This window comes from Leucobacter sp. wl10, assembly GCF_003569785.1.
GTDB lineage: Bacteria > Actinomycetota > Actinomycetes > Actinomycetales > Microbacteriaceae > Leucobacter.
This window is the reverse complement of the sequence record NZ_KZ983987.1, coordinates 397,506-453,991: the sequence shown is the minus strand read 5'-3', so window position 1 is coordinate 453,991 and position 56,486 is coordinate 397,506. Positions and strand designations below refer to the sequence as shown.

Annotated in this window: 53 protein-coding genes and 2 pseudogenes (1 of these 55 only partly in view); 15 read left to right on the top strand and 40 right to left on the bottom strand. The window is 72.6% G+C overall.

From position 1 onward, the window contains the following. Positions 1-49 precede the first annotated feature (49 nt). A complete protein-coding gene (locus D1J51_RS02140; RefSeq protein WP_240422770.1) occupies positions 50-1,378 on the bottom strand; it encodes an MFS transporter in 1,329 nt (442 codons plus the stop codon). A 197-nt stretch (positions 1,379-1,575) separates the two neighbouring features. Between D1J51_RS02140 and D1J51_RS02135 the strand changes: the two genes are divergently transcribed. The 4 genes from D1J51_RS02135 to D1J51_RS02120 all read left to right on the top strand — a co-directional run bounded on the left by D1J51_RS02135 (position 1,576) and on the right by D1J51_RS02120 (position 4,703). After that, complete coding sequence (locus tag D1J51_RS02135; RefSeq protein WP_119073494.1) at positions 1,576-2,412, top strand: DUF3097 family protein; 837 nt, start codon at positions 1,576-1,578, stop codon at positions 2,410-2,412. Positions 2,413-2,486: 74 nt separating this feature from the next. After that, a complete protein-coding gene (locus D1J51_RS02130; RefSeq protein WP_119073493.1) occupies positions 2,487-3,377 on the top strand; it encodes an arginase family protein in 891 nt (296 codons plus the stop codon). Beyond that, a complete protein-coding gene (locus D1J51_RS02125) occupies positions 3,374-3,769 on the top strand; it encodes a Fe-S oxidoreductase (RefSeq protein WP_240422768.1) in 396 nt (131 codons plus the stop codon). Before D1J51_RS02130 ends, D1J51_RS02125 begins: the two co-directional genes overlap by 4 nt. Before the next feature lie 10 nt (positions 3,770-3,779). Beyond that, complete coding sequence (locus tag D1J51_RS02120) at positions 3,780-4,703, top strand: alpha/beta fold hydrolase (protein WP_119073492.1); 924 nt, start codon at positions 3,780-3,782, stop codon at positions 4,701-4,703. Between the two features lie 39 nt (positions 4,704-4,742). On the opposite strand, the gene D1J51_RS02115 is transcribed toward D1J51_RS02120, so the two are convergent. Then, positions 4,743-4,991 carry an anti-sigma factor family protein gene (locus D1J51_RS02115; RefSeq protein ID WP_119073491.1) on the bottom strand — a complete coding sequence of 83 codons (249 nt, stop codon included), beginning with the start codon at positions 4,989-4,991 and terminating at the stop codon, positions 4,743-4,745. Continuing rightward, positions 4,988-5,656, bottom strand: coding sequence for a sigma-70 family RNA polymerase sigma factor (locus D1J51_RS02110; protein WP_240422766.1), 669 nt, complete (start codon positions 5,654-5,656; stop codon positions 4,988-4,990). The genes D1J51_RS02115 and D1J51_RS02110 overlap by 4 nt, the downstream gene beginning before the upstream one ends. Positions 5,657-5,770: 114 nt before the next feature. Here D1J51_RS02110 and aroA point away from each other — a divergent pair, with 114 nt between their 5' ends. From aroA to D1J51_RS02095, 3 genes are all read left to right on the top strand, one after another. Then, the gene (aroA, locus tag D1J51_RS02105; RefSeq protein WP_119073567.1) at positions 5,771-7,264 is read left to right on the top strand and encodes a 3-phosphoshikimate 1-carboxyvinyltransferase; all 1,494 of its coding nucleotides are present in this window, start codon (positions 5,771-5,773) and stop codon (positions 7,262-7,264) included. Beyond that, complete coding sequence (gene rsgA / locus D1J51_RS02100) at positions 7,261-8,319, top strand: ribosome small subunit-dependent GTPase A (protein ID WP_119073490.1); 1,059 nt, start codon at positions 7,261-7,263, stop codon at positions 8,317-8,319. Before aroA ends, rsgA begins: the two co-directional genes overlap by 4 nt. A gap of 66 nt (positions 8,320-8,385) precedes the next feature. Next, positions 8,386-8,865, top strand: coding sequence for a peroxiredoxin (locus D1J51_RS02095; RefSeq protein ID WP_119073489.1), 480 nt, complete (start codon positions 8,386-8,388; stop codon positions 8,863-8,865). A gap of 8 nt (positions 8,866-8,873) precedes the next feature. Here D1J51_RS02095 and D1J51_RS02090 read toward each other — a convergent pair whose 3' ends face one another. Then, a complete protein-coding gene (locus D1J51_RS02090) occupies positions 8,874-9,287 on the bottom strand; it encodes a hypothetical protein (protein ID WP_119073488.1) in 414 nt (137 codons plus the stop codon). 198 nt (positions 9,288-9,485) lie between these two features. On the opposite strand from D1J51_RS02090, the gene D1J51_RS02085 reads away from it, so the two are divergent. Then, positions 9,486-9,734, top strand: a complete 249-nt coding sequence (locus D1J51_RS02085; RefSeq protein WP_017884807.1) for a WhiB family transcriptional regulator — start codon at positions 9,486-9,488, stop codon at positions 9,732-9,734. 137 nt (positions 9,735-9,871) lie between these two features. Here the strand turns inward: D1J51_RS02085 and argG are convergent, their stop codons facing one another. The 3 genes from argG to D1J51_RS02070 form a co-directional block, all read right to left on the bottom strand. Continuing rightward, complete coding sequence (gene argG, locus D1J51_RS02080) at positions 9,872-11,293, bottom strand: argininosuccinate synthase (protein WP_119073487.1); 1,422 nt, start codon at positions 11,291-11,293, stop codon at positions 9,872-9,874. A gap of 75 nt (positions 11,294-11,368) precedes the next feature. Beyond that, a complete protein-coding gene (locus D1J51_RS02075) occupies positions 11,369-12,370 on the bottom strand; it encodes a malate dehydrogenase (RefSeq protein ID WP_119073486.1) in 1,002 nt (333 codons plus the stop codon). 31 nt (positions 12,371-12,401) lie between these two features. Beyond that, complete coding sequence (locus tag D1J51_RS02070; RefSeq protein WP_119073485.1) at positions 12,402-13,238, bottom strand: aldo/keto reductase; 837 nt, start codon at positions 13,236-13,238, stop codon at positions 12,402-12,404. Between the two features lie 71 nt (positions 13,239-13,309). Between D1J51_RS02070 and hrpA the strand changes: the two genes are divergently transcribed. Continuing rightward, complete coding sequence (gene hrpA / locus D1J51_RS02065; protein WP_119073484.1) at positions 13,310-17,362, top strand: ATP-dependent RNA helicase HrpA; 4,053 nt, start codon at positions 13,310-13,312, stop codon at positions 17,360-17,362. Positions 17,363-17,483: 121 nt separating this feature from the next. Here the strand turns inward: hrpA and D1J51_RS18605 are convergent. Further along, positions 17,484-17,585, bottom strand: a pseudogene (locus D1J51_RS18605) (ribbon-helix-helix protein, CopG family); the annotation flags it as partial. A gap of 115 nt (positions 17,586-17,700) precedes the next feature. Further along, positions 17,701-18,198: a YflT domain-containing protein gene (locus D1J51_RS02055; RefSeq protein WP_162903611.1), complete on the bottom strand. Its 498-nt coding sequence runs from the start codon at positions 18,196-18,198 to the stop codon at positions 17,701-17,703. A 163-nt stretch (positions 18,199-18,361) separates the two neighbouring features. On the opposite strand from D1J51_RS02055, the gene D1J51_RS02050 reads away from it, so the two are divergent. From D1J51_RS02050 to D1J51_RS02040, 3 genes are read left to right on the top strand one after another with little or no spacing between them, the layout of a single operon-like run. Then, positions 18,362-19,645 (top strand): magnesium transporter MgtE N-terminal domain-containing protein, encoded by a 1,284-nt coding sequence (locus D1J51_RS02050; protein WP_119073483.1) that lies wholly within the window; start codon positions 18,362-18,364, stop codon positions 19,643-19,645. Next, positions 19,642-20,220: a DUF1003 domain-containing protein gene (locus tag D1J51_RS02045; protein ID WP_119073482.1), complete on the top strand. Its 579-nt coding sequence runs from the start codon at positions 19,642-19,644 to the stop codon at positions 20,218-20,220. Before D1J51_RS02050 ends, D1J51_RS02045 begins: the two co-directional genes overlap by 4 nt. Further along, positions 20,204-21,379, top strand: a complete 1,176-nt coding sequence (locus tag D1J51_RS02040; RefSeq protein WP_119073481.1) for an Mrp/NBP35 family ATP-binding protein — start codon at positions 20,204-20,206, stop codon at positions 21,377-21,379. Before D1J51_RS02045 ends, D1J51_RS02040 begins: the two co-directional genes overlap by 17 nt. Positions 21,380-21,432: 53 nt before the next feature. Here D1J51_RS02040 and D1J51_RS02035 read toward each other — a convergent pair whose 3' ends face one another. Next, entirely contained in the window at positions 21,433-22,890 is a 1,458-nt protein-coding gene (locus D1J51_RS02035; RefSeq protein ID WP_119073480.1) for a putative bifunctional diguanylate cyclase/phosphodiesterase, read from the bottom strand. A 14-nt stretch (positions 22,891-22,904) separates the two neighbouring features. Beyond that, the gene (locus tag D1J51_RS02030; RefSeq protein ID WP_119073479.1) at positions 22,905-23,333 is read right to left on the bottom strand and encodes a twin-arginine translocase TatA/TatE family subunit; all 429 of its coding nucleotides are present in this window, start codon (positions 23,331-23,333) and stop codon (positions 22,905-22,907) included. Positions 23,334-23,518: 185 nt separating this feature from the next. On the opposite strand from D1J51_RS02030, the gene D1J51_RS02025 reads away from it, so the two are divergent. Next, entirely contained in the window at positions 23,519-24,151 is a 633-nt protein-coding gene (locus D1J51_RS02025; RefSeq protein WP_119073478.1) for an O-methyltransferase, read from the top strand. Positions 24,152-24,233: 82 nt separating this feature from the next. Here D1J51_RS02025 and D1J51_RS02020 read toward each other — a convergent pair whose 3' ends face one another. Further along, positions 24,234-24,404 carry a DUF3117 domain-containing protein gene (locus D1J51_RS02020; RefSeq protein WP_075200896.1) on the bottom strand — a complete coding sequence of 57 codons (171 nt, stop codon included), beginning with the start codon at positions 24,402-24,404 and terminating at the stop codon, positions 24,234-24,236. 90 nt (positions 24,405-24,494) lie between these two features. After that, on the bottom strand, positions 24,495-25,622 hold the full coding sequence (gene dapE / locus D1J51_RS02015; protein WP_119073477.1) for a succinyl-diaminopimelate desuccinylase: 1,128 nt from the start codon (positions 25,620-25,622) through the stop codon (positions 24,495-24,497). A gap of 60 nt (positions 25,623-25,682) precedes the next feature. On the opposite strand from dapE, the gene dapD reads away from it, so the two are divergent. Continuing rightward, on the top strand, positions 25,683-26,639 hold the full coding sequence (gene dapD, locus D1J51_RS02010; protein ID WP_119073476.1) for a 2,3,4,5-tetrahydropyridine-2,6-dicarboxylate N-succinyltransferase: 957 nt from the start codon (positions 25,683-25,685) through the stop codon (positions 26,637-26,639). 65 nt (positions 26,640-26,704) lie between these two features. Here the strand turns inward: dapD and D1J51_RS02005 are convergent, their stop codons facing one another. From D1J51_RS02005 to D1J51_RS01920, 18 genes are all read right to left on the bottom strand, one after another. Continuing rightward, complete coding sequence (locus D1J51_RS02005) at positions 26,705-28,003, bottom strand: citrate synthase (RefSeq protein WP_119073475.1); 1,299 nt, start codon at positions 28,001-28,003, stop codon at positions 26,705-26,707. Positions 28,004-28,149: 146 nt separating this feature from the next. Next, entirely contained in the window at positions 28,150-29,256 is a 1,107-nt protein-coding gene (dapC, locus tag D1J51_RS02000; RefSeq protein ID WP_119073474.1) for a succinyldiaminopimelate transaminase, read from the bottom strand. A gap of 4 nt (positions 29,257-29,260) precedes the next feature. Continuing rightward, positions 29,261-29,581 (bottom strand): ferredoxin, encoded by a 321-nt coding sequence (gene fdxA, locus D1J51_RS01995; RefSeq protein WP_119073473.1) that lies wholly within the window; start codon positions 29,579-29,581, stop codon positions 29,261-29,263. Between the two features lie 53 nt (positions 29,582-29,634). After that, entirely contained in the window at positions 29,635-32,190 is a 2,556-nt protein-coding gene (locus tag D1J51_RS01990) for a glycoside hydrolase family 65 protein (protein WP_119073472.1), read from the bottom strand. Continuing rightward, positions 32,187-32,900 (bottom strand): HAD family hydrolase, encoded by a 714-nt coding sequence (locus tag D1J51_RS01985; RefSeq protein ID WP_119073471.1) that lies wholly within the window; start codon positions 32,898-32,900, stop codon positions 32,187-32,189. Before D1J51_RS01985 ends, D1J51_RS01990 begins: the two co-directional genes overlap by 4 nt. A gap of 20 nt (positions 32,901-32,920) precedes the next feature. Beyond that, positions 32,921-33,817, bottom strand: a complete 897-nt coding sequence (locus tag D1J51_RS01980) for a carbohydrate ABC transporter permease (protein WP_119073470.1) — start codon at positions 33,815-33,817, stop codon at positions 32,921-32,923. After that, the gene (locus D1J51_RS01975; RefSeq protein ID WP_119073469.1) at positions 33,814-35,169 is read right to left on the bottom strand and encodes an ABC transporter permease; all 1,356 of its coding nucleotides are present in this window, start codon (positions 35,167-35,169) and stop codon (positions 33,814-33,816) included. Before D1J51_RS01975 ends, D1J51_RS01980 begins: the two co-directional genes overlap by 4 nt. Positions 35,170-35,177: 8 nt before the next feature. After that, complete coding sequence (locus D1J51_RS01970) at positions 35,178-36,509, bottom strand: ABC transporter substrate-binding protein (RefSeq protein WP_119073468.1); 1,332 nt, start codon at positions 36,507-36,509, stop codon at positions 35,178-35,180. Positions 36,510-36,700: 191 nt separating this feature from the next. Further along, complete coding sequence (locus tag D1J51_RS01965) at positions 36,701-37,174, bottom strand: prepilin peptidase (protein ID WP_119073467.1); 474 nt, start codon at positions 37,172-37,174, stop codon at positions 36,701-36,703. Positions 37,175-37,203: 29 nt separating this feature from the next. Then, positions 37,204-38,106, bottom strand: coding sequence for an acetylglutamate kinase (argB, locus tag D1J51_RS01960; protein ID WP_119073466.1), 903 nt, complete (start codon positions 38,104-38,106; stop codon positions 37,204-37,206). 7 nt (positions 38,107-38,113) lie between these two features. Beyond that, positions 38,114-39,274, bottom strand: coding sequence for a bifunctional glutamate N-acetyltransferase/amino-acid acetyltransferase ArgJ (gene argJ / locus D1J51_RS01955; protein WP_119073465.1), 1,161 nt, complete (start codon positions 39,272-39,274; stop codon positions 38,114-38,116). Between the two features lie 85 nt (positions 39,275-39,359). Further along, entirely contained in the window at positions 39,360-40,412 is a 1,053-nt protein-coding gene (argC, locus tag D1J51_RS01950) for an N-acetyl-gamma-glutamyl-phosphate reductase (RefSeq protein WP_119073464.1), read from the bottom strand. 78 nt (positions 40,413-40,490) lie between these two features. Beyond that, positions 40,491-41,267 (bottom strand): enoyl-CoA hydratase, encoded by a 777-nt coding sequence (locus tag D1J51_RS01945; protein WP_119073463.1) that lies wholly within the window; start codon positions 41,265-41,267, stop codon positions 40,491-40,493. 9 nt (positions 41,268-41,276) lie between these two features. Further along, positions 41,277-42,473, bottom strand: a complete 1,197-nt coding sequence (locus tag D1J51_RS01940; protein WP_119073462.1) for a bifunctional 2-methylcitrate synthase/citrate synthase — start codon at positions 42,471-42,473, stop codon at positions 41,277-41,279. A 46-nt stretch (positions 42,474-42,519) separates the two neighbouring features. Beyond that, positions 42,520-43,419, bottom strand: a complete 900-nt coding sequence (prpB, locus tag D1J51_RS01935) for a methylisocitrate lyase (protein WP_119073461.1) — start codon at positions 43,417-43,419, stop codon at positions 42,520-42,522. Next, positions 43,419-44,957, bottom strand: coding sequence for an MmgE/PrpD family protein (locus D1J51_RS01930; RefSeq protein ID WP_119073460.1), 1,539 nt, complete (start codon positions 44,955-44,957; stop codon positions 43,419-43,421). Before D1J51_RS01930 ends, prpB begins: the two co-directional genes overlap by 1 nt. After that, positions 44,954-45,607: a GntR family transcriptional regulator gene (locus D1J51_RS01925; protein ID WP_119073565.1), complete on the bottom strand. Its 654-nt coding sequence runs from the start codon at positions 45,605-45,607 to the stop codon at positions 44,954-44,956. Before D1J51_RS01925 ends, D1J51_RS01930 begins: the two co-directional genes overlap by 4 nt. A gap of 107 nt (positions 45,608-45,714) precedes the next feature. Next, the gene (locus D1J51_RS01920; protein ID WP_119073459.1) at positions 45,715-46,641 is read right to left on the bottom strand and encodes a VOC family protein; all 927 of its coding nucleotides are present in this window, start codon (positions 46,639-46,641) and stop codon (positions 45,715-45,717) included. Positions 46,642-46,689: 48 nt separating this feature from the next. Here D1J51_RS01920 and D1J51_RS01915 point away from each other — a divergent pair. After that, a pseudogene (locus tag D1J51_RS01915) lies at positions 46,690-46,926 on the top strand (IS30 family transposase); the annotation flags it as partial. A gap of 243 nt (positions 46,927-47,169) precedes the next feature. On the opposite strand, the gene D1J51_RS01910 reads toward D1J51_RS01915, so the two are convergent. From D1J51_RS01910 to infC, 9 genes are all read right to left on the bottom strand, one after another. Beyond that, entirely contained in the window at positions 47,170-48,090 is a 921-nt protein-coding gene (locus tag D1J51_RS01910; protein WP_119073458.1) for an endonuclease domain-containing protein, read from the bottom strand. Positions 48,091-48,348: 258 nt separating this feature from the next. Next, entirely contained in the window at positions 48,349-50,958 is a 2,610-nt protein-coding gene (gene pheT, locus D1J51_RS01905; protein ID WP_119073457.1) for a phenylalanine--tRNA ligase subunit beta, read from the bottom strand. Continuing rightward, positions 50,958-51,995, bottom strand: a complete 1,038-nt coding sequence (gene pheS / locus D1J51_RS01900) for a phenylalanine--tRNA ligase subunit alpha (RefSeq protein WP_119073456.1) — start codon at positions 51,993-51,995, stop codon at positions 50,958-50,960. The genes pheT and pheS overlap by 1 nt, the downstream gene beginning before the upstream one ends. An 11-nt stretch (positions 51,996-52,006) precedes the next feature. Then, entirely contained in the window at positions 52,007-53,821 is a 1,815-nt protein-coding gene (locus D1J51_RS01895; protein WP_240422763.1) for a 5-oxoprolinase subunit B/C family protein, read from the bottom strand. Further along, entirely contained in the window at positions 53,821-54,576 is a 756-nt protein-coding gene (locus D1J51_RS01890; protein WP_119073455.1) for a LamB/YcsF family protein, read from the bottom strand. Before D1J51_RS01890 ends, D1J51_RS01895 begins: the two co-directional genes overlap by 1 nt. Before the next feature lie 59 nt (positions 54,577-54,635). Further along, positions 54,636-55,439, bottom strand: coding sequence for a TrmH family RNA methyltransferase (locus tag D1J51_RS01885; protein ID WP_205547632.1), 804 nt, complete (start codon positions 55,437-55,439; stop codon positions 54,636-54,638). Positions 55,440-55,595: 156 nt separating this feature from the next. Beyond that, positions 55,596-55,979 (bottom strand): 50S ribosomal protein L20, encoded by a 384-nt coding sequence (rplT, locus tag D1J51_RS01880; protein WP_119073454.1) that lies wholly within the window; start codon positions 55,977-55,979, stop codon positions 55,596-55,598. Between the two features lie 41 nt (positions 55,980-56,020). Continuing rightward, positions 56,021-56,215 carry a 50S ribosomal protein L35 gene (gene rpmI, locus D1J51_RS01875; RefSeq protein ID WP_010156662.1) on the bottom strand — a complete coding sequence of 65 codons (195 nt, stop codon included), beginning with the start codon at positions 56,213-56,215 and terminating at the stop codon, positions 56,021-56,023. A 67-nt stretch (positions 56,216-56,282) separates the two neighbouring features. Beyond that, on the bottom strand, positions 56,283-56,486 hold the end of the coding sequence (infC, locus tag D1J51_RS01870) for a translation initiation factor IF-3 (protein WP_240422783.1). 399 nt of this gene lie beyond the right edge of the window; 204 of the gene's 603 nt are visible here — the last part of the coding sequence; its start codon lies off the right edge, out of view; the stop codon is at positions 56,283-56,285.

Here is a 56,486-nt window from a genome sequence, read left to right as displayed (position 1 = left end):
GGGTCCGGGGGCCGGCGGCCGGCGGGCGGCGGGTGGGCGGCAGGGGCCGCTACGGCGCTGGCCGGTGCGCGTCGTAGCGCTGGAAGCCGCGCGCCGTGCGCAGGAGCACGAGCATGATGCCGACGATGACGACGCCGCCCAGCAGCGCCGGCGCCCACAGCGCGACGAGCGTCGCAGCGGCTCCGGCGACGAGGTCGCCCACGCGCGGCCCTCCGGCGACCACCACGTAGAAGAGCCCCTGCATGCGGCCCCGCACGTCGTCGGGGGCCGCGGCCTGCAGGATGGTCGTGCGGAACACGGCGCTCACGTTGTCGGCGGCGCCGGTTCCGGCGAGCGCGAGACCGGCCAGCGCGATCGCGGGCACCAGCGGAGCGTCGGGCGCGCGAGGCCCCTCCGCGGCGCCGGTCGCCAGCAGCACGACGCCGAAGAGGGCCGTGCATACCCCGAACACCGCGATCGCGACGGTCACGGCCCGGCCCTGCCTGCGCACCGCGCCCAGCGGTCCCGAGAAGAGCCCGCTGAGCAGGGACCCCGCGGCGAAGGACGCGGTGAGGATCCCGACCGTTACCGGCCCGCCGCCCAGCACGAGCGCCCCCGCGGCGGGGAACACCACGCGCGGCGTGCCGAAGATCATGGCGATGAGGTCCCAGATGAACGTCGCGCGCACGTTCGGAGCCCGTCGCAGGAAACGCAGGCTCTCCACCACCGATCCCGGCCCGGCGCTCCTGCGCTCCCCCTCGGGGGCGATGCTCGGCAGGCTGAGGATCCCGAGGAACGCCGCGGTGAAGAGCACCACGTCGAGCAGATAGGTCCAGGCGAAGCCGACGGTCGCCACCAGCACGCCGGCCACGGCCGGGCCGACGGTGATGGCGAGGCCCATGGTGATGCCGCTCAGCGCGGCGGCGGCGGGCAGCAGCTGCGGCGGCAGCAGGCGGGGCAGGATCGCTCCCTGCGTGGCCCCCTTGATGGTCGCCGAGGCGGCGTTCAGTGCCGCGAGCGCGTAGTACGGCCAGGTGGCCCCGACCCCGAGGAACGCGATGAGCGTCAGCGTGCCGATGCTGCACCACGCGATCACGGCGGTGACGAGCGCGACGATGCGGCGGTCGAAGGCGTCGGCGAGCGCGCCCCCGACGAAGCCCGCGACGATCATGGGGCCGAGCGCCCAGAGGGCGAGCAGCGACACCGCGAACGTCGAGCGCGTGATCTGGTAGATGTGCAGGCCCACGGCGACGATGGTGATCTGCGCGCCGATCTGCGACACGGAGTTGCCGATCCAGAGCTTCGCGAACGCCGGGCTCGTGCGGAGCGGGGTGACGTCCACGAGCAGGGAGCGCAGGTCGCGCCTCGGCCTCCCGCGGTCCCCGGTCGCGTCGCTCACCGCCCCAGCTTAGCCGGGCCCGGCAGATGGGCCGGGTGGGCCGGGTGGGCTCGCTCGCCTCGATCCGCGATCCGTGTGCGCCTTTCGGGCGCTTCGCCGGCGGTGGAGCGCCCGAAAGGCGCACACGGATTCCGGATCGCGCGGCGACGCGAGTTCCCGCACTCGCACCCGCACCCGCACCCGCTAGGCTCGCATCTGTGTTCGACTCGCGCTACGACAACGATCCCGTCGCCCGCCTGAGGCCCCGGCGCGGGCCTGTGCAGCGGCGCGAGGTGCCGCTCGCGCGCGGCCTCGTGGTCGAGCACACCGAGTCGGAGTGGTGCGGGGCCGTCGTCGGCGCCCGCGAGGGGCTCGTGCAGCTCGAGGACTTCCGCGGCAGGGTGCGCGCCTTCCCGCTGCACGACGGCTTCCTCATCGACGGAGAGCCCGTGCGGCTCGTGGTGCCGCAGCGGCGGCCCGCCGGCCGGCAGCGCACGGCCTCGGGGTCGTTCGCGGTGGAGCCGCGGCGGGCGCGCACCGCCATGCCGAGCCGCATCTTCGTCGAGGGCAGGCACGACGCCGAGCTGGTGGAGCAGGTGTGGGGCGACGACCTGCGCGCGGAGGGTGTGGTGGTCGAGCTGTTGCAGGGCGCGGACAACCTCGCCGAGGCGCTCGCGGAGTTCGGGCCGGGGCCGCAGCGCCGCGCGGGGGTGCTGCTCGACCACCTCGTCGCGGGCAGCAAGGAGTCGCGGATCGCGCGGGCCGTCGAGCGCGGGCCGCACGGCGCGCACGTGCTCATCGTCGGCCACCCCTTCGTCGACATCTGGCAGGCCGTGAAGCCGGAGCGCGTGGGCCTGCGGGCGTGGCCGTCGATCCCGCGCGAGGTGGAGTGGAAGACGGGCATCTGCCGGGCGCTCGGCTGGCCCGCGGAGGAGCCGGCCGACATCGCCGACGCGTGGGCGAGGATCCGGGGGCGCGTGCGGCACTTCCGCGACCTCGAGCCCGAGCTCGTCGGACGCGTGGAGCACCTCATCGACTTCGTCACGGTGGGTTGACCCCGTCCGGCGCGCGCCCGCGGCGGTCGCGCGGGCGTATCCTGGTAAGGCCGTGCGCGATCCGAGGAGGCACTGTGTCGAAACCCTTGTTCCTGGTGATGCCCGAGTGGCAGGGGTCCTCATCCTCCCGGGCCATGCAACTGACCGAGGGCGCGGCCCTGCTGCGCGAGGATCTGCCCGCCTCCGCGCGCCGGGAGGTGGCCGTGCCGCTCGAGGCGGGAGACGCCATGGGCACTCCGGTCGCGCGGCTGAGCAGCCTGCTGCGTGCGCGCGAGTCGGCGACGAGGGCGCTCGACGAGATCGAATCGCACGAGGTGCCCGTGATCGTCGGAGGCGACTGCGCCTCGTCGCTTCCGGGCATAGAGGCGGCCGTGCGCGCGCACGGGTCGGACCGTCTCGCCGTGCTGTGGTTCGATGCGCACCCGGATCTGCAGCACCCGAGCACCTCGCCCTCGGGTTCGGCCTCCGGCATGACGCTGCGGCACGCCCTCGGCGACGGCTCCCCCGACCTGGCCGCGGCCTCTCCCATCGCCCCGGCGCTGGTGACGCTCGTCGGAGCCCGCGCGATCGACGCCGAGGAGGAGGACGAGCTGGAGCGCCTCGGGGTGGAGGTGCTCGATCCCGTGACGATCTCGGGCGGCATCGGCCTCACGTCGAGCCCCGGCCACGAGCTCCTCGCCGCGGCCGTGACCGAGCGGCTCACGGCGTCGGGGGCCACCCGCGTCTACGTGCACGTCGACCTCGACGTGCTCGATCCCGCCGAGTTCTCGGCCGTGCACGCCGCGGTTCCGTTCGGGCTCACCGCGGCGCAGCTGACCGCCGCGATCCGCGCGGCCGTGTCGGCGCTGCCGCTCGCGGGCGCCACGATCTGCGAGTTCGCTCCCGCCGATCCCGCCGTCGCCGCCGACGACCTGCCGACGGTGCTGCGGATCCTGGCCGCGCTCACCTCGGGAATGACCTCGTGAGCGCGCCCGCCGGCGCCGCCTCCGACCGCTACCGCGACGCTCCGCCCCTGCCGTTCGCGCGGATCGGACACCTCTACGCCACCTGCGTCGGGTTCGTCTGGGGCGCCCTCTGGAGTACCGGGAGGGTCGAGCGGCGCGGGGGCCTCTGGGTCTTCCGCGGGATGCCGAAGTGGGCGTTCGGGCGCGGCGGCAGCTGCGTGGGGTCCTGCTATCTCACCGACGACAACGTCTCGCCGGCGGTGCTGCGCCACGAGCTCGTGCACCGCGAGCAGTGGCGGCACTACGGTCTCGCCCTGCCCCTGCTCTACCTGCTCTCGGGCCGCGACCCGCTGCGCAACCGCTTCGAGATCGAGGCGGGCCTGCAGGACGGCGGATATCTCCGGTCGCGATAGCCCGGGCGGCATGAGCGACACCGAGACGCCGGTCGACCCGCGGGCCGACGACGAGTTCCGGTTCCTGGCGAGCGACGCGGCGCGCGTGCACCGCGTCGCACCGCTGCCCGCGGTCGAGCGGGTGCGCGCCGAGGCGGGCGACGGACGCGGGCTGAGCGGCCTGCGGTTCGGCCCGCCCGCCGACCCCGAGCTCGTCGCGCTGCACGGCGCCGGCCTGGGCGCGCACAGCTTCGACGCGGTGCTGCTCTCGCTGGACCGGCCGGCCGTGGCCCTCGACCTGCCCGGCCACGGCCGCAGCGATTGGCGCGCCGACGCCGACTACCGGCCCGAGCGCCTCGCGCCCGACGTCGCGGCCGCGCTCGAGCGGCTCGCGCCCCGCCCCGTCGCCCTACTCGGCCACTCGCTCGGCGGGCTCACGGCGGCGCTGACCGCCGCCGCCCGCCCCGAGCTCGTCACCCGGCTGATCGTCGTCGACATCACGCCGGGCGTCGTGCCGAGCGGGGGCGCGCGCTCGGTGGCGGAGTTCATCCGGGGCCGGCGCGACTACGGAACGATCGACGAGATCGTGGACCGCGCGATCGAGTTCAGGATCGGCCGCGATCGCTCCGCCCTCGCTCGCGGTGTCGCCCTCAACACCCGCCGCCGCCCCGACGGCCGTCTCGAGTGGGCGCATCACCTCGCTCACCTCGACGCGCTGCCGGGCGACGGGAGCGGCGATCCGCAGCCCTACGCCCCCATCTGGGCGGCCCTGCAAGCGCTCGAGATCCCGATCGCCCTGATCCGCGCGGCATCGGGCATCGTCGACCGGCGGCTGACCGACGAGTGGCGGGAGCGGCTTCCCGGGAGCGAGGTGCTCACGCTCCCGGGGCCCCACAACCTGCACGAGGCGGCTCCCGAGGCGCTGGCCCGAGCGGTGAGAGACCTCTCGCGCTGACCGTCCGGTCTCGGCCCCTCTCCCCGGGCCGCGCAGCGCCTAACCGGTCGCGCGCAGCCCCCTGAGAATCGCATCGCGCAGCTCGGTCGGCGGGCAGTTGCTGTCTCGCTCGTCCTCGCACGCCCTCCTCACGACCTCGGTGAGCCGGAGGCACACGACCTGCTCCGTGCGGCAGTCGGGGCACTGGTCGAGGTGCTCCCGGATCGGAGCCGACTCCTCGGCGCAGAGTTCGCCGCGCAGCAGCTCGTACAGGTTGGCCTTCGCCTTCTCGCAGCCGCAGTCGCTCATCGCGCGTCCTCCTCGCTCTCCGTACTCCGGGCCGATGCCGCCGACCCCGCCGACCTCGTCGTCGCCTCCGGTGCCGGCTTCGTGCCCGTGTTCTTTCCAACGCCCTGCTCGCCTGCGTATTCCCCGAGCGCCTTCCGCAGCCTGGCGCGCCCGCGGTGCAGCCGGCTCATCACCGTGCCGATGGGAACACCGGCGATGTCGGCGATCTCCTGGTAGCTGAAGCCCTCGACGTCGGCGAGGTAGACCGCCATGCGGAAGTCCTCGGGCAGCGCGTTCAGCGCGTCGGTCACCACCGTCGCCGGGGTGCGGTCGATCGCCTCGGCCTCGGCCGATCGGGCCGACATGGCCGTCGTCGACTCGGCCCCGCCCAACTGCCAGTCCTCGAGATCGTCGACCGCCCCGAGGTACGGTTCGCGCTGCTTCTTGCGGTAGGTGTTGATGTAGCTGTTGGTCATGATGCGGTACAGCCACGCCTTCAGGTTCGTGCCCTCCTGGAACGACGCGAAGGCCGAGTACGCCTTGAGGAAGGTCTCCTGCACCAGATCCTGCGCGTCCTGCGGATTGCGCGTCATCTTCATCGCTGCGCCGTACAGCTGGTCGAGCAGCGGCAGCGCCTCCTCCGTGAAACGCTGTTCGAGTCTCTCCTGCGCCGCCGTATCGCTCACCCCTCGATCCTAGTCCCGCCGCGTGTCCGCTCCCTCCGCCCCGCCCGCACGCCGCCGAGCCCTGAGCCTCGACCTCGCCCTCGCGCACCGGCGACGGCGGGTAGACTTGTGACGATGCTTGAAGCGAGGATGAACCAGGGCAAGGACGGTGACGAGGTGCGCACCGGCGAGGGATCCGCCGGCGGCGTGGAGCTCTGGGCCGCGCCGAGCGCCGGGGGCCCGCTGAGCGCCCGCGTGGCGCTCCCCGGCTCCAAGTCGCTCACCGGCCGCGAGCTCGTCCTCGCCGCGCTCGCCGACGGCAGCGGCACGCTGCGCGCCCCGCTGCACTCGCGCGACTCGGCGCTCATGGTCGACGCGCTGCGCGCGCTGGGCACCGGCGTCGAGGAGATCGCCACCGGCAGCCCCTTCGGCCCCGATCTTCGCATCGCGCCCGCCGAGGAGCTCACGGGCTCCGCGTCGATCGCCTGCGGCCTCGCCGGCACGGTGATGCGCTTCGTGCCGCCCGTCGCAGCCCTCGCCCTCGGCCCGGTCGCCTTCGACGGCGACCCCTACGCCCGCAAGCGGCCCATGCGGCCCGTGCTCGACGCGCTGCGCGCGCTGGGCGCCGACATCGCCGACGAGGGGCGCGGCGCGCTCCCCTTCACCGTGCACGGCACCGGCTCGCTGCGCGGCGGCCGAGTCGAGCTCGACGCCTCGCTCTCCAGCCAGTTCGTCTCGGCCCTGCTGCTCTCGGCCCCCCGCTTCGAGCAGGGCGTGCACGTCGTGCACACGGGCGAGCGGCTGCCGAGCCTGCCGCACATCGAGATGACGATCGCCGCCCTGCGCGCCCGGGGGGTCGGGGTCGCCTCCCCCGCGCCGGGCGAGTGGGCGGTCGAGCCCGGGCCGATCCGCGCCCGAGAGGTGCGCATCGAGCCCGACCTCTCCAACGCGGCCCCGTTCCTCGCCGCCGCCGTCGCGGTCGGCGGTTCCGTGACGGTCCCCGGCTGGCCGTCGAGGACGACGCAGGTGGGCGATCGGCTGCGCGAGCTGCTGCCGGCCTTCGGGGCCCGCGTGGAGCTGGGCGACGACGGCTCGCTCGCCGTGTCCGCGGAGGGGCGTGTCCGCGGGGTGCGCCTCCACGTGCCCGAGGCCGGCGAACTCGCCCCCACGCTCGTGGGGCTCGCGGCCCTCGCCGCGCACGGCGCCGACGGCGCCGACGGCGAGCCGAGCGAGATCACGGGCATCGGGCACATCCGGCATCACGAGACCGACCGCATCGCCGCGCTCGTCGCGGAGGTCAACCGTCTCGGCGGCGACGCCGTCGAGCTCGAGGACGGCATCGCGATCCGCCCCGCCGCACTGCACGGGGAGGTCTGGCGCAGCTACGCCGACCACCGCATGGCCACCACGGGTGCGCTCATCGGTCTGCTGGTGCCCGGCGTCGAGGTCGAGGACATCGCCAGCACGTCGAAGACGCTCCCCCGGTTCCCGCAGATGTGGTCCCGCATGCTCGGGATCGAACCGGCGGGCGCCGGGTCGGCCACCGACGGCGGCGGACCGACTGCGGCTTCCTCCTCCCCCTTCGTGTTCACGCTTCCGAGCCCGCCGGACGGCACGATCTGGGCATGAGCTGGCTCATCCCCGACGACGAGGAAGACATTCCCTACGGGGAATACGACGAGCATCGTGTGCGCCAGCGCCCCAACCCGAAGGCCAACCGGCCCCGCACCAAGCGGCGCCCCGAGCACGCCGACGCCGTCGTCGGCACGGTGACCGCCGTGGACCGCGGGCGGTACACGATGCTCATCGACGCGGGCGCCGATCCCGATCATCCGGAGGAGCACGCCGTGCTCGCCGCCCGCGCACGCGAACTCCGCCGCACCCCCATCGTCATCGGCGACCGCGTGCAGCTGGTCGGAGACACGAGCGGCGCCGAGGGCACCCTCGCCCGCATCATCGGGCTGGAGGATCGCCGCACCGTGCTCCGCCGCAGCGCCGACGACAGCGACCGCGTGGAGCGCGTCATGGTGGCGAACGCCGACCAGATGCTGATCGTCGTGGCCGCCGCCGATCCCGAGCCCCGGGTGCGGCTCGTCGACCGCTACCTGGTCGCGGCGTACGACGCCGGGATCCGGCCCCTCATCTGCATCACGAAGATCGACCTGGCCGATCCCGAGCCCTTCCTCGCGCACTTCTCGGCGCTCGAGGTGCCGGTGTTCCCCTCGGCCCCGGGCGCCTGGCCCCTCGCTCAGATCCGGGCCTCGCTCGCGGGCAGGACGACCGTGTTCGTGGGGCACTCCGGCGTCGGCAAGTCGACGCTCATCAACGCCCTCGTGCCCGGGGCCGGGCGCGCGACCGGGCACGTGAACGAGGTGACGGGGCGCGGCCGTCACACCTCGTCGTCGTCGGTGGCGCTGCGCGCGGAGACCCCGGGCGCGGCTGGCGGCGGCTCCGGCTGGGTCATCGACACCCCGGGGGTGCGCTCGTTCGGGCTCGGCCACGTGACGAGCGACGGGATCCTGCGCGGTTTCACCGACCTGGCCGAGATCATCGACGACTGCCCCCGGGGCTGCACGCACCAGGACAGCGCGCCCGACTGCGAGCTCGACGCCGCGATCTCCGACGGCCGGCTCGACGCCGCAGGCGCCGCTCGGGTCGAGTCCCTGCGGCGCCTGCTGAAGTAGCGCCCCCTTTCTCCGGCTCCGCGCCGGGCGGCGAGACCGGTTCCGCCGAGCAGCTAGGCTGGGAGCATGACGGAACGCGTGATCCTCGAACCCGGACAGCCCGCCCCCGACTTCTCGCTCCGGGATCAGGACGGCACGACCCGATCCCTCGCCGGTCTCCGCGGCGAGAAGGTCGTGCTGTTCTTCATCCCGAAGGCCATGACGCCGGCGTGCACCACGGAGTCGTGCGAGTTCCAGGAGTCCTCGGCCCCGCTGGCCGAAGCCGGGTACCGCGTGCTCGGCGTCTCGCGGGACTCGGTCGAGCGCCTGCGCCGCTTCGCCGACCGGGACGGCCTCGAGTATCCGTTCCTCAGCGACCCGGAGGCGGAGGTGCATCGGGCGTACGGCGCTTACGGCACCAAGAACAGCTACGGACGCCTCATCGAGGGCGTGATCCGCTCGACCTTCGTGATCGACGCGGAGGGCCGGATCGAGCACGCCCTCTACAACGTCAAGGCCACCGGGCACGTGGCGAGGGTGCGCAAGCTGCTCGGAATCGAGGGCTGAGCGCTCCCTCAGTCCTCCGCGGCGGAGGCCCCGGCCGGCTCCGGGCGCGCGAGCAGCGCGGCGACGAACCCGACGAACGCCACGGCGACGAGGGCGAAGCCGAACCACCAGGGCCCGATCGCCATCTGCAGGCAGCCCGTGCCCACGGCGAACAGCAGCACCTGGATCGTGATGGCGGATCCGCGCACCCAGCTCGCCCCGGCGCGGGTCGCTCCGACGAATGTCGCCGCCACCCATGCGAGCGCGATCGCGGCCATCACCACCAGGCTCACGCTCTCGAGCACCGCACCGCCCGACCCGATCGCACCCAGCACCGTCACCAGCACCACCCACCCCAGGAGCAGGCTCTCGAGCGCGAGCAGCGCGCGCAGCACGGCCCACCCGGCTCGGGAGCGAGGGTGATCGGAAGGTGACGAGGTCATTGCGGCTCTCTTTCCAGACAATTGCAAATTAACTATTGATTTGCTTCTACATCCGTGAAACTATATATTCCGTCGAGTTTCGCGCACACCGACGTGAGCATTCTCAGCCACGTTTCAGGTAGTTACGGCGCGAGATTCTAGGCCACCCGGCCTCTGATGTATTTCGCGTGCGTGCGTTGCACTAGAGGAGGACAATAGATGGATTGGCGCGAGAAGGCAGCTTGCCTCACGGTGGACCCCGAGCTTTTCTTTCCGGTCGGGAACACCGGCCCGGCCGTGGAGCAGATCGAGCGCGCCAAGTCGGTGTGCGCCCGCTGCACGGTGACCGAGATGTGCCTGCAGTACGCGATGGACACCGGTCAGGACTCGGGCGTGTGGGGCGGCCTCAGCGAGGACGAGCGGCGCGCGCTCAAGCGCCGCGCAGCCCGCGCGCGACGCGCATCCTGAGAGCATCCCGAACCCGGAGAACCCCCGCCCCCTGAGCTTGTCGAGGGGAGCGGGGGTTTTCCGCGTTCGGGCGCGCCACGCGACGGGCCGAGGAGTCCCGGTTCGCGAGTCGCCCGCTGGCGGAGCCGCGGGCACCGCTAGTCGGTGCCCGCGTCGAACGCGGCGCTGAGGCCGAGCTCGTCGGCGTCCTCGTCGATCCCGCCCACCGCCTCGGCGATCTCCGCGGCGCCGCCCTGCTCGAGCTCGCCCACCAGCTCGGCGGTCGCGCCGCCGACGAGGCCGAGCCCCGCGTACTGCTCCAGGCGCGCGCGCGAGTCCGCGATGTCGAGGTTGCGCATGGTGAGCTGCCCGATGCGGTCCTCGGGCCCGAAGGCGGCGCCCACCGTGCGCTCCATGGAGAGCTTCTCGGGGTGGTAGCTCAGCTGCGGGCCGGTCGTGTCGAGGATCGTGTAGTCGTCGCCGCGGCGCAGGCGCAGCGTGACCTCGCCCGTCACCGCCGATCCGACCCAGCGCTGCAGCGCCTCGCGCAGCATGAGCGACTGCGGGTCGAGCCACCGTCCCTCGTACATGAGGCGCCCGAGACGGCGCCCATCGCTGTGATAGCTCGCGAGCGTGTCCTCGTTGTGGATCGCGTTGACCAGCCGCTCGTAGGCGACGTGCAGCAGCGCCATGCCGGGCGCCTCGTAGATGCCGCGCGACTTCGCCTCGATGATGCGGTTCTCGATCTGGTCGGACACCCCGAGGCCGTGGCGGCCGCCGATCGCGTTCGCCTCGAGCACGAGCGCCACCGGGTCGTCGTAGTCCACGCCGTCGATCGCGACCGGCCGGCCCGCCTCGAAGCGCACCGACACCTCCTCGGTCGCCACCTCGACGTCCTCCCGCCACGCGGCGACGCCCATGATCGGCTCCACGATGTCGAGGCCCGCGTCGAGAAACTCGAGCTTCTTCGCCTCGTGCGTCGCCCCCCAGATGTTCGCGTCGGTCGAGTAGGCCTTCTCGGTCGCGTCGCGATACGGGTAGCCGTGGGCGACGAGCCACTCGCTCATCTCGTGGCGGCCGCCGAGCTCCTCGACGAACCGCTTGTCGAGCCACGGCTTGTAGATGCGCAGCGCCGGGTTGGCCATGAGGCCGTAGCGGTAGAACCGCTCGATGTCGTTGCCCTTGTAGGTGGAGCCGTCGCCCCAGATGTCGACGCCGTCCTCCTTCATGGCGCGCACCAGCAGCGTGCCGGTGACGGCGCGGCCGAGCGGCGTGGTGTTGAAGTAGGTCTTGCCGCCCGAGCGCACGTTGAACGCTCCGCACTGCAGCGCCACGAGCCCCTCCTCCACGAGCGGACGCTTCGCGTCGACGTGGCGCGCGATCTCGGCCCCGTAGTCCTTCGCCCGTCCCGCGACGCCGTCGATGTCCGGCTCGTCGTACTGGCCGATGTCGGCGGTGTAGGTGCACGGGATCGCGCCGTTCTCGCGCATCCACGCCACGGCGCAGGAGGTGTCGAGGCCACCGGAGAAGGCGATGCCGACGCGTTCGCCAACGGGAAGGGAAGAAAGAACCTTGGACATGCTCACTATCCTAGGGCGCGCCGGAGGTGGGATCGGACCAGGCCGCGGACCGGATGGCGCCCGCCGCGAAGCGGATCAGACCAGGCCGAGCTCGCGCACCGCCTCGCGCTCGGAGACGAGCTCCGCCGCCGAGGCGTCGATCCGTCCGCGCGAGAACGCGTCGACCTCGAGCCCCTCGACGATCTCCCAGTCGCCGCCGCGCGAGATCACCGGGAACGAGCAGACGAGGCCCTCGGGCACGCCGTACTCCCCGCGCGAGACGACCGCGGCGCTCGTGCGGCGCGCCGATCCGCCGTCCGCGGCCCCCGTGCCGAGCACCCAGTCGCGCACGTGCTCGATCGCGGCGTTCGCAGCCGAGGCGACCGAGGACCCGCCGCGCACCTCGATGATCTCCGCGCCCCGCTTGGCCACGCGCTCCACGTAGGCGCCGCGCGCCCAGGCCGGGTCGACCGCTTCGAGCGCCGGTCGCCCCCGCACGGTCGCGCGGCTGAGGTCGGGGTACTGCGTGGCCGAGTGGTTGCCCCAGATCGCGACGCCGTCGACCTCGGCCACCGCGACGCCCGCCTCGGCGGCGAGCAGCCCGACGGCGCGGTTGTGATCGAGACGGGTGAGCGCCGTGAAGCGGGAGGCGGGCACATCGGGCGCGTGCCGCTGCGCGATGAGGGCGTTCGTGTTGGCGGGGTTGCCGACCACGGTCACGCGCACGTCGTCGGCCGCGTGCGCGCCGATCGCGCGCCCCTGCGGTCCGAAGATGGCGCCGTTGGCCGCGAGCAGGTCGCCGCGCTCCATGCCCGCGGTGCGCGGCCGCGAGCCGATGAGCATCGCGATGTTCGCGCCGTCGAACGCGACGTTCGGGTCGTCGGTGATCTCCACGCCGGCGAGCAGGGGGAACGCGCAGTCGGCGAGCTCCATGGCCGCGCCCTCTGCGCCGCGCATGCCCTGCGGGATCTCGAGCAGCCGGAGAGACACCGGCTGCTCGGAGCCGAGCATGTCGCCGGCGGCGATCCGGAACATCGCCGCGTATCCGATCTGCCCGCCCGCCCCGGTGAGCGTGATGGAGACTGGGGTGTTCGGCATGGGTCTCTCCTCTCGTGCGCCGCCCTCGCGGCTATCGGGCGTTGAACGCTCGCGGATCCGGGCCGAAGCCCAGCTGCTCGTCGAGCGCGTCGATCGCCGCCATCTCGGCGTCGCTCAGCGCGAAGTCGAAGACGTCGGCGTTCTCGAGCAGCCGCTCGCGGCGCGCGGTCTTCGGGAACACGATGCGCTGCTGCTGCACGTGCCACCGCAGCACGACCTGGGCCGGAGTCTTGCCATGCGCCCCGGCCGCCGCGACGACCTCGGGCCGCTCGAGCAGGTCCGACTTGCCCTGCGACAGCGGCCCCCACGCCTCGACCGCGATGCCCTGCTCGCGGCAGAACGCGGCGAGCTCGCGGCGCTGGTGCAGGGGGTGCAGCTCGATCTGGTTCACCGCGGGCACGACGCCCGTCGCGTCGATGAGCTCGGCCAGGTGCTCGATCTCGAAGTTGGAGACGCCCACGGCCGAGGCGCGCCCCGACTCGGCGATTCCGATGAGCGACCTCCACGCGCCGAGCGCCTCGCCGCGCTCCGGCTGCGGCCAGTGGATCAGGTACAGGTCGACGCGGTCGAGCCCGAGCCGGTCGAGGCTCTCCTCGAACGCCTCGCGCGGTCGCGGCTGGTCGGTGTTCCACAGCTTGGTCGTGACGAAGATCTCATCGCGGTCGATGCCGCTCGAGGCGAGCGCGCGCCCCACCTCGGCCTCGTTGCGGTAGTAGCTCGCGGTGTCGATGTGCCGGTACCCCGCCTCGAGCGCGTCGGAGACGATGCGCTCCGTCTCGCCCGGTTCGACGAGGAAGACGCCGAGACCCAGCTGCGGGATCTCGGTTCCATTGCTCAGAGTGACGTTCGGAATGGGCAGCGCGGTCATGGGTCTCGCTTTCGCTCGGGATCGCTCGGGGTTCTGCGGGCCCAGTCTACGCGCGGGATAATGGGAGCATCATGCCTCAGCCCGCGCCGCACATCGAGTTCCCAGAGGACCTCCCGGTTTCGCGGATGCGGGACGGGATCGCGGAGGCGATCCGCGACCACCAGGTGGTCATCGTCGCGGGCGAGACCGGCTCGGGCAAGACCACGCAGCTGCCCAAGATCGCCCTCGCGCTCGGCCGCGAGCGCATCGCGCACACGCAGCCGCGCCGCATCGCCGCCCGCGCCATCGCCGAGCGCATCGCCGAGGAGCTCGGCTCGGAGCTGGGCGGGCTCGTCGGCTACCAGGTGCGCTTCACCGACCGGGTGTCGGCCGATACGCGCATCCGCCTGATGACCGACGGGATCCTGCTGAGCGCGATCCACCGCGACCGCGACCTGCGGGCGTACGACACGATCATCATCGACGAGGCCCACGAGCGCAGTCTCAACATCGACTTCCTGCTCGGATACCTGGGGACGCTGCTCCCCCGGCGCCCCGATCTCAAAGTCATCATCACCTCCGCGACGATCGACCCGGAGTCGTTCGCCCGGCACTTCGCCGACCCGAAGACGAAGCGGCCCGCCCCGATCATCGAGGTGTCGGGGCGCACGTACCCCGTGGAGATCCGGTACCGGCCGCTCGTGCAGCAGATCGGGGTGCCTGATCCCCGCGGCGAGGCGCCGAGTACCCGGACGGAGGAGCGCGACCTCTTCGACGCGGTCGGCGACGCGGTCGAGGAGCTCTCCCGCGAGGAGCCCGGCGACGTCCTGGTGTTCCTGAGCGGCGAGGCCGAGATCCGCGACGCGGCCGACGCGCTCCGCGGTCGCGTCGGGCGGGATCGGGCCGGGCCCGTCGAGATCCTGCCGCTGTACGGCCGCCTCAGCGCCGCCGAGCAGCACCGCGTCTTCGAGCGCTCGCGGGTCGCAGGCGCCCGCCGCATCGTGCTCGCCACGAACGTGGCCGAGACGTCGCTCACCGTGCCCGGCATCCGCTACGTCATCGACGCCGGCACCGCCCGCATCTCGCGCTACTCCGCGCGCAGCAAGGTGCAGCGGCTGCCCATCGAGGCGGTGTCGCAGGCGAGCGCGAACCAGCGCTCCGGCCGCTCGGGCCGCACCAGCCCGGGCGTCGCGATCCGTCTCTACTCCGAGGAGGACTTCGAGGGCCGCCCCGAGTTCACCGAGCCCGAGATCCGGCGCACCGGCCTCGCCTCCGTGATCCTGCAGATGCTCGCGCTGGGCCTCGGCGACATCGAGGGGTTCCCGTTCCTCACGCCCCCGGATCGGCGCGGGATCGCCGACGGTCTCGGGCTGCTCGCCGAGCTCGGCGCGGTCGAGGCGGCGTCCGGTCGCGGGTCCGGCGGTTCCGGCCGCGCGAAGGGCGCCCACCGCATCACGAGGATCGGCCGCGAACTCTCCCGTCTGCCCATCGAGCCCCGCTTCGCCCGCATGGTGGTCGAGGCCCGCCGGCACGGCGTCGTGCCCGAGGTGCTCGCGATCGTCGCCGGCCTCACCGTCCAGGACGTGCGAGAGCGCCCGGCTGAGAAGCGGGCGCAGGCCGACCCTGGCGCAGTGGCGCCACCGCGGCGGCCGGGAGAACGCCTCGCGTTCTCGTCCGCAGCCGCCGCGCACGCCCGCTTCGCCGACCCGCAGGGCGACCTGATGACCCTGCTGAACCTCTGGAACCACCTGCGGGAGCAGCAGGAGGCGCTCTCGTCGAGCGCGTTCCGGCGCCTGTGCAAGGCCGAGTACCTCAACTTCCTGCGCGTGCGCGAGTGGATGGACCTGTACCGGCAGCTGACGCGCATCGCCGGAGTCAAGGGAGGCGCGGCCGCCGGTCGCGGGCTCGGGCGGGGCGACGGGGGGAACGAGGGATCCGGGTCGAGCTCGAGTCCGGGATCGGGCGAGTCGATCCACCGCTCGATCCTGGCCGGCCTGCTCTCGCAGCTCGGGGTGCGCGACGACCGGCAGGATCGCAGCGCCCCCGCTCGCGGCCGCGGCGCACCCGGAGCCGTCAAGCGCCGGCCCGCTCAGGAGTACCTGGGATCGCGCGGCACCCGCTTCGCGCTGCACCCGGGGTCGGTGCTCGCGAGGAAGCCCCCCGAGGTCGTGATGAGCGTCGAGCTCGTCGAGACCTCGCGGCTCTTCGCCCGCTCGAACGCCTCGGTCGATCCCGCGTGGGCGGAGGAGCTCGCCGGTGAGCTCGCGAAGCGGCAGATCAGCGAGCCGCACTGGGAGAAGAAGCAGGGGGCGGCCGTCGCGTACGAGCGGGTGACCCTCTACGGCGTGCCGATCGTGGATCGGCGCCGCGTGCAGCTGTCCCGCTTCGACCGGGAGGAGGCGCGCGAGCTGTTCATCCGCCACGCGCTCGTCGACGGCGAGTGGGAGGTGCCCGGCGGAGGCGCGACGTTCGCCTTCGACCGGGCCAATCGGCAGCTGCGCCGCGAGCTCGAGCAGCTCGAGGAGCGCGCGCGTCGCCGCGACATCGTCGGCGACGACGACGCCGTGTTCGAGTTCTACGACGCGCGGATCCCGGAGCACGTCGCGAGCGTGCGCGACTTCGAGGGGTGGTGGAAGGAGGAGCAGCGGAAGCGGCCGAAGCTGCTCACCATGCGCCGCGAGGACCTGCTCGAGGACGAGGCGGAGGAGGTCGACGAGAGCGAGTTCCCCAGGCAGTGGACGCACGGCGACCAGACTCTGCGGCTCGGGTACCGCTTCGACCCCGCGGCCGACGACGACGGCGTGACCGTCAACGTGCCGCTGCCGCTGCTGCCACGACTCGAGGGCTCCGACTTCGAGAAGCTCGTGCCCGGCCTGCGCCAGGAGCTCGTCACGGCGCTCATCAAGACGCTGCCGAAGGCGATCCGCAAGCACGTCGTGCCCGCCGCCGACTGGGCACGCACCCTGCTCGAGGCCGTCGGGCCCCGCCTCGACGCGCCGGCGGCGGACGCCGCGCCCTCCCTCGCGCAGCTGCTCGCCGACGAGATCCGGCGCCGCACGAGCATACCCGTCTCCCCCGACGACTTCGATCCCTCGCGCCTGCCCGCGCACCTCACGCCGACGTTCCGCGTGGTCGACGGCCGCGGGCGCACCGTCGGCACGGGCAAGGACCTGGGACGGCTGCAGGCCGCCCACAGGGATCGCGCGACGCGGGGCGTCGCCCGGGTCGCGGCGGCGGCGCTGCCCAAGAGCGAGCTCGAGCGAACGGGGGCCGTGAGGTGGGAGTTCGGCGAACTGCCCAGGCACGTCGACACCGCCTACGCGAAGGGCCGCGGAGGAGCCGGGGCCGGAGTCGTGCGGGCGTATCCGGCGATCGTCGACCGCCGCACGAGCGTCGACCTGGTGCTCGTCGCCGACGAGGCCGAGCAGGCGCGCCTGTCGCGGCGCGGCATCCGGCGCCTGCTCGCGCTGAGTTCGCCCTCGCCCGCGAGCTACGTGCGCGAGCACCTCTCCAACCAGGAGAAGCTGCTGCTGGGCGCGGGCCCCCACCGCACGCTCGACGCCGCGATCGCCGACGTGTCGCTCGCCGTCGCCGACCGGGCGATCCGCCGTCGCGCGCCCGACGGCCTGGTGTGGTCCGCCGCGGCGTTCGAGGCCGTCGCAAACGAGTACGCGCGATCCCTCATCGACGAGATCTACACCGCGATCGCCCTCACCGCGCGCGTGCTCGACGGCGCGCGACTGGCTCGCAGGGCTATCGACGAGGCGAAATCCATCCGGGTGCTGGGCCAGGTGGCGGGCGCCGCCGCCCAGATCGACGGCCTCGTGCACGAGCAGTTCGTCTCGCGCACGGGGCTCGCGCAGCTCGAGCGGCTGCCGGTGTACCTCGAAGCCGTGCGACTGCGCATGCGGGGGCTCACCGAGGATCCGGGGCGCGACCGGGGGCGGCTGAACGAGGTGGATCGGGCCCTCTCCCTCTACGAGCGGGCCGGCGGGACGATCCCGCTGCCGCCCGAGGCGCCCGAGCACCTGGTGCGCGCCCGCTGGCTCGTCGAGGAGCTGCGCGTGAGCCTCTTCGCCCAGCAGTTGCGCACCGCCGAGCCGGTGTCGCTGCAGCGCATCCAGAGGGCCCTGCGCGACGGGTAGGCCCGCGGCCGCGCGGACCGCCCGATCCTCCAGATCGACGAGCAGCGCGTTCTCCCCCGGGTCCGCCGAATGTGGGCATCGGCCGATGCGGAGCGCGCACCTCATCGCGCAGCAGCCGCCGGATGGCGTCTTCGATCACGCTCGTCTGGGTGCGCCCCTCGTCGCTCGCCCGGCGTTTGACCGCCTCCAGCAGCGCATCGGGGAGGTTCAGCGTGGTCTTCATGCAGACGAGAACACCACCGAGTATGGGTGTATGGCCGACCCGGGTGCCGGGCGACCATCGCTCCCCCTCGCAGGGCGAGCCGCGGCGGACTCGCCGCTCCCGCTGCGCCGGGAGCCTACTGCGTCGAGGCGGTGAGGATCTGGCGCGCCTGCTGCACGAGCTCCGGCTCGGTCACGAGGTCGTAGCGGGTCGCCACCATCTGCATGACCGACGAGAAGTCGCGGCGGTTGCGGTTCATCGCGTAGGAGAGCACGCCGAAGAGCATGCCGAAGCCCGCGCCGATCACCACGGCCGACACGAAGACGCCGAGGATCGCGGCGTTGTCGGGCTGGAAGATGAACAGCAGCAGACCGAGGAAGAGGCCGAGGTACGCGCCGGAGAGCGCGCCCATGAGCGCGACGCGGCCGTAGGTGAGCCGGCCGGTGACCCGCTCGACGCTGCGCACGTCGTTGCCGACGATGCTGATCTGCTGCACGGGGAAGCTCGCCCGCGCGAGCACGTCGACGGCGTGCTTCGCGTGCTCGTAGCGGTCGTAGGTGGAGACGATCTCGCCCTTCGGGATCTCGGGCATCGGGGGCACGCGAGAGGGGCGGAGGGGGCCTGGAGTACTCATACCTCGATTCTCCCATTCCGAGGGGCCGAGCGGTGGCACGGGATTCAGCCCGAGGCGAACCGGGACCGGCGAAGGCGGACCGAGGCGCACCGAGACTCACCCGGGCGAACCGCGCGGCCGTGATTCGTCCCCTCCCGGCGTCCGGGAGGGGTAGCGTAGTGCTGTGAGTGTTTCGAGGGTCTTCGTCGGGCGCCTCGCGGGGCGCGGTGTGTTCGATCCGGTGGGCGACCGGATCGGCAAGGTGCGCGACGTGCTGGTCGTCTTCCGCGCGGCGAGCGCGCCGCGCGTGGTCGGGCTGATCGTGGAGATCCCCGGCAAGCGCCGCGTGTTCGTGCCGATCGGACGCGTCACCTCGATCGGCTCCGGCCAGGTCATCACGACCGGGCTCATCAACGTGCGCCGCTTCGAGCAGCGCGGCGGCGAGACCCGCATGATCGCCGAGCTGATCGGCCGTGACGTGCAGCTCGCTCCCGAGCAGGCGGAGGGCCCGCTCGTCGCCGCGCGCATCGAGGACGCCGCGATCGAGCGCACCCGCTCGGGCGAGTGGCTGGTCTCCGAGGTGTTCGTGCGCCTGCCCAAGCCGGCGGCGCCGTTCAGCCGAGGCGACTCGCGCATCGTGCGCTGGTCGAAGCTGCGGCTGCCGAGCGCGGGCGGCGGCTCGCAGTCGGCGGAGCTGCTGATCCAGACGATGGTCGACCTGAAGCCCGCGGACCTCGCCGAGGCGCTGCTCGAGCTCCCCCGCAACCGCATGATCGAGGTGATCGGCGAGCTGCCGGACGAGCGGGTGGCCGACGCTCTCGAGGAGATGAGCGAGCAGGATCAGCTCGCGCTGCTCGCGCAGCTCCCCTCCGACCGCACGGCCGACGTGCTCGACCGCATGGAGCCGGACGACGCGGCCGATCTCATCGCCGCGCTGCCCGCCGCGAAGGGCGAGGAGCTGCTCGACCTCATGGAGCCCGAGGAGGCCGAGGACGTGCGCCGCCTGCTCGAGTACGAGGGCGACACCGCGGGCGGGCTCATGAGCCCCGCGCCGATCGTGCTCTCGGGCGAGTCGAGCGTCGCCGAGGGGCTCGCCATGATCCGGCGCGCCGAGATCCCGCCGGCCATGGCCTCGGCCGTCTACGTCACGCACCCGCCCTACGAGACGCCCACCGGAGAGTACGTCGGCGTGGCCCACTTCCAGCGCATGCTGCGCTACCCTCCGCACGAGCGCCTGGTCTCGCTCATCGACACCGAGATCGAACCGGTGACCGTGAACGCGAGCGCCGCCGAGGTGTCGCGGAGGCTCGCGAGCTACGACCTGGTCGCGATGCCCGTCGTCGACGACCAGAACCGGCTCGTGGGCGTGGTCACGGTCGACGACGTGCTCGACCACCTCCTGCCGGACGGCTGGCGCCACGCCGACGACGAACCTACGCCCTCCGGTGGATCGGGGGCCGCGCGATGAGCATCTTCGGGCGCTTCAGGCGCGATCCCGGCCTCGACGCGCCGCGCACCATCGGCGGCCGCGCCGCCCGTTCCTCCGAGCCGGGCGGCCGGCGCCGGGCCGCCGGCACGGAGCGCTTCGGCCGCTGGAGCGAGGGCATCGCCCGCGGCATGGGCACGCCCTGGTTCTTGCTCGTGCTCACGGTGTTCTGCGTCCTCTGGCTCGTGTGGAACTCCCTCTCGCCCGAGCCCCTGCGCTTCGACAGTGCGGCGCTCGGCTTCACGGCGCTCACGCTGCTGCTCTCCCTGCAGGCCTCCTACGCCGCGCCGCTCATCCTGCTGGCCCAGAACCGCCAGGACGACCGCGACCGCGTGCAGATCGAGCAGGATCGGCAGCGCGCCGAGCGCAACCTCGCCGACACGGAGTTCCTCGCCCGCGAGGTCGTGGCGCTGCGACTCGCCATCAAGGACCTGCCGGATCGCGACTTCGTGCGCGCCGAGCTGCGGGCCCTGCTCGCGGATCTGGAGGCGGAGCGCGCGGTCGAGGATCCGGATCGCCCGCCCGCCGAAGAGGTCCCGAATGCCGACGAGCGCTGAACAGGCCGTCTGGACCGCGCTCGAACGCGTGCGCGACCCGGAGATCCTGCGCCCCGTCACCGAGCTGGGCATGGTGCGCGAGGTGCGCGTGGACGAGAACGGGAGCGCCGAGGTCTCCATCCTGCTGACGATCGCGGGCTGCCCGGCCGCCCGGCGCATCGAGGCCGACGTGCGCGCCGCCGCCCTCGGGGCGGCCGGGGTGACCGGAGCCGAGGTGCGCGTGGGCGTGATGACCCCGACGGAGCGGCGGGCCTTCATCGAGCGGGTGCGCGGGGATCGCGGATCGCGGCCGCAGCAGTTCGGCCCCGACTCGCTCACGCGCGTCATCGCGGTCACGAGCGGCAAGGGCGGCGTCGGCAAGTCTTCGCTCACCGCCGGGCTCGCGGTCGCGCTCGCGGCGCAGGGCCGCTCGGTCGGTCTCATCGACGCCGACGTCTTCGGTTTCTCGATCCCGGGCATCCTGGGCCTCAGCCGCGACGGCCGCACCGAGCAGCCGACCCGCGTGGACGACATGATCCTGCCCCCCGTCGCGTTCGGCGTGAAGGTCATCTCGATCGGCATGTTCCTCGGCGAGGCGGATCCGCGCAGCACCGCCGTGTCGTGGCGCGGACCGATGCTGCACCGCACCATCGAGCAGTTCCTGCGCGATGTCTGGTTCGGCGACCTCGACGTGCTGCTGCTCGACCTGCCTCCCGGCACCGGCGACATCGCGATCAGCGTGGGGCAGCTGCTCCCCCAGGCCGAGGTGCTCGTCGTGACCACACCGCAACAGTCCGCGGCAGATGTCGCCGTGCGCAGCGCCCTCGTCGCCCGCCGCACCGGTCAGCGGGTCATCGGCGTCGTCGAGAACATGGCGGGTCTGGTGCAGCCCGACGGCAGCGTACTCGACGTGTTCGGCACCGGAGGCGGGCGTCTCGTCTCGGAGCGGCTGAGCGCGGCCGCCCCGGGAGACGCGGGAGACCCGGATCCCGGTGAGGCGCCGCTGCTCGGCAGCGTGCCGCTGAGCCCGCTGTTCCGCGAGGCCGGCGACCGGGGCGAGCCCGCGGTGCTCGCCCACCCCGAAGACCCCGCCGCCGCGGAGGTGCTGCGCGTCGCCCGCCGCGTCGACGCCCTGGGCCGCGGGCTGTCGGGACGGCCGCTGGGGATCGCACCGCGCTGAATCGCGGGCGCCGGATCCGGGGCAGCGGACGCGGGTGCGCCCGGAGACGTCGTCTACCCGACCGGGAGCGTCTCGCTCACCGGGCGCGGACGGGCGAAGAGATACCCCTGGAACGCGTCGACGCCCAGCCCGCAGAGCTCCTCGAACTGCGCCTCGGTCTCCACCCCCTCGGCCACGACCTGCAGCCCGAAGGTGCGGCCCAGCTGCACGATCGTGCGCGTGACGGCGGCGGTGTGCGCGTCGTCGACCACCTCCGAGACGAAGGAGCGGTCGATCTTGAGCTGCTGCACGGGCAGGCGGCGCAGGTAGCTCAACGAGGAGTAGCCCGTGCCGAAATCGTCGAGCGAGGCGAGCACGCCCTCCCCGCGCAGCAGACCGAGCATGCGGATCGTGCGGTCGAGGTCGGTGTGCAGCACGCTCTCGGTGAGCTCGAGCTTGAGCCGTCCCGGTGCGACGTCGTAGCGGGCGAGAGCCCTGTGCACCCGCTCGGCGAAGTCGTCGGTGCGCAGCTGGCCCTCGCTCAGATTGATCGAGAAGGTCATCTCGCGGCGATCCGGATCGTCGCGCCACGAGGCCAGCACGCGGCACGCCTCGTGCAGCACCCACTCGCCGATCTCGACGATGAGCCCGGTCTGCTCGGCCAGCGGGATGAACGAGTCCGGCCCCACCAGGCCGCGCTCGGGGCTCAGCCAGCGCACCAGCCCCTCCTCTCCGACCACGCGGCGATGCCGGTCGACGATGGGCTGCGCGAAGAGCCGCAGCTCCCCGCCTTCGACGCCCCGTCGCAGCTCGGAGAAGAGCCGCACCCGCTCCTGCGCCTCGTCGGTCATGCGGTGACGGAACCGGCGCACGCGCATCTGCCCGCCGGTGCGCCGCACCCGCTTCCGAGCCATGTCGGCGCTCTTGACGATCTCGGCGGAGTCGTGCGGCTCGATGTACTCGTCCGCGGGGCAGTCGTCGTCGGCCGGTTCGGTCGGGTCCGCTCCGGTCACGGGGCGGGAGCCCCGGGGCGTCCACAGCACGAAGCCGAGGCTCGTCGACACGTCGAGCACCATCCCCGAGGGCAGCTCGGTCGCGCCGTTGATCGTCCTCAGCACCTGGTCGATCGCCTCCAGGCAGCGCGTCTCGGCCGCCCGCTGACGATCTCCCAGATCGGTCAGCAGCAGCCCGAACGTACCGGAGCCCGTTCGGGCGGTCCGCACGTCCGCGCCCTCGAGCCGGCGCAGCCCGTCCGCCGCGGCGCGCAGCAGGTGGTCCCCCGCCTCGTATCCGAACGCGTCGTTGACGGCCGACAGCTCGTCGACGCTGAACGAGAGATAGGCGCAGAACGCGCCGGGCGGCTGACCCGCGAGCGCCCGATCGATGGCGCGCAGCATCGACGAGCGGTTCGCGAGACCCGTCACGGCGTCGAGGCGGGCCGATCGCCCCGCCTCCTCCTCGAGGGCGGTGTCGGGCCCCGGTGGGGCCGTGCTGTCCGGCAGCGGCGACTCGGCATCGCCCCTCGTGCTCATCCGAGCGCTCTCCTTCAGGTCGCTTCGTCGTCGAAATACGGCTTCGGCGACGGTACGGGATCCCGCTCGGCGGCCGCCGAAGCGCCCGGGTCGGGGCCGGGCACGGCGGCCCCCGCCTCCGCCGTCTCCGCGCGACCCGCCGACAGGTCGGCCGCGCGCGAGCGCCGGGCCGCCATGCGGGCCTCGCGCTCGTCCTCGACGAGGGCGTCGCGGATGATGCGGCGCGGATCGTACTGGCGCGGATCGAGCTGACGCCAGTCGACATCCTCGAACTCCGGGCCCATCTCGTCCTTCAGGCGATCCTTGGCGCCATCGGCCATGCGCTTGAAGCTGCGCACGAGCTCGCCGAGCTTCTTCGCGTAGACCGGCAGGCGTTCCGGGCCGATCACGAACATGGCGATCACCATGATCACCAGGATCTTGTCTATCGTGAGGCCGAACACCCCTCCATCGTAGCGCTCGCACCGCGTTCGCCGGCGCGCCGTGCGCGGGCAATCGCCGTTCTCCTCGCGTGGTGGCGCACCGGCGCCGCGCCGGGCATCTACGCTAGGGGATGCGAGGCGCACCGATCCGGAGCGCCCGCGCGCCGGAGGATCCGCCCGGCGGTGCGACACCTCGGAGGACGAACGTGAGCAAGCTCGAACGCAACTGGCAGTACGCCGAGCAGTATCCCGCAGAGACCGACGCGCTGGTGCGCGCGAGACGGCTCTCGTTGGAGCTCGGGATCGAACCGGTCAGCCGGTCGATCGGCGCGCACCTCTCGGCCCTCACCGTCCTGTCGCGGGCGACGACCGTCTGCGAGGTCGGCACGGGGGTGGGCGTGAGCGGCCTGTCGCTGCTGCGCTACGCCGCCGACACCACGCTCACCTCCATCGAGATCGAGCCCGAGCACCTGCGCGAGGCGAAGACCGTGTTCTCGGAGGCCGGGATCCCCGTCTCGCGACTGCGGCTCATCGAGGGCGACGCCAGGCACGTCATGCCCCGCCTCAATCTGGCCGCCTACGATCTCGTGCTGCTGGATGCGGACCCCGGTCAGCTGCTGGAACTCTTCGAACACGCGCTCGGCATCGTGCGGCCGGGCGGCTGCATCGTCGTCCCCGGCGTCTTCGCCCACGGCCGGGTGCCCGATCCCGCTGCCCGCGACGAAGCCGCGCTCGCCTGCCGCGATCTGCTCGCACTCGTCGCGGAGTCCCCCGCTATCGCCCCCGTGCTGTCGCCCGCCGGGGACGGCGTGCTCACGCTCGTGCGGCTCGACGGCTGAACCGCGGGCGATCAGCGCAACGCCGGAGCCTCCGGGTTCTCGGTCCCCGGAGGCTCCGGCGTTGCGCTGACGAGACTGGCTGCTAGCCGTCGAGCACGGCGGCGAGCACGTCCCGCAGTTCCGCCGCCTCCTGGTCGTTCACCGACACGACGAGACGTCCCCCGCCCTCGAGCGGCACCCGGACCACGATCAACCGGCTCTCACGCACCGCCTCCATGGGTCCGTCCCCGGTCCTCGGTTTCATTGCAGCCATGACGCCTCCTTGCAAGATTGGTGGTTCAGGTCTATTTTATCGGGCGAGCAGGGGCCAGGGCGAACTCGACGCCTCCGCGTTACGGAGAGTTCAGTCGCCGCGCACGGCGCCGGCGTCGCCGTCCGTGAGCCAGGCGCGCAGCGCGGCGGCGGCGAACACGATCTGCGATACCGGCACGCGCTCGTCGTCGGTGTGCGCCAGCAGCGGGTCTCCCGGGCCGAAGTTCACCGCGGGAATGCCGAGCGCCGAGAACCGGGAGACGTCGGTCCAGCCGAACTTCGCGGTCGGCACGGCCCCCACCGCCGCCACGAAGCGCCGGGCGAGCGGCGCATCGAGCCCGGGGCGGGCGCCGGGCGAGAGGTCCACGATCTCGACCTCGTCGGCGTCGGAGAAGAACTCCCGCACGAGGGCGGCGGCCTCCTCGCCCGACCTGCTCGGCGCGAAGCGGTAGTTGACCTCGATCGTGCAGAGATCCGGAATCACATTGCCCGCGACCCCGCCCTCGACGCGCACCGCGTTGAGGCCCTCCCGGTACTCGAGCCCGTCGACGACGACGCGCTCGGCCTCGTAACCGGCGAGCCGCTGCAGCAGGGCGCCCGCGCGGTGGACGGCGTTCACCCCCGTCCAGCTGCGCGCCGAGTGCGCGCGGCGCCCGCGCATCGTGACGCGCGCCCGCAGCGTGCCGTTGCAGCCGCCCTCGATGGTGCCGTTCGACGGTTCGCCGAGGATCGCGAAGTCTGCGGCGAAGAGCTCGGGCCGGTTGCGCATGACGCGCCCGAGACCGCTCAGCTCGGAGGCCACCTCCTCGTGGTCGTACCAGACCCAGGTGAGATCGACGGCGGGCTCCACCAGCTCGACCGCGAGCGCCAGCTGCACGGCCGCGCCGGCCTTCATGTCGACGGTGCCCCGACCACGGATCACGGCCTCGCCCGTCGTGGCATCCACCTCGTCGCGCACCGGCAGGTTGTCGTTGATCGGAACGGTGTCGAGGTGGCCGGCGATCGCGACCCGCTTCGCCCTCCCCAGCTCGGTGCGGGCGACGATCGTGTCGCCGTCGCGGACCACCCGCAGGTGCGGCGCGTGCACGCGCAGGGCCGCCTCGACGGCGTCGGCGATCGCGCGCTCGTCGCCGGAGACGGATGGGATGTCGCACAGCTGCCGCGTCAGTTCGACGGGTCCGGCCGTGATGTCGAGGGGGAAGGGGGCGGAACTGTTCACCCGATCCACCCTAGAGCACGGGGCGACCGCGGGCCCGTTCCCCCCGATACGATAGAGGCCATGACTGCAACTCGCTTCGCCTGGGCCGCCGGTATCTCCACGATCGCCTCGAACGGCACCGTGCTCGACGCCTGGTTCCCGGCGCCCGCGCTCGGGCGGCGCCCGGAGGATCGCGACCCCTGGATCGCCTCCGCCGAGCTGGAAGGCCTCGCCGGCGCGGACGAGCCCCGCGGCGTCGAGCTGCGCCCCGTGAGCGTCGAGATCGACCTCGACGCCCCTCCGGCCTCCACCGAGGACGCGTACCTGCGCCTGCACCTGCTGTCGCACTGCCTCGTGCGTCCCAACACCGTCAACCTCGACGGCATCTTCGGCAAGCTGCCCAACGTGGCCTGGACCACCGCCGGCCCCATGCTGCCCGAGGACTACGCCGACCGTCTCCCCCGGCTCAAGCGGGCCGGCATCACCGCCGTCGGGCTCGACAAGTTCCCCCGCCTCACCGACTACGTCGCGCCGCGGGGCGTGCGCATCGCAGACACCTCGCGCGTGCGCCTCGGCGCCCACCTCGCGCCGGGCACGACCGTGATGCACGAGGGCTTCGTCAACTTCAACGCGGGCACCCTGGGCGCCTCGATGGTCGAGGGCCGCATCTCGCAGGGCGTGGTCGTGGGCGACGGGTCAGACATCGGCGGCGGCGCCTCGATCATGGGCACCCTGTCGGGCGGCGGTACCCAGCGCATCGCCATCGGCGAGCGCGCGCTGCTCGGCGCGAACTCGGGCATCGGCATCTCCCTGGGCGACGACAGCGTCGTGGAGGCGGGCCTCTACGTGACCGCCGGCACCAAGGTCGTGCTGCCGAAGGGCACCTCGGCATCCGGCGGGGAGCCCGTCGAGGTGAAGGCCCTCGAGCTCTCGGGCCTGCCGAAGCTGCTCTTCCGCCGCAACTCGCGCACGGGCGCGGTGGAGGCGCTGCCCCGCGAGGGATCCGGAATCGAACTCAACGCGGCGCTGCACGCCTAGGCTTTCTGCGGGCGGCGGCGCGGGGCGGAGGCGGTGCTCGCCTGACTCAAGCAGGTCGAGGCCGGCTAGCGCCCGAGGTCGCGCTTGCCGGCGCCGATGTACAGCTGCTGCGGGCGGCCGATCTTCGTCTGCGGGTCGAGGCGCGCCTCACGCCACTGGGCGATCCATCCGGGGAGACGCCCGATGGCGAAGAGCACGGTGAACATGCGCGTGGGGAAGCCCATCGCCTTGTAGATGACCCCGGTGTAGAAATCGACGTTGGGGTAGAGCTTGCGCTCCTTGAAGTAGTCGTCCTCGAGCGCGATCTGCTCGAGCTCCTGCGCGAGGCCGAGCAGCGGGTCGTTGACGCCCAGCTCCTCGAGCACGCGGCCCGCGCTCTCCTTGACGATGCGGGCGCGCGGGTCGTAGTTCTTGTAGACGCGGTGGCCGAAGCCCATGAGCTTCACGCCGTCCTCCTTGCGCTTGACCTTCTCCACGAAGGTCTCCACTCCCTGGCCCGAGTCCCGGATCTGCGCGAGCATCTCGAGCACCGCCTCGTTGGCGCCGCCGTGCAGGGGGCCCGAGAGCGCGTTGATGCCGGCCGAGATCGCGGAGAACATGTTGGCTCCGGTCGATCCGACGAGGCGCACGGTCGAGGTGGAGGCGTTCTGCTCGTGGTCGGCGTGCAGGACGAGCAGCTTGTCGAGCGCGTCGACGAGCACCGGGTTCATGACGTACTTCTCGGCTTTGTTGCCGAAGTTGAGACGCAGGAAGTTCTCGACGAAGCTCAGATCGTTGTCGGGGTACAGGAACGCCTGCCCGATCGACTTCTTGTGCGCGTAGGCCGCGAGGACGGGGAGCTTCGCGAGGAGGCGGATCGTGTTCACCTCGACGAACTCGGGCACCGTCGTGTCGAGGGAGCTCTCGTAGTAGGTCGACATGGTCTGCAGGCCGCCCGACAGCACCGCCATGGGGTGCGCGGTGTGGGGCACGGCCTCGAAGTAGTACCGCATGTCCTCGTGCAGCAGCGTGTGGCGGCGGATCTCGGTGTTGAAGGACTCGAGCTGCTCGGCGGTGGGGAGCTCTCCGTAGATGAGCAGGTAGGCGACCTCGATGAAGGTCGACTTCTGGGCCAGCTGCTCGATCGGGTAGCCGCGATAGCGCAGGATACCCTCGTCGCCGTCGATGTAGGTGATCTCGGACTTGGTCGAGGCCGTGTTGACGAAGCCGTAGTCGAGCGCCGTGTAGCCGCTCTGGCGGGTGAGGGTGCTGACGTCGATGGCCGAGTGGCCCTCCGCCGACTCCACGATCGGAAACTCCGCGTCCCCGCCGGGGAAGGTCAGCTTCGCGGTGGCCGGGCTCTGGTTCTGAGTCGATTCGGTCACGTCGTCTCCTCGTGGGTCTCGTGCTGGCTGCGCGTCGGGTATGACACTGCCCCTCCTCCACCCTATCGGCTCGGGAGGCACCGTTCCGCACCGCGGCTTCGCAGCGCGCAATTCCTAGAGTATCTCGACGTCGAGCGAAACGCGATTCAGCGGCCGGCCTGCCGCAGACGCTCCGCGGCCTCGGCGATCTCGCCGTCGCCGGCGGTGAGCGCGAGACGCACGTGCTGCGGCGAGTGGTCGCCGTAGAAGTGCCCCGGGCCGACCACCATCCCGAGCCGCGCGAACTCGGCCACGCTCTGCCACGCGTCGACGCCGCGCGTCGCCCAGAGATAGAGCCCGGCCTCGCTGCCGTCGACGCGGTACCCCGCGGCCTCCAGCGCGGGGAGCAGCACCGCCCGCCTGGCGCGGTACCGCTCGCGCTGCTCGGCGACGTGCTGCTCGTCTCCCAGCGCGGCGACGATGGCCGCCTGCACCGGGGCGGGCTGCATGAGGCCCGCGTGCTTGCGCACCGTGAGCAGCCGCTCGACGAGCTCGGGATCGCCGGCCACGAACGCGGCCCGGTACCCCGCCAGGTTCGACTGCTTGCTCAGGGAGTACGCGCTCAGCACGCCGCGGTGATCGGCGCCGACGACGCGCGGATCGAGGATCGACGGGATCCGCTCGGCGCTCCAGGGCGCCTCCCACCCGAACTCGGCGTAGCACTCGTCGCCCACGACGACGGCGCCCAGCTGCCGGGCGCGGACGACCGCGGCGCGCAGCGCCCCGACGTCCATGACGCGCCCGTCGGGGTTCGAGGGCGAGTTCAGCCACACGAGCCGGGTGTGCGCGGGCCACTCGGCCGGGTCGTCGCTCGGCACCGCCTCGGCGCCCACCAGAGCGGCGCCGAGGCGGTAGCTCGGATAGGCGATGCGCGGAAAGACGACGGCCTCCTCGGGTCCGAGCCCGAGGAGGAACGGCAGGAGCGCGACGAGCTCCTTCGAGCCGACGGTGGGCAGCACCGCGTTCGGCGCGACCGTCACCCCGCGGCGGCGCGAGAACCACTCGGCGATGGCCTCGCGGAGCCGCCGGGAGCCCGCGGTCGCGGGATAGGCGTGCGCGTCGGCCGCGCCGGCGAGCGCCTCGCGCACGCTCGCCGGCGAGGGGTCGACCGGGGAGCCGACGGAGAGGTCGAGCGCCCCGCCGGGGTGACGGGCGGCCTCCGCGGCGTACGGCGCCATCGCGTCCCACGGATAGTCGGGGAGGATCCCGCGCACGCCCCTACTCCCCCTGCGGCGGGAGCGCAGCGATGATCGGGTGGTCGAAGTCGTAGGCGCCCACCTTGGCCGCGCCGCCCGGCGAGCCGATCTCGTCGAAGAACTCGACGTTGGCCGTGTAGTAGTCGGCCCACTCACTCGGCAGATCGTCCTCGTAGTAGATCGCCTCGACGGGGCACACGGGCTCGCAGGCGCCGCAGTCGACGCACTCGTCGGGATGGATGTAGAGGGAGCGCTCGCCCTCGTAGATGCAGTCGACCGGACACTCGTCCACGCAGGCGCGATCCTTCACGTCCACGCATGGAAGAGCGATCACATAGGTCACGATGCCCGCCTTTCACTCGGGTGAGTTCGGATCGAATCCGAGACGGATCCATCCTACTCCCGGCGCGAAGGCTCCGCCGGACGCGTCGGGATCGAGGTCGTGACCACGGGCACCTCGGGCTGCAGCACCGGCAGCGTTCCGGTGTCGCCCTCGCGGGGCAGGATACCGGCCGAGAGGCCGCGGAACGCCCCGAGGTCGACGCCCTGGTTCTCGAGCTCGACCTCGGCGGGCGCCCCCGCGCGGATCTCGACCCGCGTTCCCCGCACCCGCACGGCCACCGGGCCGTCCCCCTCGATCAGCTCGAAGCGGATGCGCCGCGGATCGAGCGTCGTCTCGATGCGGTTGCCGCGCCACTCGAGCCTGAAGCAGAGCGACCCCCAGTGCGCGGGAAGGCGCGGATCGAAGCTCAGCTGCCGACCCGCGTCGCGCATCCCGGCGAAGCCCTGCACGAGCGTCATCCACACGCCGCCGCACGAAGCGATGTGCACGCCGTCCGAGGAGTTGTGGTGCAGGTCGTCGAGGTCGACGCGCAGCGCGTGCTCGAAGTAGCGGTAGGCGAGCTCGAGGTACCCCACCTCGGCGGCGATGATCGACTGCACGACCGCGGAGAGCGTCGAGTCGCCCGTGGTGAGCGCGTCGTAGTACTCGAAGTCGCGCCGCTTCTGCTCCCGGGTGAACTCGTCGCTCGCGAGCAGCAGGGCCAGCACCACGTCGGCCTGCTTGAGCACCTGGAAGCGGTAGATGACCAGCGGGTGGAAGTGCAGCAGCAGCGGCTTCTGCTCGGGGGGCGTCGCCGCGAGGTCCCAGGTCTCGCGCTCGAGGAAGTGCGCGTCCTGCGGGTGGACGCGCAGCTCATCCGAGTAGGGCACGCACATGCCGTCCGCGGCCTGCTCCCACGCGTCCACCTCGTCGGGCTCGAGGCGCAGACGGCTCAGCAGTCGCGCGTAGTGCTCGGGGGCCTCGGCCGCCAGCCGGCGCACCATCTCGACGGCGAAGCGCAGGTTGAAGCGCGCCATCACGTTCGTGAAGAGGTTGTCGTTGACGACCGTCGTGTACTCGTCCGGCCCCGTCACGCCGTGGATGTGGAAGCGCTCCTCGCCGTCGGGGTCGCTGCTCCAGAAGCCGAGGCTCGCCCAGAGCCGCGCGGTCTCGACCGGGATGTCGCACGCCCCCGAGAGCAGGTACTCGACATCGCCCGTCGCCGAGACGTAGCGCGCGAGCGCATGGGTGATGTCGGCGTTGATGTGGTACTGCGCCGTGCCCGCGGCGTAGTAGGCGCTCGCCTCCTCGCCGTTGATGGTGCGCCAGGGGAAGAGCGCGCCCTCCTCGTTCAGCATCGCCGCGCGCCGCCGCGCCTGGGGCAGCATGCGCTCGCGCGCTCGCAGCGCGTTCCGGGCCCAGAAGGGCGTCGTGTAGGTGAGGAAGGGCAGCGTGTAGACCTCAGAGTCCCAGAAGTAGTGCCCGCTGTATCCGGAGCCCGTGAGGCCCTTCGCCGAGATCCCGCGTCCGTCGGCCCGCGCGGTGGCCTGCGCCAGCTGGAACAGATTCCAGCGGATCGCCTGCTGCACGCCCGGCTCGGCCTCCACGCGCACGTCGCTGCGCTCCCAGAATCCGTCGAGGAAGCGGCGCTGGGCCTCCCAGCGCTCCTCCGCCGGCTCGGCGGCCACGCCCTCGAGCGTGTGCACGCAGCGGTCGAGCAGCTCGGTGAGGCCCGCCGTCGCCGAGGAGTGGTAAGTAACGGTCTTCACGAGCCGCACGGTTCTGCCGCGCAGCGCGACGCCCTGGAACATGTGCCGCACCCGGTCCTCGGAGGCCTCCACGCGAGTGCGCCAGCCGCTCGCGACGTCGCTCCCGCCCCCGTCGAAGGCGTGATCGACGCCCACGCCGAGGGCCATGCGGGAGTCGCGCACCCGGTAGCTGAGCACGCTCCGGCCGCCGTCGTGCTGCGACGGCCCGGGAACGAAGATCCGCTCGGTCAGCTGCTCGCTCTTGCGGGGATCGGCCCCGCCGACCGGCTCGTCGGGCTGCTCCGTGTGAACGCGGCCGAGATCCTGCCGATTGATGACGAGACTCAAGATCGTGAGTTCGGCGTCGGCGTCGAGCACGGTGATCCGCATCTCCAGCGTGGCCATGTGCCGCGACTCGAACGACACCATGCGTCGCGTCTCGACGCGCACCCGCTTGCCGGTCGGGGTGAGCCACAGCAGCGATCGGGTGAGCGTGCCGGCGCGCAGGTCGAGGATGCGCTGCACGTCGATGATCTCGGACGAGGCCAGGTTGAGCCGCTCGTCGTCGATGTAGATGCGAATCGTCTTCGCGTCGGGCGCGTTGACGATCGTCTGCCCGTGCTCGGCGAAGCCGTAGGCGTTCTCGGCGTGCTGGATGCGCCAGGTCTCGTGAACGCCGTTGACGAAGGTGCCGTGGTTGCCGAGCGGGAGCCCCTCCTCGTGGTTGCCGCGCATCCCGAGATAGCCGTTGCCCAGCGAGAACAGGGTCTCGTCCTGCCCCGCGAGCTCCGGATCGATGCCCGCCACCACGAGGCGCCACGGATCCTCGCCGAAGTCGCGCCGCAGCTCCTTCACCGGGATGTCGAACAGTTCGGGATTCACCTGGCCACCTCCGTCAGCTCGGCGAGATCGGCGACGACGAGATCGGCGCCGGCGGCCGCGAGGGCGTCCCTGCCGGCCCCGCGGTCCACCCCCACCACCAGTCCGAAGCCGCCGGCGCGCCCCGCCTCGACTCCGGACCCCGCGTCCTCGAGCACCGCCGCGCGCTCGGGCGCCGCGCCGAGCAGCTCGGCCGCGCGCAGGAAGGTGTCGGGCGCCGGCTTGCCGGGCAGCCCCTCCCGCTCGGCCACCACGCCGTCGACCACGACCTCGAAGCGGCCCCTCAGCCCGGCCGCGCGCAGCACCGCCTCGGCGTTGCGCGAACTCGACACCACGGCGAGCGGCCTGCCGAGACCCGCCAGCCGGTCGAGCAGCAGGACCGAGCCCGGATAGGGATCGATCCCGTCGCGCTCGAGCACCTCGGTGAAGGCCGCGTTCTTGCGGTTGCCGATGCCCGTCACCGACGCGAAACCGACGTCGCCGGGCTCTCCCTCGGGCAGCGGCACGCCGCGCGCGTCGAGCAGGGTGCGCACGCCGGCGAAGCGGCTGCGCCCGTCGAGCGCCGAGAAGTACTCGGCCTCGCGGTACGGCTCGAGGCCGAGCTCGGCGAAAAACGCGTCGAAGGTCTCCGCCCATGCGCGGCGGTGCAGTTCGACGGTGGGCGTCAGCACCCCGTCGAGGTCGAACAGGTAGGCGTCGTAGCGGTCGATCAAACGGCCAGCCCTTCCGGAAGCTACTTTTGCGATCCCGCCAGCAGAGCCTGCACGAAGTATCGCTGGAACGCGAAAAACACTATCAGCGGAACCAGCATCGAGAGGAACGCACCCGCCGAGAGCACGTCGATATTCGCTCCGAATTGGCGCAACTGCGACTGAATGGCAACCGTGAGCGGCTGCGAGCCGGTGTTCGTGAAGATCAGCGCGACCAGCATGTCGTTCCACGTCCACAGGAACTGGAAGATCGCGAGCGACGCGATCGCGGGCAGCGCGAGCGGCAGCATGATCTGGAAGAAGATGCGCCAGTCCCGCGCCCCGTCGATGCGCGCGGCCTCGAGCATCTCCTCCGGGATCTGGATGAAGAAGTTGCGCAGCAGGTAGATCGCGAACGGCAGGCCGAAGGCGGTGTGGAAGAGGATCACCCCGACGACGCTGCCGAAGATGCCGAGCGCGCCGAAGAGCCTGGCGAGCGGGATCAGCGCCACCTGCAGCGGCACGGCCAGCAGCACGATGACCGCGATGAACAGCCAGTCCCGCGCGGGGAAGTGCAGCCACGCGAACGCGTAGGCCGCGAGCGCCCCGAGCGCCACCACCAGCAGCGTCGTCGGAACCGCGATCACGATCGTGTTCCAGAACGAACCCGTGATCGTCGGGTTCGACAGCAGGTTCGCGTAGTTCTGGATCGTGAGCTCCGCGGGCTTCGTGACGACGGTCCACCAGCCGCTCGAGGCGTTGTCGCCCGCCGTGCGGAACGAGGTGAGCAGCAGGCCCACCGTCGGCACGAGCCAGAACACCGCGACGATCAGCAGGACGGCATTGACGACGCCGCGGCTCGCGAGAGCAGCGACGCGCTGCGCGGTGCGCGGCCCGCGGCGCCTTCGCGCCGGCTCGGTTCGAGGGGTTGCGGTGCTCATCGGCCTCGCTCCTCCTTGAATCTACGCACGTTCACGATCATCGACGGCAGCACCAGGATGAGCAGCAGGATCGCGAGCGCCGACCCCAGGCCCTGGTTGTTGCCGCCCCCGAACGAGACCGTCCACATCTCGACGGCGATCACGTTGGCCGCCGGTTTCGAGACGCCCGGCGGGATCACGTAGACGAGATCGAAGATCTTCAGCACGTTGATGATGAGCGTGACGAACACGACGACGAGCACGGGCGCCAGAAGCGGCGCCGTGATGCGGGTGAAGATCTGCCACTCGCCGGCCCCGTCGGTGCGCGCCGCCTCCTGCAGCGAGCGATCCATCGCGGACAGCCCCGACGCGATCATCACCATCGCGAAGCCCGCCCAGATCCAGATGTAGGCGAGGATCACCACGATGTTGATGAACGAGGCGCTGAGCCACGAGACCCCCTGCGCGCCCGCGTCGAAGTTCGCCGCCGGCAGCGCGATCCGGTAGCTCTCCCCGGCAGCGAGCCCCTCGATCGTGTAGGCGCCCCCGGCGCCCGTCGTGGCGTAGCCTCGGATCGCGCCGTCGGCGTCGACCGCGTCGACGCGCACGCCCTCGAGCCCCTTCTTGCCCGCCTCGATCTCGCCCTGCACCCCGCCTCCGCCGCGGATGACGTCGAGGAAGACCGTGCCCGCGATCTCGGTGCCCGAGGGGCCCTCGGCCGCGCGCGCGTCGACGGCGCCCTCGGGGAGCGCGCTCTGCCGGATCCCGGTGAGGGCGAAGTCCTGCGTGCCGCCCGCCGGCACCGTCTCGCTCGACGCGACGATGCCCCCGTCGGCCTCGATCCCGGTCCCCTCTCGCGGCTTCGCGCCGGGGTAGCTCGCCTGCTCCCCGAAGAGACTCTGCACGCTCACGATCGCGGCGTTGACCACGCCGAGCTGCGGGCTCTCCTGGAACATGCCCCGGAAGATCACGCCGGCCGCGAGCATCGAGATCGCCATCGGCATGAACACGATCAGCCGGAACACGGTCTTCCAGCCGAGCTTGTCGATGAGCACCGCGAAGATCAGTCCGATGATGGTCACCGTCACCGGTGCGACGACGACCCACATGAGGTTGTTGCGGATCGCTGTGAAGGTGGTGTCGTTCGTGAACATGGTGACGTAGTTCTGCCACCCCACGAACGACGAGCCGCTCCTGTCGAAGAAGGAGCGCAGCACCGTGTAGACGATCGGGTAGACGACGAGTGCGCCGAGCACCACGAGCGCGGGCCCGAGAAACCCGGCGACGAGCAGCCACCGCCGCGCGCGGCCGCGGCCGCGGACGCGGTGTCCGCGGCCGCGGACCTGCACCGGCACCGTGAGCGTGCGGCTCATCGCCCGGCTTACCGGTACGCCTCGACCGCCGCGTCCTCCAGACGCTGCGCCGTACCGTCGATGTCGCTCGGATTCTCGTAGAAGGAGATCATCTCCTGCCAGAACCCCTGGCCCTGCGTGCCGCCGAAGGAGCTCGGCGTCAGGTCGGACATGTCGAAGCGCAGCTCCTCCGCCCCGATCAGCGCATCGGCGACCTGCTTCGACACGTCATCCGGGTACAGCGAGGTGTCCACGGCGTTGTTCGGCGAGAGCAGCCCTCCATTGGGCACCCAGGCCTCGGCGGCCTCGGGCGAGGCCAGGAACTCCATGAGCGCCGTGGTCGCCTCGTCGTCGGTGAACTGGACGGCGACGTCGCCGCCCGTGACGACCGCGGGATTCGATCCGTTGATCGAGGGGAAGTCATAGAACAGGGCGTTCTCGCCGACCGTGGAGTTGCCGTCCGCGGCGATGTTGCCCGCGACGAAGTCGGCTTCGAACACGGTGCCCGCCTGGGGATCCGACCCGAAGACCTCGGTCACGCTCGTCGGGAAGTCGCGCTGCGCTCCGCCCGGCTGCACGAGGTCGCTCCCCCACAGCTCCGCCAGCACGCCGAGCGCCTCCTTCACCGAGTCATCCGTCCAGGGGATCTCGTGGTTCGTCAGCTGGTCGTACTTCTCGGGGCCGGCGGTGCGCAGATACACGTTCTCGAACCAGTCGGTGAGCGGCCAGCCGACGTCCGCGCCGACCGAGATCCCCGCGTAGCCGGCGTCTCGCACGACCCCGAGCTGCGCGAGGAAGTCGTCCCAGTTCTCGGGCGCCGTCGCACCCGCCTCGTCGTAGATGTCGGCGTTGTACCAGACCATCGACTTGTTCGCCGCCTTGAACCACACGCCGTAGAGGTCGCCGTCGACGCTGCCGAGGTCCACCCAGGTCTGCGCGTAGTTCTTCTCGACCGCCGACCGCACCGAGCCGGCGACCGGCAGGATGTCGCCGTTCGCGGCCAGCGACTGCATGAGCGCCGGCTGCCCGATGATCGCGACGTTCGGCGGCGTGCCGCCCTCGAGCTGGCCCTGGATGTAGGTGGGCCCGTTGTCGCCGAAACTCGTGTAGGTGACGTCGGCGCCCGTGCGGTTCTCGAACTCCTGCAGCACCGCCTCGAAGTTCTGCTGCTCGGCCCCCGACCAGGCGGCGACCACGTTCAGGCTCTGGCCCGCGAGCTGATCGCCCGCCGCTCCCGAGCCCCCGCCGCCGCCTCCGTCGCTCGAGGCGCAGCCCGCCAGCGTCAGCGCCATCGCCGCCGCTCCGGCCGCCGCCGCGACGACGCGCCGCCGCCCGCGCCCCGGCACCCTCGAAACTCCCATCGCACACATGAAGCACTCCATCCAGCATTCCGTCGTTGACAGGACCCGGGCGGAACCGGTCGTGCCGAGCACCGCTCCGGGTGAGGCGACGCCGCTTCAACGGGTGCGCGAAGCAGCATCGCTTCCATGCTCCAGGCTATCCAACTTCGAAGACTCGGCATCGGCCTCGATGAAGCGCCGCCGGATCGTTATCAGGACAGCAGGAGCCCGGCCGCGATCCCGAACCAGCCGCCCGCCAGCAGCACGGGCCCGAACGCGAGGTCGCGGCGCCCGCGGATCCGCGCCCGGGCGCCCGCGATTCCCGCGCAGACGGCGAGCCCGAGCGGCGCCCAGACGGTCGCCGCCGCGATCCCGACCCATCCCGTCGCGGCGCCCACGAGCGGCGCGAGCTTCACATCGCCGCCGCCGATCGCGCCGGGCGCGAGCACCCTCAGCAGCAGCAGCAGCGCGCCGTAGCCCGCGCCGCCCGCTGCGGCCCGCACGAGCTCGGGCCAGAGACCGCCGAGCGCCGACGCGGCGACGAGCAGCGCCCCGAACGCCGCACCGGTCCAGCCGAGCAGGCGGTTGGGCAGTCGGCGCTCCCGCAGGTCGATTACGATCAGGCGCGCCGAGGCCACGGCGAGCGCGAGGTAGGCGACGGCGACGCAGGCCGCGGCGGCGAGCATCTACCCGCCCCCTGCCGCTCCGGCCCCGCTCAGGGCGTCACTTCGGTGCCGATGCCGCGCTCGGTGAAGATCTCGAGCAGCACCGAGTGGGGCTCGCGGCCGTCGATGATGGCCGCCTTCGGCACCCCGCCCCGCACCGCGTCGAGGCAGGCCCGCATCTTCGGGATCATGCCCGACTCGAGACTCGGCAGCAGTTCGTCGAGCTCGGCCGCCGTGATCGACGACACGAGCGAGTCGCGGTCGGGCCAGTCGGCGTAGAGGCCCGCCACATCGGTCAGGATCACGAGCTTCTCGGCGCCCAGCGCCGCGGCGAGCGCGGAGGCCGCGGCGTCGGCGTTGACGTTGAGCGACTCGCCCGGACGATCGGCATCGGGGGCGATCGAGGAGACGACGGGGATCAGCCCCGCGTCGAGCAGCGCCAGCACCGGGTCCACGCGCACGTCGACCACGTCGCCGACGAGTCCCAGCTCCACCCGCTCGCCGTCGACCTCCACCGGCGGGCGGCGGCGGCCCGTGAAGAGCCCCGCGTCCTCCCCCGTCGTGCCCGCGGCGAGCGGGCCGTGGGCGTTGATCTCGTCGACCAGCTCGGGGTTCACCTTGCCGGTGAGCACCATGCGCACGACGTCCATCGTCTCGGGCGTGGTGACGCGGTAGCCGCCCTTGAACTCGCTCTCGATGCCGAGCCGGGCGAGCATCGCGTTGATCTGCGGACCGCCGCCGTGCACGACGACCGGCCGGATGCCCGTGTGCCGCAGATAGACCACGTCCTCGGCGAACGCCTTGAGCAGCGCCGCATCGACCATGGCGTTGCCGCCGAACTTGATCACCACGATCCTGTCGCGGAACTTCTTGAGCCAAGGCAGCGACTCGATGAGCACCTGCGCCTTCGCGGCCGCCTGCTCGTGATCGAGGGTTCTCGTTGTGGTGGTCATGGCGTCCCTAGCTCGAGTAGGCGGAGTTCTCGTGCACGTAGTCGTGCGTGAGGTCGTTGGTGCGCACGGTCGCGGCGTGCTTCCCCGCGAAGAGCTCGATCTCGACGCGCGTGCGGCGCGGCGCGAGGTCGCACTCCTCGACCGGGCGGTCGGGGCCGCCGGCGTGGCAGAGGCGCACGCCGTTGAAGCTCACGTCGACCGCGTACGGATCGAACGCGGCGCCGGTCGTGCCGATCGCGGCGAGCACGCGGCCCCAGTTGGGGTCGTTGCCGAAGATCGCGGCCTTGAAGAGGTTGTTGCGCGCGACCGAGCGGCCGACCTCGACGGCGTCGGCCTCGCTCGCGGCCCCCCGCACCTCGATGTCGATGTCGTGGCTCGCGCCCTCGGCGTCGGCCTGCAGCTGCGCGGCGAGGCTGTCGCACACGCCCGCGAGGGCCTCCGCGAAGACGTCCTCGTCGGGGGTCGCCCCCGAGGCGCCGCTCGCCAGCAGAGTCACCTGGTCGTTCGTCGACATGCAGCCGTCGCTGTCCAGCCGGTCGAAGCTGACCGCGGTGGCGCGCCGCAGCGCGCGATCCAGCACCGCGTCGCCGAGCAGCGCGTCGGTCGTGATGACGACGAGCATGGTGGCGAGGCCGGGCGCGAGCATGCCCGCCCCCTTGGCCATCGCCCCGATGCGCCAGCCGTCCGGCGACTCGTGCGCGGCGGTCTTCTCGACCGTGTCGGTGGTGAGGATCGCGGCGGGAGCGGTCGTGTCGTCGTCGGCGAGCGCGTCGGCGAGCGCGGGCACGTTGTCGACGATCCGGTCGCGGAAGGCCCGGTCGCCCGCGCCGATGAGCCCGGTCGAGCAGACGAGGATCCGCTCGGCGTCGGCCTCGCCCAGCGCCGCCGCGACGGCCTCGGCCGTGAGGCGCGTCGTCTCGTAGCCGAAGGCGCCGGTGAAGCAGTTGGCGCCCCCCGAGTTCAGGATGACCGCACGGGCCGCGCCGTTCTGCGCGACCCTGCGGCTCCAGAGGATCGGGTTCGCCTGGGCCCGGTTGCTCGTGAAGACCACCGCGCTCGCGCGCTCGGGGCCGTCGTTGACGACGAGCGCCAGGTCGGGCTTGCCGGTGCTCTTGAGCCCCACGGCGATGCCCGCCGAGCGGAAGCCCCGGGGTGTGGTGACGGTCATCGGCGCTCCTCCGCGTCGAGGGGCGAAAAACCCCGCTGGATTCGATGATTCAGGTGGAAAATCCGCCTCTCGCCGTGGCTGCGGCTCACGGGGCCGTGCCGTTCGGGCTGAGGCCGGTGGTCTCGGGGATGCCCAGCGCGATGTTGGCCGACTGGACGGCGGCGCCGGCGGTGCCCTTGGCGAGGTTGTCGAGCGCCGCGACCACCACGACGCGACCCGCGGCCTCGTCGACGGCGAGGCCCATGAGGCAGGTGTTGGCGCCCAGCGTGTCGGCCGTGCGCGGGAACCGCCCCTCGGGCAGCAGCTGCACGAACGGCTCGCCGGCGTAGGCGCGCTCCCAGGCCGCGCGCACGTCGGCCGCGGTCGCGCCGGGTGCGAGGCGCGCGGTGGAGGTGGCCAGGATCCCCCGGCTCATCGGCACGAGCACGGGGGTGAGGCTGATGGTCGGCTCCTCCGCGGCCCCGGCGCCCCGCAGCGCCTGCTTGATCTCCGGGATGTGCCGGTGCGTGCCGCCCACGGCGTACGGGTTGGCGCTGCCCATGAGCTCCGCGCCGAGCAGGTGCGTCTTCGCCGCCCTGCCCGCGCCGCTCGGCCCGACGGCGAGCACGCTCACCAGATCCCGGGCCTCGATCGCGCCGGCCGCGATGCCGGGCGCGAGGGACAGCGCCACGGTCGAGGCGTTGCAGCCGGGGGCCGCGATCCGCGTCGCCCCGACGAGATTCGCCCGCTGCTTGCCGCCCGCCGCTGCCACGAGCAGCTCGGGCACGCCGTAGGTCCACGGCTCGTGGTGCTCGCCGCCGTAGAACGCCGCCCAGTCGTCCGCGCTCGCGAGGCGGTGGTCGGCCCCGCAGTCGACCGCGAGGCGCACGCCGCGCAGCTGCGCGGTGAGCTCGCCGGAGGCGCCGTGCGGGAGCGCGAAGAACACGACGTCGTGGCCGTCGAGCACCTCGGGCGTCGTCGGCTGGAGCACGAGGTGCGCGAGCGAGCGCAGGTGCGGCTGCGAGTCGACGAGCGGGCTGCCCGCGCTCGAGTGCCCCGTCACGGTGCGGATCTCGAACTCGGGATGCCCGGCGAGCAACCGCAGCAGCTCGCCGCCGGCGTAGCCGCTCGCGCCCGCCACCGCAACGCTATATGTCATCGACGCTCCTCGCTTCCGCACCCGAATGGCTTCTATTCTGGCACCCCGCGGCACGGCCGCGGGGTGCGCTACGCGAGCCTACCGGTGCGTGAACCGGGGAGCGCGCTTCTCGGCGAACGCGCGCATCCCCTCCTTCTGGTCTTCGGTCGCGAACGCGGCGGCGAAGGCCTGACGCTCGAAACGCAGCCCCTCGGAGAGCGGCATCTCCTGCGCGGCCTGCAGCGCATCCTTCGCCGCGTACACGGCGGGCAGCGACCTCGACGCGATCGCCTCGGCGGTCCTCGCCGCCTCGGCGAGCAGTTCGGCGGCGGGCACGACCCGCGAGACGAGCCCGCTCCGCTCCGCCTCCTCGGCGCCCATCGTGCGGCCCGTGAGGATCATCTCGGCCGCCTTGTACTTGCCGATCGCCCGCGGCAGGCGCTGGGATCCCCCGAAGCCTGGCAGGATCCCGAGGTTGATCTCGGGCTGCCCGAACTTCGCGGTGTCGGCCGCGATGATGATGTCGCACATCATCGCGAGCTCGCAGCCGCCGCCCAGCGCGAAGCCCGCGACCGCCGCGATGACGGGCGTGCGCATGCGCTCGAATCCGTTCCAGCCGGGAAACGGGCCGCCCAGGTACATCTCGGCGTAGCCGCGTTCCGCCATCTCCTTGATGTCGGCCCCGGCGGCGAAGGCCTTCTCCGATCCCGTGATGACGATGGCCCCGACCCCCGGGTCGGCGTCGTAACCGAGCGCCGCGTCGATGAGCTCGCGCACGAGGGTCGAGTTCAGGGCGTTCAGCGCCTCCGGCCGGTCGAGCGTGATCGTGGCGACGCGGCCCCGCGTCTCGGCGATGATGGTCGTGTAGTCCGTCATGGACTCAGACTACCCGGCCTCCTCCGGCCGCTCGGCCGCGGCGATCTCCGCCTCGTCGGGCACGTAGCCCGAGATGTGCCGCTCGTCGGGCCCGTTGTAGGCCGAGAGCGGGCGGATCAGCGCGTTCGAAGCCGCCTGCTCCATGATGTGGGCGGTCCAGCCGGTCACCCGGGAGGCGATGAACAGCGGCGTGAAGGTGAGGGTGTCGAAGCCGATGAGGTCGAACGCCGGGCCGGAGGGGTAGTCGAGGTTGGGGTAGATCCCCTTGCGCGAGACGAACTCGCGCTCGAGCGCGGCGTAGAGCTCGGCCACGTCGGGGCGGTCGTAGTGCGCGACGAGCGTGTCGAGCGCCGCCTTCATCGTGGGCACCCGCGAGTCGCCCTTCTTGTAGACCCGGTGCCCGAAGCCCATGATCCTGCGCTTCTCGGCGAGCGCCCTCTCGAGCCACGGCACCACGTTCTCGGCCGATCCGATCTCGTGCATGATGTGCAGCACCGCCTCGTTCGCGCCGCCGTGCAGCGGGCCCTTCAGCGCTCCGACGGCCGCCACGACCGCCGAGTAGAGGTCGGACAGCGTCGAGGTGACCACCCGCGCGGTGAACGTCGAGGCGTTGAAGGAGTGCTCGGCGTAGAGGATCATCGAGCGGTTGAAGGCGTCGACGACCACCTCGTCCGGCTCCTCCCCGAACGTCATCCACAGGAAGTTGGCCGCGTAGTCGAGATCGTCGCGGGGCGCCACGACCTCCTGGCCGCGCCGGCGGCGCTGCCCGTACGCGACCACCGCGGGCAGCGCCGCGTAGAGGCGGATCGAGCGCGCCAGATTCTCCTCCGGGCTGCCCGACGCGTCGAGCACCGACCCCGCACCGGCCGTGTCGAAGGCGCCGATCACGCTCAGCGCGGTGCGCACCTCGTCCATCGGGTGCGCCTCGAGCGGCAGGAGGTCGATGGCCTCCTGCACGCGCCGGGGCAGCGCGCGGTGCTCGCGCTCCATGCGCCGCAGCTCGGCGAGCTGCTCGGCCGTCGGCAGCTCCCCGCTCCACAGCAGGTGGGCGACGGCCTCGAACGGCTGGGTGGCGGCGAGCTCCTGCACGGGATACCCGCGGTAGAGCAGGCTGTTCGTCTCGGGGTTGACCTTCGAGACGGCCGTGTAGTCGACGACGACGCCCGCGAGGCCCTTCCTGATCTCGGGTTCGGTGTGATCTGTCATGGCTGCTCCTCTGCTCCCGCTGTCCCTCGAAGTCCGGTGTCGGCCGCTAACGCTCGACGGTGAAGTTGAACACGCTCGTGTCGAAGCGGTTGTAGTCCTCGTAGTCGATGAGCTCGTAGAGGTCGGCCCGGTGCTGCATCTCGTCGAGCTTGCCGCGCAGGTGCCCCTCCTCGTTCAGGGCGTCGAGCGCCCGGCCGGCCGCGCCCATCGCGATCCGCAGCAGCGACACGGGCCAGATGACGATGTTGACGCCCACGTCGGCGAGCTGCTGAGCGGAGAAGAGCTCGCTCTTGCCGAACTCGGTCATGTTGGCGAGGATCGGCACCTCGAGGGCGGCGCGCATCGCCGCGAACTCCTCGAGCGTGCGCATCGCCTCCGGGAAGACGGCGTCGGCGCCGGCGTCGACGAGGGCCCTCGCGCGGTCGACCGCGGCGTCGAGCCCCTCGACCGCGCGGATGTCGGTGCGCGCCATGATGAGGAAGTTCGGATCCCGGCGCGCGTCGGCGGCTGCCCGGATCCGCTTCGCGGCGGTGTCGAGGTCGACCACGGCCTTGCCGTCGAGGTGGCCGCAGCGCTTCGGGTTGATCTGGTCCTCGATGTGGGCGCCGGCGAGCCCGGCGTCCTCGAGGGTCTGCACGGTGCGCGCCACGTTCATCGGCTCGCCGAAGCCGGTGTCGGCGTCGACGATCGCGGGCAGCTCGGTCACGCGGGCGATCTGCTGGGAGCGCCCCGCCACCTCGGTGAGCGTGGTGAGGCCGATGTCGGGCAGCCCGAGATCGGCCGAGAGCACGGCGCCCGAGATGTAGACCCCGTCGAATCCCCTGCGCTCGATGAGGCGGGCCGAGAGCGGGTTGAAGGCGCCGGGGAAGCGGAGCAGCTCGCCCGACGCGAGGCGCTCGCGGAACGCGCGGCGCTTCTCGTGGGCCGGGGTCTGGGCGTACAGCATCAGAAGAGCCCCTTCGGCGCGTCGGCGGGATCGATGACACCGGATCGCGCGGTGATGTTGATCTCGCGCACCTCGTCGGCGGAGAGCTCGGGCAGGCGCTGCACGAGGTCGAGGAAGCGCTCGATCTCGGCGGGCTCGAGCACGGGGTCGGCGAGCAGACGGAACTTCGCGATGTAGTCGGCGCGGGCGAACGGCCGGGCGCCCAGCGGGTGCGCGTCGGCCACCGCGATCTCGTCGACGATCGTGCCGCCGCTCGTCAGCTCGATCTCCACGCGGCCGCCGAAGGCCTTCTCGTCGGGGTCCTCGGAGTGGTAGCGGCGCGTCCACTCCGGGTCTTCGGCCGTGGTGATCCTGCGCCAGAGCTCGACCGTGTCGGGGCGCGAAGCGCGGGCCGGCGCGTACGAGTCGACGTGGTGCCAGCCGCCGTCCTGCAGCGCGACCGCGAAAATGTACGGGATGGAGTGGTCGAGCGTCTCGCGCGACGCGGTCGGATCGTACTTCTGCGGGTCGTTCGCACCCGAGCCGATGACGTGGTGCGTGTGGTGGCTCGTGTGCAGCACGACGCGCGCGACGTTCGCGGGATCGGCCAGTTCGGGGTGCGCGCCGTGCAGCTTGCGCGCGAGGTCGATCCACGCCTGCGCCTGGTACTCGGCCGAGTGCTCCTTGGTGTAGCTGTCGAGGATGGCGCGCTTCGCCTCTCCCGGTGCCGGGAGCGGCACGTCGTACGCGGCCGACGGCCCGTCGAGCATCCAGGCGATCACGCCGTCCTCGCCCTCGTAGACGGGCGCGGGCGAGGTCTGCCCGCGCATGGCGCGGTCCACGGCCTCGACCGCCATCTTGCCGGCGAACGCGGGCGCGTGCGCCTTCCAGGTGGAGATCTCGCCCTTGCGGCTCTGGCGGGTCGCCGTCGTGGTGTGGAGCGCCTGCCCGACGGCCTGCGAGATGGTCTCCGCGTCGAGGCCGAGCAGCGTGCCGATGCCCGCGGCGGCCGAGGGGCCGAGGTGCGCGACGTGGTCGATCTTGTGCCTGTGCAGGCAGATGGCGCGCACGAGGTCCATCTGGATCTCGTAACCGGTGGCGATGCCGCGCACGAGGGCGCGGCCGTCGGCGCCGACGTGCTGGGCGACCGCGAGGATCGGCGGGATGTTGTCGCCGGGATGCGAGTACTCGGCGGCGAGGAAGGTGTCGTGGTAGTCGAGCTCGCGCACGGCGACCCCGTTCGCCCAGGCGGCCCACTCGGGGCTGGATCTCCGCGCCTCCGGCCCGGAGGCGGCGAGCCCGAAGATCGAGGATCCGGCTCCCCCGGTCGAGACCGGGTGCGCCAGGGCCTGCGCGCGGGCGGCGGCGACGGGGCCGCGGTCGAGGGACGCCGCGGCGACTGCGGCGTTGTCGATGATGCGATTGATGATCATGCCGACCACCTCGGGCTCGACCTCGACGGGATCGGCTGCGACCTCGGCGATCCTCCAGGCCAGCTGCTCGTCGCGGGGCAGCTCCTCCTCACTCCTGTAGACGCGGACGCGGTGGGTGACGGTCATCGGGGTCCTTCCGGGTCGGAGCCCTCGATGGAGCTCAGGATCGAGGCGAGTGCGTTGTGGAGGTGCACGTGGGTGGCGTGCGCGGCGAGCTCGGCGTCGGCGTCGGCGATCGCCCGGGCGATGAGCACGTGCTCCTCGACCGAGGCGCGCAGCCTGGCACGGTTGTCGCGGGCGAGGCGGCGGGCGCGCACGAGGTGGGTGCGGATCGTGCGCAGCGCCGAGGTGAGGTAGCCGTTGTCGACGGCGGCGTCGACGGCGGCGTCGAAGCGCGCGATGAGCGCGTAGTAGTCGTCGGCGGCGAGCTCGCCGGCCTCGGGGCGGGCCTCGGCGAAGTCGGTGGCGAGCGCGCGGAAGATCTCCCGATCGCCGCGCTCCGCCGCGAGGCGGGCCGAGGTCTCCTCGAGGGCGCGCCGCGCCTCGAAGAGCTCGCGGATGTCGTCGGCGTCGAAGCCGGAGACGACCAGCACGCGGGGCGACTGATGCCGCACCAGCCCGTCGGCGGCGAGTCTGCCGATCGCCTCGCGCATAGGGGTGCGGCTCACGCCGAGGCGCTCGGCCTGCTCGACCTCCGCGACGACCGATCCGGGTGTCAGCGCGCCGCTCTGGATCTCGTCCAGCAACACGGCGTACGCCCGATCGCTTGCCCGCACGGCCTCTCCTCCCGACACCTCGAGCGTATACACAAAACTGAAAATATGGAAGCTTTCCGCCCAAATATCCCTATTGCGTATACAAAAACGATCGATGGTGGTGACGGCTAAAAATCGGCGATCACGATCTTCGTCATGCGCATCATCCGCTCGTAGGCGCCCGGCCGTTCCATGAGCTCTCCGAGGTTCGCCGGCACGATCTGCCAGCTCACGCCGAAGCGGTCGGCGAGCCACCCGCACTGCTCGGCCTCGGGCACCGCCGAGAGGGCCTGCCACAGGCGATCGATCTCGGCCTGATCGGCGCACTGCACCTCGAGCGACACGCCGCACGTGAACGGGATGTCCTGCGCGACGCCCGAGTCCATCGCCGCGAACCACTGCTCGCCCACGCGGAACTCGCCGTACATGAGCGCCTCGGGCGTCGCCGGCCCGGTCTGCGCGCCGTATCGATAGCGGCCGCCCGCCCCCGCGTCCTCGAACAGCGAGGCGTAGAGGTCGATCGCCTCGGAAGCCCGGTTCTGCACGGCCCCGGAGAACATCAGCAAGGGCACGACGAAGGGGCGCGGATCCCCGGCGGGATCCGTCAGCATCGGCTGCCAGCTCACCCCGAAGCGATCCTGCACCCAGCCGTAGTGCGAGCTGAAGGGGTACTCCGCGAGCGGCATGAGCACCTCGCCGCCGTCGGAGAGCGCCCGCCACACGAGGTCGAGCCGATCCCGCGCCGCGTCCTCGCTGCCGCCGAACATGAGCGGATCGAAGTTCAGCATGAACGAGATCGAGGGGTTCGGGCGGAACTCGTCGCCCGCGTTGATGAGCGTGAACCGGGTGCTCCCCGCGCCCGCGGGGTCGGGGATCTCGAGCGCCACCGTGAGCGGAGCCCCCGCGAACTCGAGCTGGAAGTCCAGCAGGCCGGTGTCGGGATACCGGGCCTCGACGGCCGATGTCGCGCCGGGGAACACGGACGCGTAGTACTCCCCCGCCTCCTCCGCGTTGCGGTTGCACCAGACGTTGGGAATGATCCTCTGAGCGGACATGGCGGCCTCCTCGCGCGTGATGCTCTCAGTATCCCCGCACCCTCCGACGCGCACAAGAAGTTCGCGGTCGCCGCAGATACGCCCGTGTTCTTCTGCGATCCGGCGTCACCCTGGCAGCGAGGGCCGAATGAGAACACGAACCGGCTTCTCCGCCAGTACTTCCCGAAGGGCACCGATCTCTCGGTTCATACCCCCGACGAGTTCGCACGAGCAGCCGGCCAGCTCAACACCCGCCCGCGCAAGACGCCGGGGTGGGAGACTCCCGCGCAGCGCCTCGCCACGCTCCTCAGCACCAGCGGGCGCCCTCCCCGCCGCACCCGCGTCGGCCCCGCGCGGCGACACGGGCCCGTCAGCGCTCCGTGTGCGGCGGAATCGGCCCCTCGAGTTCCGTTCATACGCCGAGCTCGAACGGAACTCGAGGGGCCGATTCCGGGCGCGAGGGCGGAGGCCACGGGAGGCGCGGAGGCGCGCTCGGCAGAGCACGACGAGCGGCTCCCGCGCCTCCTCGGGCGCGAGCCGGTCGCCCGCTCAGACCATCGCCGCCCGAGCCTTCGCGATCGCGTTCGCGAGGCGCGCGAGGAACTCACGCGGATCCCTCAGATCGATCGCGGTGACGACCAGGACCGTCCAGCCCGCGTCCCGCATCGCCTCCCGACGCGCATTGTCCCGGCGCCGCTGCTCGACGCCGCTGTCGAAGTGGTACTCGCCGTCGTAGTCGATGGCGATCCGCAGCTCCGGGTAGCCGAGATCGGCGTGCAGCACTCTCCCGAGCACCGGCACCGGGCAGCAGGTTCGTGGCTCCGGCAGCCCGGCAGCCGTGATGCGCAGTCTGAGGAGAGTCTCGGACGGGGACTCCACGCCGGTGCGCAGCAGCGGCAGCGCCGTCCGCAGCGCGGCCACGCCCGTGCAACCCTCGAACCGCTGCACCGTCGACTCCAGCTCCTGCAGCCGGCACAGGGGCGCCTCATAGCGCGAGGCGCCCGAGACGAGGAAGTCGCCGGCCACCACCAGCTCATCCGGGCTGCTGCAGGCGGCGAGCAGTCCCCAGACGTCCGCGGGGCGCGGCAGCCAGGAGGGCGCCCCGGGGAGCTCGCTCAGGGCGCCCGGGCGGAGCTGATGTCCCGCGATCTCCCGGTGCTTCGGCGGTCTCTGCGGCCGGATCGCCCCGACGGATAGCGGGCCACCGCTGCGAATCAACGGGATCTCGTAGAGTTCGGCTGCAGTGCGCCTGGAGATGAAGCGACCGGGGCGCATCAGTACATGCAACGCGGAGACCCGCACCGCAAGGGACTCGGGATCAAGCCCGGGAACGACGGCGACGCCGTGCAGCACCCGCGGCACGTCCTCTGCGTAGAGGCGCCACTTCGGCACGCCTGCGGCGCGCAACGCCGACACTCGGGCGACGGAGCCCGTCACTCCGGGGGCGTTGATCGGCGACAGCGGGCGCATGCCATCAACGGTACGGGAATCCCGGAAGTCCCACTCGCGCTCTCCACAGGGCCGCCGAGGCGGAGCCAGGATCGGGGGCGCGCTTGTGGATAACCCGGGCTCGAGGATGGCCGGGGCTCGGGATCGCCGGATGCGGGATCGAGGCTGCAGCAGAATCGTCCCCGCGAAGTCCCTTCAAGCTCGGCGCACGAACGAACTTCGAGGGGCAGATTCCGTGAGTCGGCGCGGCGCGGCGCGAGCGCAGCGCCGCCCCCGGGGCTACTCCCGCAGCCTCGCGCCGAACGCCAGCTCGGCGGCCGCGACTCCCGCGAGCTTCGCCTCGCTGGCCTCCTCGGCCTTCAGCGTGCGGTCGCCCGCGCGGAAGCGCAGGGCGAAGGTCAGCGCCTTCCGCCCCTCCTCGAGGCCGGCCCCCCGGTAGTCGGCGACGACGCGGGCGTGCTCGAGCAGCTCTCCGGCGCCGGCCTCCACCACCGCGAGCACGTCTCCGGCGGGCACGTCCTCCGCGACCACGAGCGTGAGATCCTGCGTGGCGGCCGGGTATCCGGAGAGCGGCGCGGTCTCGGGCTGGCGCGGGGCCAGCTCGATGATGCGGTCGAGATCGAGTTCGAATGCGGCGGCCCGGCCGGGCAGGTGGTGCTCGGCGACCAGTTGCGGAAGGAGCTCTCCCGCGACGCCGACCACCTCGAGGCCGCCCTCGTCGCCGTCGGCGTCGAGGTCGTGCGCACCGGCGCCGACGCGGATCGCGAGCTCCGCGGTGCGGCCGGGGTGGAAGGCGCGGTGCGAGCCCTGCGACACGACCAGCTCGGCCGACACGGCACCGGCGACCGTGCGCGCGGCGTCGAGCGCGTCGGCCCAGTCGTAGGCGCGCGCGGACTCGCCGGGCTGCTTGACCACGGCGTCGCCGAGCAGCAGCCCGGCCGCGCGGCGCGGCTGCCGCGGGATCGAGGCGTCGAGTTCGGCGAGCGCCTCGTCGGAGGGCCGCTCGGCGAGCGGCGGCACGAGGCCGGTGCCGAGTGCGGCGGCATCGGCGCCCGGCTCGAACACCGCCCCGAACTCGACGAGCGCGAGGTCGGTGAGCCCGCGCGACACGTTGCGCTGCGCCGCGGTCACGAGACCGGGCAGCAGCGAGCGGCGCAGGAACGGCGCCTCGCCGTCGAGCGGGTTCGCCAGGCGCACGGCCTCGACCGATGCGGTCCCGGTCTCGCCCGCCTGCGCCCCCGCGCCGAGGGCGTCGAGCTGCCGCTGCGTCACGAAGGGGTAGCTCTGCACCTCCTCGAAGCCCGCGGCGGTCACCACGTTCGCGGCGCGGCGGCGCAGGCGCTGCTCGCGGGTGAGGCCTCGCCCGGCGGGCGCGACCGGCAGCACCGACGGGATGCGATCGTAGCCGACGATGCGCGCGACCTCCTCGGCCAGGTCGGCGCCTCGGGAGAGGTCGGATCGCCAGCTGGGCGGCGTGACGAGGAGCAGGCCGGGATCCCCCGCGGCTCCGAGGGAGACCGGGCACCCGATCATCTCGATCGCGCCGCGGATCTCCTCGTCGGTGTAGTCGGTGCCGAGCAGCCCGTTGACGCTCGACATCCGCAGGCGCACGACCTGCGGATCCCACGCGGGAACGAGCTCGGATCCGAGCTCGTCGGCGGTGCCGCCCGCCAGCTCCACCAGCAGGTCGACCATGCGCTGCGCGGCCGCCCGGCCGACCAGGGGGTCGACGCCGCGCTCGAAGCGCCTCGAGGCCTCGCTGGGCAGCTTGTGCCTGCGGGCGGTACGGGCGATCGACACGGGGTCGAAGGTGGCCGCTTCGATGAGCACGTCGACGGTGGACTCGTCGGCCTTGGTCGACTCGCCGCCCATCACGCCGGCGAGCCCTATGGGGCCCGAGTCGTCGGCGATGAGCAGATCCTCGGGGTGCAGCTCGCGCTCCTGGCCGTCGAGGGTCACGAGGGTCTCGCCCCCGCGGGCGCGGCGCACGGTGATCCCCCCCTGCAGCTTCGCCAGGTCGTAGGCGTGCAGCGGCTGCCCCAGCTCGAGCATCACGTAGTTCGAGATGTCGACCTCGAGCGAGAGCGAGCGGATGCCGGCGAGCTGCAGGCGCGTCACCATCCAGGGCGGCGTCGGGCGCGACTGGTCGATGCCGCGCACCACGCGCGTCACGAAGCCCGAGGCCCCGGCGCGGCCGCGGATCGGCGCCTCGTCGTGGATGGCCACCGGGAACCCGGCTCCGGGCACGGGCGAGACCGCGAGGGCGGGGTCGCGGAACTCGGCGCCCGTCGCGTGGCCGTACTCGCGCGCCACGCCGCGGATGGAGAGGGCGTAGCCGCGATCCGGGGTCACGTTGATCTCGACGGCGGTCTGGTCGAGACCCAGCAGCGCCCTCGCGTCGTCGCCGGGGGCGAGCGCGTCGGGGTCGAACCCGAGCCGCGAGAGCACGATGATGCCGTCGTGGTCCTCGCCGAGGGAGAGCTCGCGCGCCGAGGCGATCATGCCGTCGGAGACGTGGCCGTAGGTCTCGCGGGCCGCGATCTCGAAGCCGCCCGGCAGCACGGCCCCGGGCAGCGTCACCACGACCTTGTCGCCCGCCTCGAAGTTGTGCGCCCCGCAGACGATGCCGCGCACGTCGCCGCCGCCGTCGGCCGCGCGCCGCCCCTCGGGGGCCACCCGGACCCGGCACCAGTTCACGGTCTTGCCGTTGGAGTGCGCCTCGGGTTCGCGCGAGAGCACCTCGCCGACCACGATGGGCCCGGTCACGTCGAAGCGCCGGATCGACTCCTCCTCGAAGCCCACGCGCACGAGGTCGGCGTGCACCCGCTCGGGGGTGACGCCGTCGGGCAGCGAGACGTACTCGCCGAGCCAGCTGAGTGGAACGCGCATCAGACCAGTCCTCCGAACTGACGGTTGAATCTCACGTCGCCCTCGACCATGTCGCGCATGTCGCCCAGGTCGTGGCGGAACTGCAGGGTGCGCTCGATGCCCATGCCGAACGCGAAGCCCTGGTGCTCGGCGGGGTCGATCCCTGCGGCGAGCAGCACCCTCGGGTCGACCATGCCGCAGCCGCCCCACTCGACCCAGCGGGCGCCGCCCTTGGCGTTCGGCTGCCACACGTCCATCTCGGCCGAGGGCTCGGTGAACGGGAAGAAGTTGGGGCGCAGGCGGATCTTCGCCTCCTCGCCGAACATCTGCCGGGCGAAGTGCTCGAGCGTGCCGCGCAGGTGCGCCATCGTGAGGCCGCGGTCGATCGCGAGCCCCTCGATCTGCTGGAACACGGGGGTGTGCGTCGCGTCGAGCTCGTCGGTGCGGTACACGCGGCCGGGCGCGACCACGTAGACGGGCAGCTCGCGATCCAGCAGCGCCCGGATCTGCACGGGCGAGGTGTGGGTGCGCAGGATCAGGTGCCGATCGGCGGGGTGCACGAAGAAGGTGTCCTGCATGGCGCGTGCCGGGTGATCCGGATCGAAGCCGAGGGCGTCGAAGTTGAACCACTCGTGCTCGATCTCGGGGCCCTCGGCGACCTCCCATCCCATGCCCACGAAGATGTCCGCGGCCTCCTCCTGCAGCTGGGCGAGCGGATGGCGGGTGCCGGCGCCGCGGCGCGCGGGAGCCGCGGTGACGTCGACGGTCTCCGCGACGAGCCGCTCCGCCGCCTCCTGCTCGACCAGCTCGGCCTCGCGCTCCCTGCAGGCGCCCTCGATGCGCCCGCGGGCCTGACCCATGAGCTTGCCGGTGGCGGCCTTCTCGTCCTTCGGCACCGCGCGCATGAGCGCGTTGAGTCTGGCGATGGCGGAGGCGTCGCCCGCGTGCTCGGTGCGGGCGGCCTTCAGCTCCGCGACGGAGCCGGCAGCTGCGAAGGCGGCGAGCGCTGCGGCGACGGCCGCGTCGGCCGCTTCTTGGCTGATCGGGTTATCTGACACGAGGCTCTATCTTACCGGGAGCGGCCGCCGCGGCGGTGCCGCTCGCACTCGGCGACGATCGGCTCGATCGCCTCGGCCAGCCGGGCCTCGTCCGGCGCGGCGAGCAGCCGGTCGAGCGCGGCCGCGAGCTCCGACGGGAGGGTGAGCGGGAAGCGGCGCCCGTCGACCTCGATCGAGCAGGAGACGCGCCCGTCGGCCCGGGCCGCGCGTCCCGGTTCCGGGTCGTCGGGATCGACCGCCTGGAATCTCACGACCTGACCGGGCCGCAGCTGGCCGGCCAGGTCGAGATCGGAGTCGATCACCGCGCCGATGACGGGGTACCCGCCGGTGACCGGATGATCCGCGAGGAGCAGCACCGGGAGGCCGCTCGGCGGCACCTGCAGCGCCCCCCGCACGGTCCCCTCGGGGGCGAGCTCGCCCGCGCGCGAACGCCTGAGCGGCTCGGCCCCCGTCTCGAGCCGCAGGCCCACGCGGTTCGAGACGGGAGAGACCCTCCACTCGGTTCGCGCCAGCCGATCCGGCTCTCCGGCGGCGAACCAGTCGTCGCGGGGACCGGGCACGAAGCGCAGCACGGCGGGCTCGTCCGGGGCGGGAAGCCGCGGCGGCCGTTCCCCCGGGGCGGCGGGCGGGCGCGGCGCGGAGTCGGGGCCCGCCGCGAGCCGGTCGCCCGCGGAGAGCGGCGGGATCCCGAGCCCCGAGAGGCTGTCGTGCGCGAGGGAGCCGAGCTCCGGCCTCCCCGCGATGCCGCCCCGCACGGCGACATAGCAGCGCAGTCCGCGCTCGGGCATGCCGAGGCGCAGGCGCTCGCCGGGGTGCAGGCCGAAGGCGCGATCCGGCGCCTCGTCCCGCCGCCCCCGGGGCGTCTCGACCAGGATCGGGGCGTCGGCCCCCGAGACCGCGACGGTGATGGCGCGGTCCGCGCGCAGCACCAGTCCCCCGCCGAGCGCCTCGAGCGCAGCCGCCCCCTCCGCGTTCCCCACGGCTCGATTCGCGCGGGCGAGGGCGCCCCGATCGGCGGCGCCCGACGCCGTGACGCCGAGCGAGGCGTTTCCGGGGCGGCCCGCATCCTGCACGGTGGTCTGCATGCCCGGAGCGACGACCGTGAACGCCGCCGTCCCGGCGGGCTCTCCCGGTCCAGCACCGCCCGGCGCAGTGCCGCGGCGGCGGCCGCGGGCCTCGACCCGTTCGCGCACCGGCCGGAACCGCACGGTGTCGCCCGGCGCGACGAGCGCGGGCTGCGCTCGCGACGGGTCCCAGAGGCGCGCCCCGGTGCGTCCGAGCAGGCGCCAGCCGCCCGGGGACTCCCCCGGGTACACCGCCGAGAAGCCGCCGGCGAGGGCGACGGACCCCGCCGGCACGACCGTGCGGGGCGACGCGAGCCGGGGCACCTCGAGCAGCCGGGGATCGCCGCCCACGAGGTAGGCGAAGCCGGGAGCGAATCCGCAGAACGCCGCGCGCCAGGGCGTGCCGGAGTGCGCGGAGACCACCGCCTCCGACGACAGGCCGACGAGCTCCGCGACCTCCGCGAGGTCCGCGCCGTCGTACACCACGTCGATCGGCACCTCGCGCGACCGGACTCCCGCCGCCTCGCCGAGCTCGCGGTCGCCCACCGCGGCTTCGACCCGCCGCACCGCCGCCCGATCCTCGCACACCGCCAGCACGGTCCGCGCCGCCGGCACGACCTCCGCGACGCCGGAGATCCGGGCGTTGCGGAGCGCCGAGGCGACGCGCATCACCGCGTCGAGGTCGGGCAGGTCGACGATGCAGGCCCGGTCTCCGACGGCCCGCACCGGGAACGCGCCCCGCGCCCCCGCGCCGGCGTCCACTAGACGAAGCTCCGGATCTCGACCCCCGCCGCCTCGAGCTCCGCCCGGATGCGGCGGGCGAGCCGCACCGCCTCCGGGTGGTCGCCGTGCAGGCAGATGCTCTCGGCCTCCAGGTGCAGCGCGCTGCCGCCCCGGGCCGTCAGCGGCTCGCCCCTCGCGAGGCGCAGGGCCTGGGCGACCGCGGCGTCCTCGCCGAGCAGCGCCCCCGGCGCGCCGCGCTTCACCAGGGTGCCGTCGGGGAGGTACCCGCGGTCGGCGAAGGCCTCCGGAACCGCACGCAGGCCGCTCTCGCGCGCGACCCGCTCGGCTACGGATCCCGGCAGCACCATGAGCGGCAGCCGGTCGTCGACCTCGAGCACGGCCCGCGCCACCGCCCGCGCCTGACCCTCGTGCACCGCGATCGCGTTGTAGAGCCCGCCGTGCGGCTTGACGTAGCGCACGTCGCCGCCCACGCTGCGGGCGAGCGCCTGCAGCGCGCCGATCTGATAGATCGTCTCGTCGGTGAGCTCGTTCGGCTCGACATCGATGAAGCGCCGCCCGAAGCCGGCCAGGTCTCGATAGCCGGGGTGCGCGCCGATGGCGACGCCCGCCGCCACCGCCGCCCGGCAGGTCGCGCGGATGCCCGGCGGGTCCCCGCCGTGGAAGCCGCAGGCGATGTTGGCGCTCGACACCGAGGCGAGCACGGCCGCGTCGTCGCCCAGGCGGTAGACGCCGAACGACTCGCCGAGGTCGCTGTTCAGGTCGATCGCCGACATGTCACTCCTCACGCTCGTGCCCTGCACCCATTGTGATGCATCCGGCCCCGCCGCGCGCCCTACGCGTTCTGCGCGAACGCCGTCTCGTAGATCAGCACGCTCGCGGCGGTCGCGAGGTTGAGGGACTCCGCGGCGCCGTAGATCGGCAGCCGCAGCGAGCGGTCGGCGAGCGCGCGATCCGGCGCGCTGAGGCCTCGCGCCTCGTTGCCGAAGATCCAGGCCACCGGGCCGGCGAGCAGCGCGCGGGCCCCGATGAGATCCGAGCCCCGCACGTCGGCGGCGAGCGTCGTGAGCCCCGCCTCTCGAGCCGCGTCGACGACCTCGCCCAGCGCGCCGGCCACGACGACCGGCAGGTGGAACAGCGACCCGGTCGTGGCGCGCACCACCTTCGGGTGGAACGGATCGACGCTCTCCCCCGCGAAGACCACCGCGTCGGCTCCGGCCGCGTCGGCGACGCGCAGCACCGCGCCCGCGTTGCCCGGATCCCGCACCTCGTGCAGCACCGCCACGAGCCTCGCCCCCTGCAACGCCTCGGCGACCGGCGTCTCCCAGCTGCGCGCCACCGCGGCCACCCCCTGCGGGCTCACCGTCCCGCTCAGCGCGGTGAGCACGGCGTCCGTCGCCCGCTCGACGCGCACACCGGCGCCGGAGGCCAGTCGGCCCGTCTCGTGCTGCCAGGGCTCGTCGCCCGTCGACGCGTACACGACCTCGGCCAGCTCCGGTCGGTGCGCGAGCAGCTCGCGCACCGCCTGCGGCCCCTCGACCAGGAAGCGCCCCTGCGCCTGGCGCTCCCGCTTGCGGGCGAGCGCCGCGGCCCGTCTCACCCGGGGCGCTTTGGGGTTGCTCACGATCGCATCGTCCACCCCACCAGCCTATCCAGCCGGTTCGCGACGTCGAACGCGGGGTGCGGCCCGACTGACGATCCTGGCCCGAACGGGGATCCCCCGGCCGGGCGGGCGGCGCGGACACGACGAGACCCCGCCGTCCGAGAACAGGACGGCGGGGTCTCGCGGATCCGGTTACGCGGCCTTCGGGGCCGAGGTGTCCTCGGGAAGCGCGTTCTTCGCGACCCCGACGAGTGCGGCGAAGGCGGCCTGGTCGTTCACGGCGAGCTCGGCGAGCATGCGGCGATCGATCTCGACGCCCGCGAGGCCGAGGCCCTGGATCAAGCGGTTGTAGGTGAGGCCGTTGGCGCGGGCGCCAGCGTTGATGCGCTGGATCCACAGGCGGCGGAAGTCGCCCTTCTTCTTGCGGCGATCGTTGTACGCGTAGACGAGCGAGTGGGTGACCTGCTCCTTGGCCTTGCGGTACAGGCGCGAACGCTGACCGCGGTACCCCTCGGCGCGCTCGAGGATGACGCGACGCTTCTTGTGGGCGTTGACCGCCCGCTTGACTCTTGCCATTTCAGTTCTTCCTTATGTTCTCAGGTGAAAGCTGGTTGCGCTCAGTGTCCGAGGAGCTTCATCGCCTGCTTGGCGTCGCCCTTGGCGAGCACCTGCTCGGCGTTCAGGCGGCGCTTGCGCTTCGAGGCCTTCACCTCGAGGTTGTGGCGCATGCCGGCCTGCTGCTTCATCAGCTTGCCGGAGCCGGTGAGCTTGAAGCGCTTCTTGGCCCCCGAGTGGGTCTTCTGCTTGGGCATCGATTTCTCCTTGTTGTGTGCGCGCCGGAACGGCTGCGTGGTGCTTCGCTGGGCGGTGCGCCGCGGACTACTCGCCGGCGGCGGAGCCCGCCGCCTTGTCCGCCCGGCGACTGGCCTTCTCCTCGGCTCGGCGAGCGTTCTGCTCGGCCTTCGCCTCGGACTTGTTCTTGAGTGGGGCGACGACCATCACCATGTTGCGGCCGTCGATGCGGGGAGCCGACTCGACGGTGCCGAACTCGGCGATGTCCTCCGAGAACTGCTGCAGCAGACG

Excerpts from the sequence above, each read along its gene's own strand:
- pheT (WP_119073457.1), bottom strand. The coding sequence starts at position 50,958 with ATGCGCGTTCCACTCAGCTGGCTCGGCGAGTACGTCTCGCTGCCCGAC.
- D1J51_RS02120 (WP_119073492.1), top strand. The coding sequence starts at position 3,780 with ATGAGCGACACCGAGACGCCGGTCGACCCGCGGGCCGACGACGAGTTC.
- argC (WP_119073464.1), bottom strand. The coding sequence starts at position 40,412 with ATGACATATAGCGTTGCGGTGGCGGGCGCGAGCGGCTACGCCGGCGGC.
- D1J51_RS02090 (WP_119073488.1), bottom strand. The coding sequence starts at position 9,287 with ATGACCTCGTCACCTTCCGATCACCCTCGCTCCCGAGCCGGGTGGGCC.
- D1J51_RS01940 (WP_119073462.1), bottom strand. The coding sequence starts at position 42,473 with ATGACAGATCACACCGAACCCGAGATCAGGAAGGGCCTCGCGGGCGTC.
- argJ (WP_119073465.1), bottom strand. The coding sequence starts at position 39,274 with ATGACCGTCACCACACCCCGGGGCTTCCGCTCGGCGGGCATCGCCGTG.
- D1J51_RS01930 (WP_119073460.1), bottom strand. The coding sequence starts at position 44,957 with ATGACCGTCACCCACCGCGTCCGCGTCTACAGGAGTGAGGAGGAGCTG.
- D1J51_RS02075 (WP_119073486.1), bottom strand. The coding sequence starts at position 12,370 with ATGCCGAACACCCCAGTCTCCATCACGCTCACCGGGGCGGGCGGGCAG.
- D1J51_RS01910 (WP_119073458.1), bottom strand. The coding sequence starts at position 48,090 with ATGCGCCCGCTGTCGCCGATCAACGCCCCCGGAGTGACGGGCTCCGTC.
- prpB (WP_119073461.1), bottom strand. The coding sequence starts at position 43,419 with ATGCTGTACGCCCAGACCCCGGCCCACGAGAAGCGCCGCGCGTTCCGC.
- argB (WP_119073466.1), bottom strand. The coding sequence starts at position 38,106 with ATGACCACCACAACGAGAACCCTCGATCACGAGCAGGCGGCCGCGAAG.
- D1J51_RS01920 (WP_119073459.1), bottom strand. The coding sequence starts at position 46,641 with ATGTCCGCTCAGAGGATCATTCCCAACGTCTGGTGCAACCGCAACGCG.
- rplT (WP_119073454.1), bottom strand. The coding sequence starts at position 55,979 with ATGGCAAGAGTCAAGCGGGCGGTCAACGCCCACAAGAAGCGTCGCGTC.
- D1J51_RS02055 (WP_162903611.1), bottom strand. The coding sequence starts at position 18,198 with ATGAGTACTCCAGGCCCCCTCCGCCCCTCTCGCGTGCCCCCGATGCCC.
- D1J51_RS02035 (WP_119073480.1), bottom strand. The coding sequence starts at position 22,890 with ATGAGCACGAGGGGCGATGCCGAGTCGCCGCTGCCGGACAGCACGGCC.
- D1J51_RS01975 (WP_119073469.1), bottom strand. The coding sequence starts at position 35,169 with ATGAGCCGCACGCTCACGGTGCCGGTGCAGGTCCGCGGCCGCGGACAC.
- D1J51_RS01980 (WP_119073470.1), bottom strand. The coding sequence starts at position 33,817 with ATGAGCACCGCAACCCCTCGAACCGAGCCGGCGCGAAGGCGCCGCGGG.
- D1J51_RS02040 (WP_119073481.1), top strand. The coding sequence starts at position 20,204 with ATGCCGACGAGCGCTGAACAGGCCGTCTGGACCGCGCTCGAACGCGTG.
- D1J51_RS02095 (WP_119073489.1), top strand. The coding sequence starts at position 8,386 with ATGACGGAACGCGTGATCCTCGAACCCGGACAGCCCGCCCCCGACTTC.
- rsgA (WP_119073490.1), top strand. The coding sequence starts at position 7,261 with ATGAGCTGGCTCATCCCCGACGACGAGGAAGACATTCCCTACGGGGAA.
- D1J51_RS01890 (WP_119073455.1), bottom strand. The coding sequence starts at position 54,576 with ATGTCGGCGATCGACCTGAACAGCGACCTCGGCGAGTCGTTCGGCGTC.
- D1J51_RS02085 (WP_017884807.1), top strand. The coding sequence starts at position 9,486 with ATGGATTGGCGCGAGAAGGCAGCTTGCCTCACGGTGGACCCCGAGCTT.
- D1J51_RS02020 (WP_075200896.1), bottom strand. The coding sequence starts at position 24,404 with ATGGCTGCAATGAAACCGAGGACCGGGGACGGACCCATGGAGGCGGTG.
- argG (WP_119073487.1), bottom strand. The coding sequence starts at position 11,293 with ATGTCCAAGGTTCTTTCTTCCCTTCCCGTTGGCGAACGCGTCGGCATC.
- D1J51_RS02070 (WP_119073485.1), bottom strand. The coding sequence starts at position 13,238 with ATGACCGCGCTGCCCATTCCGAACGTCACTCTGAGCAATGGAACCGAG.
- hrpA (WP_119073484.1), top strand. The coding sequence starts at position 13,310 with ATGCCTCAGCCCGCGCCGCACATCGAGTTCCCAGAGGACCTCCCGGTT.
- D1J51_RS02045 (WP_119073482.1), top strand. The coding sequence starts at position 19,642 with ATGAGCATCTTCGGGCGCTTCAGGCGCGATCCCGGCCTCGACGCGCCG.
- dapD (WP_119073476.1), top strand. The coding sequence starts at position 25,683 with ATGACTGCAACTCGCTTCGCCTGGGCCGCCGGTATCTCCACGATCGCC.
- rpmI (WP_010156662.1), bottom strand. The coding sequence starts at position 56,215 with ATGCCCAAGCAGAAGACCCACTCGGGGGCCAAGAAGCGCTTCAAGCTC.
- D1J51_RS01970 (WP_119073468.1), bottom strand. The coding sequence starts at position 36,509 with ATGGGAGTTTCGAGGGTGCCGGGGCGCGGGCGGCGGCGCGTCGTCGCG.
- D1J51_RS01945 (WP_119073463.1), bottom strand. The coding sequence starts at position 41,267 with ATGACGGACTACACGACCATCATCGCCGAGACGCGGGGCCGCGTCGCC.
- D1J51_RS02115 (WP_119073491.1), bottom strand. The coding sequence starts at position 4,991 with ATGAGCGACTGCGGCTGCGAGAAGGCGAAGGCCAACCTGTACGAGCTG.
- aroA (WP_119073567.1), top strand. The coding sequence starts at position 5,771 with ATGCTTGAAGCGAGGATGAACCAGGGCAAGGACGGTGACGAGGTGCGC.
- D1J51_RS01965 (WP_119073467.1), bottom strand. The coding sequence starts at position 37,174 with ATGCTCGCCGCCGCGGCCTGCGTCGCCGTCGCCTACCTCGCGCTCGCC.